Here is a 55,203-nt window from a genome sequence, read left to right on the forward strand (position 1 = left end):
GAGATCGAGCGCGATTGACTCTTTCGAGCGATTCGCCGACTCGAAGTAGGCGCTCGAGGTGCCCGCCCACGGGGGGCCGAACGCGCGCGTGTCGTCGCCCGTGCCCGGCCGCTCAACCTTGATGACGCGGGCGCCGAGGTCGGCCAGCCACATGCTCGCGGAGGGGCCCGCGAGCACGCGACTGAAGTCGGCAACGAGGAGTCCATCGAGGGGGCTACGGCTCACGCCGACACTGTAGCCCCGGCGGAGGGTGCATCATGGTGATGCACGCTTCCCCGAGGTGCGCCACCGGGCGCCCGCCACCTGCCTCGAATCACCGAGCCCTGGAGAATGCGCATGCAGACGTTCCGCCCCACCCCCGACGAGGTCGCTGCGGACCCGATCGGTCTGGACGCGATGCTGAGCGACGACGAGCGCGCCGTGCGCGACCGGGTTCGCGCCTTCGTCGACGCCGAGCTCCGGCCGCACCTGGCCGAGTGGTACGAGAACGCGGTTCTGCCGCGCGAGCTCCTGCCCGCGTTCGGCGAACTCGGCGTGCTCGGAATGATGCTGACGGGCGACGGGTTGCCCGGTCGCAGCGCCGTCGAATACGGTCTCGCGGCCGCCGAACTCGAGGCAGCCGACTCGGGACTACGCACCGTCGTATCGGTGCAGGGGTCGCTCGCGATGACCGCGATTCACACCTTTGGCAGCGACGACCAGAAAGCCCAGTACCTTCCCGGCATGGCCGCCGGGCGCATCGTGGGCTGCTTCGGCCTCACCGAACCGAACGCCGGAAGCGACCCGGGGTCCATGACCACCTTCGCGCGCCGCGACGGCGACGACTGGGTACTCACGGGCGCCAAGCGCTGGATCGGGCTCGCCTCGATCGCCGACATCGCGGTCGTCTGGGCCCAGACCGAGGAGGGAATCCGCGGCTTTGTTGTGCCGACCGACGCCCCCGGATTTACCGCAACGCCGATCACCGCCAAGCTGTCGATGCGGGCGTCCATCCAGTGCGATCTCACGTTCGACGACGTGCGCCTCCCCGCGGACGCCGTGCTGCCGGGCGCGCGAGGACTCAGCGGCCCGTTCACGTGCTTGAACTCGGCGCGGTACGGAATCGTCTGGGGCGCCATGGGCGCGGCCCGCGACAGCCTGGAGGTCGCCAGACGGTACGCGCTCGACCGCATCGCCTTCGACCGCCCCATCGCCGCCGCCCAGCTCACCCAGGCGAAGCTCGCCGACATGACCGTGCAGGTCTCGACCGGCACACTGCTCGCGCTACACCTCGGACGACTCAAAGATCGGGGGCTGCTGCAGCCGCACCAGATCTCGATCGGCAAGCTCAACAACGTGCGCACCGCCATCGCCGTCGCGCAGAGCGCGCGCACCATCCTCGGCGGCAACGGCATCACCGGGGACCACTCCCCCATGCGCCACGTGCAGAACCTCGAGTCGGTGCGCACCTACGAGGGCACCGACGAGGTGCACGCCCTCGTGATCGGATCAGCGCTGACCGGGCTTCCGGCCTTCCGCTAGGGGTCCGCGGGCCGGCGCTTAGGCGCCGGCCGTCACCGCGAGCACCAGCACGAGCGAGCTCGCGATCATCGTGAGGAAGCCGGCCGCGAGCAGGGCGAGGCGCAGCCTGCCGGGGGCGACCGCGACGCGCACGACGAGCATCCCGATGGTGAGCGTCGCGACGACGCCCGCGCCCGCCAGCGCGACCGCAGAATCGAGTCGTGCCCACAGCGCGACGAACATGCCGCCCACGAGAACGGCGGTGATGGCGGCCATCACCACCCACACGGTTCCCGAGGCGGTGGTCAACTGCGGCTGCGCGCGCACGCGCGTCGGGTCGGGCTGCGAGGACTCAGACATCGGTCCACCGTCTCAGCCCGACCTGGCAGCGCGGTCAGGAAGCGGCGACTAGACGAGCACGCGCTCGGGAACGACGACCGGGTGTGTCCCCGCCATCGTCTCCAGTACGCGGATCACCTGCGAGCTGTAGCCGAACTCGTTGTCGTACCAGACGTAGACGACGAGGTGGCGTCCGTCGCAGATCGTTGCGAGTCCATCCACGATGCCCGCCCGGTGCGAGCCCACAAAGTCGGTCGACACCACCTCTGGCGACTCGATGTAGTCGATCTGCTGGCGCAGCTCCGAGTGCAGCGACATGCGTCGAAGGTGGTCGTTGACCTCGTCGCGCGTCGTCTCACCGCGCAGCGTGAGGTTCAAGATCGCCATCGAGACGTCGGGCGTCGGCACACGGATCGCGTTGCCGGTGAGCTTTCCGGCAAGCGTCGGCAGGGCCTTCGCGACCGCCTTCGCCGCCCCGGTTTCGGTGATGACCATGTTCAGCGCCGCGCTGCGCCCTCGCCGGTCGCCCGAGTGGAAGTTGTCGATCAGGTTCTGGTCGTTCGTGTACGAGTGCACCGTTTCGACGTGACCGTGCTCGACACCCCAGGCGTCGTCGATGACCTTCAACACGGGAGTCACGGCGTTTGTCGTGCAGGAGGCAGCGGTCACGATCGCATCGTCGGGGCTGATCGTCGCGTGGTTGATGCCGTGCACGATGTTCTTCAGCGCACCCTTGCCCGGCGCGGTCAGCAAGACCCGCGCGACACCCGGGGCGCGGAGGTGCTGGCTCAGGCCCTCCTCGTCGCGCCACCGACCCGTGTTGTCGACGACGATGGCGTCGCGAATCCCGTAGGCCGTGTAGTCGACGCGGTCGGGAGCGTCGGCGTAGATCACCTGGATCAACGTGCCGTTGGCGAGAATCGTGTTCTTTTCCTCGTCGACGGTGATCGAGCCGTCGAAGGGGCCGTGCACGCTGTCGCGGCGCAACAGGCTCGCGCGCTTGACCAGGTCGTTCGCGCCGCCGCGGCGCACGACGATCGCCCGCAGTCGCAGGCCCGAGCCGCTGCCGGAGTGCGCGACAAGGATGCGCGCCAGCAACCGGCCGATGCGTCCGAAACCGTAGAGCACGACATCGGTCGGCCCGGGCGCGCTGGCCGTCGGCATGACGGCAGCCAGCTCATCGCGCAGAAACTCGACGAGGTCGCGACCGTCGTCGCTCGCCCCGTGGCCCGTCACGAGGCGGGCAATATCGAGGGAGGCGGGTCCGGGCTGGATGGCGAGCAGAGCATCCAATACGCGGCGCGAATCGGCGAGCGCCAGCTCCTCGCCCGTGACGTGCTGGGCGTAGCGGTGGGCCCGGAGGATTCCGATGGCCGACTCGTTGATCAGGCGCCGGCCGTGAATGCTCGTGACGACCCCGTGGTCTCGGTAGAGGCGTCCGATGAGGGGGATGAGCTGTTCGGCTGCCGCCTCGCGCTCTTTCCAGGCGGCGTGAATGGTTGTGACGTCATCGCTCACTGTGGCGTTCCTTGGCTTCCCGGCGCGCGTCGTCGCGGCCGTGTCGAGATCGATCGGGGACACGTGGTGGCGGTGGTGCTTCGAGCCTAGCGGCGATGCCGCCGCGCGTTCGTCACCTGCGCGCAACACGGGTGACACAGTGCCTCCCTACCGTGGGCCCATGGACGAGTGGGTCGACCCCTTCATCGGCTCGGCAGCGACGCAGCTACCGGAGCCGACAGGGCTTGCCGCCACGTGGTGGTCGCCGAAGCCACTGGTCGGCAACACTCACCCGGGTGCGACCTATCCGTTCGGGATGGTGTCGGCGTGCGCATACTCGGGCGCGTATCCGACGGGGTACGGCGTGTACGACCTGAACACCGAGGGCGTGCCGACCGCGCTGTATGCCGGTCCGCTCGCGAGCGGCATCACGCACTTCCAGCAGTCGGGTACGGGGGCCATTCGCAAGTACTACAACTACGTGCGCGTGACCCCGATGCTCGAACCGCTCGACGCCCTGGGGCGCACGTACGCGCTGAGCGACGAGGAGGCGTCTCCCGGCTATTACGCCGCGACGTTCGAGGGGGGCGTGCGCGCCGAGGTGACGGTGGGCCCGAAGAGCGCTGTGCACCGCTACACCTTTCCGCGCCATCACGACGCGCGGATCGTGATCGACCTCTCGCACGGGGGCCTGCAGATTCCGCACGGCGCGACCGTGCCGTTGCGCGCTGACATGCGTCTGGTCTCACCGACGGTCGCCCAGGGGCAGGTTGTGATGGAGGGGGCGCCGCTCGCGTTTCACCTCGAGTGCGACACTCCGCACTGGCGTCAGCTGCTCTGGTACGACCGCCGCCTGATGCACGGCAGCACACGCCTCGACTTCGACGCCATTCGCCCAACGACCCTTCGCCCCTTCGGCATCATGTGGGCCGGCCCCGTCGAGGCGGGCCAGACCGTTGAGCTGCGCGTCGGGTTTTCATTGCGCGGGCCGGAGCGGGCCGCGGAGAATCTCGCCGCTGACGGTGCGAGCGGCCCTCACCGCTTCGCCGAGCGACGGCGGGCGACGGCGAAGACGTGGCGGAAGCACCTGCGCCGTATTGAGGTGAGCACGCCATCGGCCGACCGCCGCACGGTGATGGCCACGGCGCTCTATCACTCGCTCATCAAGCCCAGCTTCGCCCCCGCCGAAAGCCCGTTTTGGCCGAGCAACGGCCCGTTCGCCTTCGACATCAGCACGATGTGGGACGTCTACCGCACCCAACTGCCGCTCATCACGGCGCTGTTTCCCGAGCGCTCGGTTGAGCTGGCGACGGCGCTGCTGACGATTTGCGAGCAGGAGGGCAACTTCCCGATCGGCTACCGCATGGCGATCGGCAGCGATCGCTTCGCCCGCCAGGCGAGCGCCCTCGCCCACACGCTGCTGTCTGACCTCTGCCTTCGGGGGCTGCCCGGCATCGACTGGGCGTGGGCGCTCGTGCACATGCACAATGACCTGCGCCGCACCTACGGCGAGGACTACCTGCTCAACGGTTTCGTCGAACCGGCCAGCCACACCCTCGATCTCGCCTTCGGCTACTGGTGCACGGCGCAGGTTGCGCGCTACCTGGGGGACGAGCAACTGGTCGCCGAGTTCCGTCCGCTGGCCGACGGCTGGCGTGCGGCGTTCGACGACTCCGGGCTGCTGCGCGGTTCCACCTTCTACGAGGGGACCCGCTGGAACTATTCATTTCGGCTCCTGCACGACATGGATGCGCGCATCCGCTCTGTCGGCGGAGACGCGGTGTTCGTCGCCCTCCTCGACCGATTTTTCGGCTTCGGCGCACAGCCCGTCACCCTGCCGGGGGTGCAGCCGAGCGCGGAGGAACTCGCGGCCGGGTACGCGCTCGGCCGCTTCGAGGGCCTCAACAACGAGCCGGATATGGACGCACCGTGGGCGTACCAGTACGCCGGGCGCCCCGACCGCACCGCCGAGGTCGTGCACGCGGCGGTCATGCAGCGGTTTGGCCCTGGCCCCGGCGGGCTCCCGGGCAATGACGACTCTGGCGGCTTGAGCAGCTGGTACGTGTGGGCCTCTCTGGGGCTGTTTCCCGTTGCCGGCCAGAACATCACGCTGCTGAATGCGCCGTCGTACGACGAGGCGATCGTGCACGTGGGTGACAACCGCCTAGAGATCGGAACGCGGGGTTTTCGCCAACCGGTGGCGGCCGGGCGGCCACAGTACGTGCAGTCGGTGCACCTGAACGGGGTCGAGCACCCGCGCCCGTGGCTGACCGGGGCAGAACTTGCCGCCGGCGGACAGCTGGTCGTCAGCCTCGGCGATGAGCCCAGCGCCTGGGGCACCACCGCGCGCCCCCCGTCCTTCCCCCTCACCGAGCCCACTCCGACGTAAGCCGATCGCGACCACCACCACCGCAGGAGGAAACATGTCCGAACCCGACCGTATCGAGCGTCTCGTCATCATTGTTCGCGCCGATCCCGTGATCTGCGGGCACTCCGTGGAGGCACGTAATCTCGCAGAAGCGGCGATCGCCCGCGGAATTCCCGACGTGCGCATCCTGACGTGGCCGATCGACCTGCTGGAAGCCAGCGGCCTGCCGCTGAAGCCGCTCGACACGATTCCCGACTACAGCCCCGGTATCACGGTCGAACGACCAGACCCGGTCGGCGATTACAAGGTCGTCGACGGACGGCACCTGGCCGGGCTCATCGGCCGCCTCGTCGAACTCTTCACCGACGGTGTGCCCACGGTCGCGATGTCGCTGTACCTGAGCCCGCACACCCTCGCCGTGTCGGAGGCGCTGCGCGTCGCCCGCGCAACCGGCCTCCCGGTGAACGTTCGCACGATCGCCGAGGCGGTGGGCAGCGACGTGACGAACGTCGTGCGGAGCTGCGTCGACGCGGGCCGCTTCGGCGCGGCCGCGCAGGTGCTCGCCGCCTACCTCGACGCCGACCACCCGGTGGCCGTCTCGGAATACACCCGCGACCTCATCATCTCGTCTGCCGACGACGTCGACCGGATGCACGGCACACGCTTCGCCGAGCAGTGCCGTGACCGCGTGGCGATCTCCTACCCGGCCATCGATGCGAGCGCCTACCTCGACCTCGACGAGGCGGAGATCGACGACGTGCTCGCCGCCCGCGGACTCGATCGCGACGGCTACATCCTGTTTCTTTCACGGCTCACCCGGGCAAAGGGGGTCGACGACCTCATCGCGGGATTCGAGCGCAGTCGCGCGGGGGACGGCCTGCAGCTCGTGATCGCGGGACGCGGGCCCGAGGCGGCGGCGCTGCGCGAACGGGCGGCGAACTCGCCGAAGTCGGCGAGCATCCGCTTTTTGGACGACGTGTCGGACACCGAAAAGCCGTTCCTCATGGCGGGGTGCGCAAGCTACGCACTGCCCAGCAAGCCCCGGCCAGAATTCGTCGAGACATTTGGCATCGCGCTCGCGGAGGCGATGCTCGCGGGAGGCGGACCGGTCATCACCGCCGACACCGGCGGGATTCTCGAGGCGGTGGGTGACACGGCGCTCATTGTGCCCGTTGACGACCCCGACGCCATCGCTGACGCGATTGACCACGTCGCCTTCGCCCTCACCCGTGACGAGCGAGCGGCCGCGGCAGACCGAGCGCGGCGCTACGCACTGCAGTTCGACCGGCAAGCGGTGTTCGACCGGCTGTTCGCGCGATTCCTGCCGGCCCTGGCCGAGGTGTAGCGCGCTACGCGTCGGCGGCGGCGAGCTGGCCGCAGGCGCCGTCGATCTCTTTCCCGCGGGTGTCGCGCAGCGTGGTCGGGATCCCGGCGTCGTTCAGGCGTCGCACGAACTCGTTCTGCACGCTCCGCTCTGACGCGGTCCAGATCGAGCCCGGCGTGGGGTTCAGCGGGATGGGGTTCACGTGCACCCAGCCGCGCCCGCGCTTCAGGAGCTTTTCGGCCAGAAGGTCGGCCCGCCAGGCGTGGTCATTCATGTCTTTGATCAGCGCGTACTCGATCGAGACGCGGCGCCCCGTCTTGTCGAAGTATTCGCGCGCGGCATCGAGCGCCTCATCGACCTTCCATCGCGAGTTGACCGGGATCAGCTCGTCACGAAGCTGGTCGTCGGGTGCGTGGAGGCTGAGCGCAAAGGTCACCGGAATCTTCTCGTCAGCGAGCTTGCGAATCGCCGGCACGAGGCCCACCGTCGACACGGTGATGTTGCGGGCACTCATGCCGAGACCGTTCGGCTGGGGGGCGACCATTGTGCGCACCGCCGTCATCAGGCGGGCATAGTTCGCCAGCGGCTCGCCCATGCCCATGAACACGATGTTGCTCACCCGGTCGGGGGTCTCGTCGCCCTTCTTGCGGCCGCCCAGCTCGCCGCGCGCGAGCGCGCGGTTCGCCGCGACCACCTGGTCGACGATCTCGGCCGCCGACATGTTGCGCGTCAGCCCCGCCTGGCCCGTGGCGCAGAACGGGCAATTCATTCCGCAGCCAGCCTGACTCGACACGCACAGCGTGATGCGCCCGGGGTAGCGCATGAGCACACTCTCGACGAGCGCGCCGTCATGCAGCTTCCAGAGGAACTTGATGGTGTCGCCGTTATCGGTCGACAGGCGCCGCACCTCGGTGAGCAGCGACGGCATGAGCTCGCCGACGAGCTCGTCGCGGCCCGCCGCCGGAAGGTCGGTCATCGCCGCCGGGTCGGTCGTGTAATGGGTGAAGTAGTGCGTTGACAACTGCTTGGCGCGGAACGCGGGAAGGCCACGATCGACGATGGCCTGGATGCGCGCATCCGCATCGAGGTCGGCCCAGTGCACCGGGGGCTTGCCGCGCTTCGGAGACGCGAATTGCAGAAGCGGTCGCCCGTCGGAGTCGAGCTTCTGCTGCCAGCCCTCCGTTTGCGGGCGCACCTGGGGTCGCGCCGCGCCGTTGTTGCGGATGCCGCTGGAAGAAGCCATGTGCTCCAGGGTACGCGGCGCCGCACGGGACGCGGGCCGCTAGGCGGCGAGCACCCGGATGAGCGCCAGGAGGGCCTCGCGGGTCGTCTCGGCGACGATCTCCGACGGCTCGCCGGTGAATCGCCACGTGCTCACGTCGGTTCCGCGGACCGAATCGACCGCGATCATGACGGTGCCCGGCGGGTTGCCCTCCGAATCTTCGGGCCCTCCCACGCCCGTGACGGCGACCGTTGCGTCGGCGCCCAGCAGCCGGCGAGAGCCGATGGCCATCTCGCGGGCGCACGATTCGGTGACCACCGGGCCCGGCGTCACCCCGAGCAGCGCGACCTTGGCGTAGGGACTGTAGGCGACGATGCCCCCGCGAAACCAGGTGCTCGAGTCGTCGGCACGGCCGAGCGCGCTCGCGATCGCGCCGCTCGTCAGCGATTCCGCGCAGCCGAGGCGCCATCCCCGGTCGTGTGCCAGGTCGGAGACTCTGCTGGCGAGGCGATCAATGTCGGCATTCGTCATTGGCCCGACGCTAGATGCAGCACTCGGTGCGGCACTACCCCTTGACAGCGCGTAGCGTTAACCCCATGACGCCTCCTGAGACGCCCGATACGACCGAGGCCGATAACGCCACCACCCTGCCCAAGTTCTCGCAACTCGGGCTGAGCGACGCCGTCATGAGCGCCCTGACCGACGTGGGCTACGAGACCCCCTCGGCCATCCAGGCCGCGACGATCCCCACCCTGTTGGCCGGTCGCGACGTCGTCGGGCTCGCACAGACCGGTACCGGAAAGACGGCCGCCTTCGCCCTGCCGATCCTGTCGCGCCTCGATGTGTCGCAGCGCACACCGCAGGCGCTCGTGCTTGCCCCGACCCGCGAACTGGCCCTGCAGGTCTGTGAGGCCTTCGAACGCTACGCGGCGCACCTGCCGGGTGTCAGCGTGCTGCCCGTGTACGGCGGGCAGGGATACGGCGTTCAGTTGTCGGCGCTGCGTCGCGGCGTGCACGTCATCGTCGGCACGCCCGGCCGCATCATGGACCACCTCGACAAGGGCACCCTCGACCTGACCGAACTGAAGTACCTCGTGCTCGATGAGGCCGACGAGATGCTCAAGATGGGCTTCGCCGAAGACGTCGAGACGATCCTCGCCGACACGCCCAGCGACAAGCAGGTCGCCCTGTTTTCGGCGACAATGCCCGCCTCCATCCGCCGGATCGCCCAGCAGCACCTGAACGACCCGGAAGAGATTTCCGTCAAGACGAAGACGACCACGTCGGCGACGATCACGCAGCGCTACCTCGTCGTGTCGTACCAGCAGAAGGTTGACGCGCTCACGCGCATCCTCGAGGTCGAGAACTTCGACGGCATGATCGTGTTCGTTCGCACGAAGAACGAGACCGAGACGCTCGCCGAGAAGCTGCGCGCTCGCGGCTACTCGGCGCAGGCCATCAACGGCGACGTGCCGCAGGCGCAGCGCGAGCGCACGGTCGAACAGCTGAAGAACGCGACGCTTGACATTCTGGTCGCCACCGACGTCGCCGCGCGCGGGCTCGACGTCGAGCGCATCAGTCACGTCGTGAACTTCGACATCCCGGTCGACACCGAGAGCTACGTGCACCGCATTGGCCGCACGGGCCGCGCCGGCCGCACCGGTGACGCGATCAGCTTCGTCACCCCGCGTGAGCGGCGCCTGCTCGACGCGATCGAGCGCGCCACTCGCCAGCCGCTCACGCAGATGCACCTGCCGACGATCGACGACGTGAACGCCACGCGACTCACCCGCTTCGACGACGCCATCACCGAGGCGCTCGGCAAGTCCGACCTGATCGAGACGTTCCGCGGCATCATCGACCACTACGTCGAGCACCACGACGTTCCCGAGGCCGACGTGGCCGCCGCGCTCGCGGTCGTCGCCCAGGGCGGCACTCCCCTGTTGCTGACGGAGGACGACATTCGCCCGCCGAAGATGCCCCGCGACGCTCGGGAGACGCGCGACGCAGGCGGTCGAGACGGCGGCCGGGATGCGCGCGGCGACTCCGAGCGCCCGCCGCGTCGCGAACGCCGTAACGGTCCGCCGCTGGCGCCGTACCGCATCGAGGTCGGCCGCCGTCACCGCGTCGAGCCCCGCCAGATCGTCGGAGCGCTTGCCAACGAGGGTGGGCTCTCGCGCGACGACTTCGGCGCGATCGACATCAAGCTCGACTTCTCGATCGTCGAGCTGCCCGCCGAGATGTCGACCGCGACGCTGAAAAAGCTCGCCGACACCCGCATCAGCGGGCGCCTGATCGAGCTGAAGAGTGACCGTGGCCCGCGCAAGAAGGACCGCGGTGGGTTCCGCGACCGCGACACCCGCGGCGGCGGGCCGCGCGACGACGACCGCGGCACCCGCAAGCCTCGCCAGAAGCGGCGCGACGGCTAGCGCGTCGGATGCGCTAGCGCGCGGTCTTCGGCCCGTCAATCCCCTCCAACCGCCTCGCCCCCGGGTGTACGGTTCGGTTCACTGCACGGCGATCCCGCTCGCAGTGACAAGGAGGCGTGACATGACCACCATCACCTGGAGTGTCGTACCGGGAGTTCCCCACCTCGCTCTCGTCGGGCGCAACGGCTCCGACGTCGTCGCGACGATCGAGACCGATGGAATCCTTCGCTACCGACTGATCACGGCAAACGGCACGATGCTCGGCCGCTATTCGAGCATCGGTGACGCTCAAGCCGCTCTGCATACCTATGAGATCGAGCGCGAACTGTGCGAGGGGCAGCTCACGTGAGCGGCCCCGCTATCGAGGAGTGGTGGCCCGAGCTGTCGATTGATGCGCGCCACGCGCTCAACGATGCGCTCGCCGATGACCCGAATCCTCGGTTGCCGGAGTCGGTGCGTGCCGAACTGGAGTCGATCACGGGCGACACCCGCGACGCCGATGACCGGATCAGCGACGACGAGCGCGACTTCATCGAGACCCAGCAGGAGCAGGTCGACTAGCGACCCGCGTCGGCGCCCCAGACGGCGCTGAGCAGGTCGCTGGCGGCCGAGTCTCGCACCCGTTGCCAATTGCGACCTCCGCGCTGCAGGGTCTGCACGACGGCAGCCGGTAGCTCGTCGTCGTCGAGCGGCCGTGCCCGCCACCGGCACGCGCGCACGTGCACAAGGTCGACCGCGTGGGCCTCGGCCGAGGTGTCGGGCGCGTACGGGCCGGCGAGGCGTCCGAGATAGATCTCACCGCGAGCATCCACGGTGATGACGAACGCGCCGTCGGGCGCGTCGGCGAACCGGTCGATGCGTCGTGCGAGGCGCTCCCGCTGCGCGGGGTCGGCACCGTCGATACGGTCGCCGATTCCGACGACCCCGATGGCGAGCGCGCGCGCGACGGCCGCCCCATCATCGGGGATGCTCGCCGAGCGTGACCGCATCGGCGCCCGGAACACGGGCACGACGCCGCGCTCGGCCGGGGTCGCGCTCACGGTCGCTCGCCCGGCATCAGGTGTCGCAGCCTCAGTCGGTTCCGGAGTCGAAGGCCGCACCCTCGCCGACCGCGTCGAGCGCGTCCAGGTCGGGCTCGTCGCCGAGGCCCGCGGTGATCGCTTCCGCCTCGCCCGCGGTCATGCGCCCGACGAGCTCGGCCGTCGGCCCGCCGATGAGGCGTTGCGCGGCATACTGCTCGAGGCGCGAACGCGAGTCGGCGATGTCGAGGTTGCGCATGGTGAGCTGGCCGATGCGGTCGGTGGGGCCGAAGGCGGCGTCACCGACGCGCTCCATCGAGAGCTTCTCGGCGGCGTACGACAGGGTCGGGCCGGTCGTGTCGAGGATCGTGTAGTCGTCGCCGCGACGCAGGCGCAGCGTGACCTCACCGGTGACGGCCGAGCCGACCCAGCGCTGAATCGACTCGCGCAGCATGAGCGACTGGGGGTCGAGCCAGCGACCCTCGTACATGAGGCGTCCGAGGCGACGACCTTCGGCGTGGTAGTTCGCGATGGTGTCCTCGTTGTGGATGCCGTTGAGCAGACGCTCGTAGGCGATGTGCAGCAGCGCCATGCCCGGGGCTTCGTAGATGCCGCGGCTCTTGGCCTCGATGATGCGGTTTTCGATCTGGTCGCTCATGCCGAGTCCGTGTCGGCCGCCGATCGCATTCGCCTCGCGCACGAGGGCGACCGCGTCACCGTACTCAACGCCGTTGATCGCGACGGGGCGCCCGGCGTCGAAGGCGATGCGCACATCCTCGGTCGCGATGTCGACCGTTTCGTCCCAGAAGCGCACGCCCATGATCGGCTCGACCGTCTCGAGCGAGACGTCGAGGTGCTCAAGCGTCTTCGCCTCGTGGGTGGCGCCCCAGATGTTCGCGTCGGTCGAGTAGGCCTTTTCGGCCGAGTCGCGGTACGGGAATCCGTGGGCGACGAGCCACTCGCTCATCTCTTTTCGCCCGCCGAGCTCGGTGACGAAGGCCTCGTCGAGCCACGGCTTGTAGATGCGCAGGCGGGGGTTGGCGAGCAGGCCGTAGCGGTAGAACCGCTCGATGTCGTTGCCCTTGTAGGTCGAACCGTCGCCCCAGATCTCGACGCCATCTTCCTTCATGGCCTGCACGAGCATGGTGCCGGTGACGGCGCGGCCGAGCGGCGTCGTGTTGAAGTAGGCCTTGCCACCCGAGCGGATGTGGAACGCCCCGCACTGCAGCGCGACGAGACCTTCCTCGACCAGCGCCGCCTTCGCATCGACCAGGCGGCTGATTTCCGCGCCGTATTCGGATGCTCGGCCCGGCACCGCGGCGATGTCCGGCTCGTCGTACTGGCCGAGGTCACCCGTGTAGGTACAGGGTACGGCGCCCTTGTCGCGCATCCACGCGACGGCGACGGAGGTGTCGAGACCTCCAGAGAAGGCGATGCCGACGCGTTCGCCGACGGGGAGGGACGTCAAGACCTTGGACACGGGGATCGAGTCTATCCAGTGGTGGGGTTGTACCCGTCCCGCCCCGCCCCGTCAACCCCTGGCCACCGGACCTCCAGGGGTGCCACAGTGATCGGTCATGACCACCCCTCTCCTGCCCACCGGTGACCTTGGGGTCACGAGCGCTGCCCTGCTGGCTTCCTGATGGGCCAGTTCATCTACGGCGGCTCGTCCACGAACAGCTTCGAGATTGACGACCGCACGCTCGCCCACCTGGAGATCGCGATCGGCACGAAGTTTCGCCGCAACGAATCGTTCGTCCTGACGCTGCGCGGTCGGGAACTGCCGGCCGGTAGCGGATACCGCGAGTTTTGGATGCATCCGGCGATCTGGATGCAGTTCCGCATCGATCGGCCGACCGCGGCACGCCCCATCAATCCCGCCTGGGTGGCGGCGATGGTGGCGGCCGCGTCGACCGAGCGAGGGCTCAGCCTCATTCGGGAGCCCTAGGGTTCGTGCTCGTCGCTGCTGTCAACCCCCTGCCCCTGGGTGCGTGAGGCGACGAGAGTCAGGGCATGACTTCCCCCACAGCGTGCATCCGACTCCGTGATCGACAGCGGTCGGGGGCCACCTGGTGAAGGCCGTAACGTGGCGAAGCCACCGCACCCTCGAGGTTGCGGAGGTGCCAGCACCGCGCATTGAAGCACCGACCGACGTTGTCATTCGTGTGACGGCGACCGCCGTCTGTGGCTCGGACCTCCACCTCTACGAACTGCTCGGCGCGTTCATCGAACCGGGAGACATCCTCGGCCACGAGCCGATGGGCATCGTGACGGAGGTCGGTTCCGCTGTGACTCGCCTGTCGGTGGGTGACCGTGTCGTGATCCCGTTCCCGATCGCGTGCGGCGCCTGCGCCATGTGCCTGCGCGGACTGCACACGCAGTGCGAAACGACGCAAAACCGCGACCACGGCATGGGCGCGTCGCTGTTCGGCTACACCTCGCTGTACGGCAGCGTGCCGGGAGGTCAGGCAGAGTTCTTACGCGTGCCGCTCGCCGATACGACCTCCATTCGCATTGACGGTTCTCTCCCCGACGAGCGTTATCTCTTCCTCAGCGACATCATTCCCACGGCGTGGCAGGCCGTGGAGTATGCCGCCGTCGAGCCGGGCCAGACCGTCATCGTGCTGGGGCTCGGCCCCGTCGGCCAGTTGGCGGCTCGTATCGCTCGCCTGCGCGGAGCTCGCGTGCTGGCCATCGACCCGGTGGCTGACCGTCGAGCGATGGCTGAGCGCCACGGCATCGACGTGTTCGACCGTGATCGCCTCGATGCGGTGTGGGAGGCCACCGGCTCGCGCGGCGCCGATGCCGTCATCGACGCTGTGGGTACGGAGGCGAGCGGGAACCCGTTCGTGAAGGCGGCGCAGGTGGTCACGGCCCGGCTGCCCACCGCCATCGCGAAGCCCGTACTCGAGGCGACCGGCGTCGACCGGCTGGCAGCCGTGCACGCCGCGATTGACCTCGTGCGTCGCGGCGGCACCGTCTCGCTCGTCGGTGTGTACGTGGGCGATGCCGATGTCTTGCCGCTCAAGACCATGTTCGACAAGCAGCTCACGCTGCGGATGGGTCAGTGCAACGTGCAGCGCTGGATCGACGAGCTGATGCCGATCGTCGAGGATCCAGCCGACCCGCTCGGACTCGATGACCTCATTACCCACCGTGGCACGCTCGAGGATGCGCCGCGGCTCTACGAGCTGTTCCAGAAAAAGGAAGACGGCTGCATCAAGGTCGTGCTCTACCCGCAGCCCTCGGAGGCAGTCGCGTGATCGCGGAAAACCGCGCCGAATCGCTGTGGCACGTCACGGCCACTCCCATCGAGACAGACGCGACCCTGCCCGACCGGGCCGACGTCGTAGTCGCGGGCGGGGGCCTCGCCGGGATCGCGACGGCCCTCGTGCTCGCACGCGCCGGCATGGAGGTCGTGGTCGTCGAGGCGGAGCGCGTGGGGGCGCGCACCACCGGCAACACCACGGCGAAGGTGAGCGCGTTGCAGGGCTCGGTGTACGGAAGCATCCGACAGCACAACGGCGACGGCGCCCTGCGGGACTACGCGGCCGCCACGGAGGATGCCCGGGCATGGCTGCTCGACGAGCTTGCGACGTCGCCCGACATCGTGGAAGAACGCACAGCTCTGACGTATGCCACCACCGAGGAGGGAATCGAGACTCTGACGGCGGAGGCCGATGCGTTGGCGTTGGCCGGCATTGGCGCCGAGTGGTGCTCGCCCCGCGGGGTCGAGCTGCCGTTCGAGGTGCGCGGCGCACTCCGCCTTGATGGTCAGCATCAGATCCACCCGCTTCGGGCACTCGCCGTGCTGACCGAACGGGCTCGGCGGGCTGGTGCGCGGGTCGTGGAACGCGCGCGTGTACGCGACCTCGACATTGACGCGGACGGCGTGCACGTGCACCTGGATGGGCACAGCATCCGCGCTGACCACGTCGTTCTTGCCACCGGCCTACCCATCCTCGATCGCGGGCTGTTCTTCACCCACGTCGTTCCGAGCCGGCAATACGTGGGCGCGTTCCGCGTTCCGGGCAGCACGCACCCCATGCCCATGAGCCTGTCGGTTGATCCCGTCGAGCGTTCGCTGCGCGATGCGCGCGGGCCCGATGGTGAACCGCTCGTTGTGGTCGGTGGCGACAGCTTCACAACCGGTCGTGATGACGACACCGCGGCTCGGCTCGCCGCGATCAGCGAGTGGACGACCGGCGTGTATCCGGGCGCCACCCTGACGACCTGGTGGGCGGCCCAGGACTACCAGCCCGAACACCACCTGCCCTTCGCCGGCGTCGTTCCGCGCACGTCGGGACGGGTCTTCGCCGCGACGGGCTTCGCGAAGTGGGGCATGACCGGAGCGATGCTGGCCGCGCGGGTCATCGCCGGCGAGCTCACGGCCGCACCCCTCCCGTGGTCGGAAACCTTCCACCGCCACCGCGGCTCCGCACGCACGCTCGCCAGCATCGTGGGAGCCAACGCCGCCGTCGCGAAGGAAATGATCGCGGGCTGGGCCCGGCCAACGCCGGCGGCAGACACGGCACCCGACGTCGAGCGAGACGGACTGGTGCCGGTGGCTGCTCCGTCCGATACGGCAGGCTGTGCTCTTCGCACGGTGTGCACACACCTGGGCGGAGTGTTGCGCTGGAACACCGCCGAGCAGTCGTGGGATTGCCCCTTGCACGGGTCACGGTTCGACCCCGATGGCCGCGTCATCGAGGGGCCAGCCACCCGTGACCTTTCTCGCACCGACCATTCGGTTAACGAGTAGTGTTCGCCAGATGGGGACCTTGTATTACGCAGGCAGTGAAGTAGCAATTCCGTTCGACGACCAAGCCTTGGCGCACCTGAAGGTGCTCGCCACGGCGAAGTTGCGGCGTGGCGAAAGCTTCACCGTGAGTTGGGCGCACCCGCCCGGCGAACGACCGGGCCGATCGACCATCTGGGTGCATCCGACTATTCCGTTGCGCTTCGTGTTCGACTCGCTCGATCAGCCGGAGCTCGACCGCGCGTGGCTCGAGAGCCTGTCCACCTCAGCAAACCTGTCGGGTGGGATCGTTATCGACTCCGAGCACGTGCAGCAAGACCACGACTCGGCGTAGCACCGGCGGCCGCGGCCGGCGCTGCCTCCTCCGGTTCGGGAACAATCCTGAGGCCCGTGGGCCCGCTCGCCTCACGGAAGAGCGTCTCTACCCAGGCCCGGTTGAGGCGCGGTTCGCGGCTGCCAAAGAAGTGAAACTGGATGGGGACGGCCGGGTGCACCCAAAAGCTGCGCCGCCCGCTGCCCTCCGCGGGTGGAAGGTCGAATTCGAACATGAAGGGTTCCGACCGGCGGAGCTTGGTGGTCATGACCATGCGCAGGTGGGCGAGCACCCGGTCATCGATGTCGACCGCGGTGGGCGGCACTCCGTAGATGAATTTCCCCATGGCGCGACACTACCCCCGAACGGGGGTAGACACCCAGGGCATCACGAACGAAACATTTCGCGCGTCGACATCGCCATTAGGGATGATCGCGCGCGATGTCATGCCGACCCACCCGCCGTCAACCCCCTCCCGCGACACGGTCATCCCGGGCATGTCGCGAAGCGTTCGCACGCGCGAGCCTAGAGACGGCACACGACGACGAGTCGGTACACGACCCGACGCATTGCGCGAGTCGCGAGCACCAGCACAGCACCCCGTCGCAACCAGTCGCGGCGCGACGTGGGGTCACCGAGGCGCATAAAGAATGACGCGCGGCGTTGCGCTCGGCGCGCCATGCGGCTGACCGCGCGCGGATAGTGACGCAGAACAACACGCTCATGGATGTTCGCACCGGCAAGCTCATCGGCGAGCGTTCGCGCCGCCCCCCACCCGATCGTCAACCCTTGGCCCCCGATGGGACTGACCGTCATCGCCGCGTCCCCCGCAATCACCACTCGACCGTGAACAAGTCGACGACGCCGGCGACTCTGCGCGGCAAAGACGGAGACGGAACCGCGGATGCTGCCGACCGACCGTCCGATGCGATCGTGCACGAGCATCCGGAAGCTGTCGGCGTCGAGCGGGTCGCCGCTCTCGCGCCAGGCCACCCAGCGGCGACGGTCGCCGGGCAGCGGAAACGACTCGACGACGCCGTGCGACGAGGCGATGAGCGCGACCGAGCCAGCCTGATCGTCGCTGGTCGCGTCCGCCTCCGCCATGGCGTACCAGCGCTTCGGACCGACCCGCCCAGCCGGGCCGGCGATCTGTTCACTGAGCTGCCCGTTCGTTCCATCGACGAGCACGGCGATCGCGGCGGAACACTCGCGGGTGCCCTCGCCCACGCGCGCACTCACGCGCACGGAGTTGCCCTCGTCGGTGACGGCGGTCACCGTCACGCCGCGCTGAAGTGCTCCGGGAGCAAGGGCGTGGAGTCGCTGCTCGAGCAGGTACTCGACACGGTCTTGGCCCAGCACGACCGGGCCGGCGAACGCTGGGGTGTCGAACGCGACACCCGCCCTCCGACCGTCGACCCCGATGAAGGCGCCGTCGGTCAGCGCAAGCGCCTCGGCGCGCACGGCGTCGCCGACCCCGACAGCGTCGAGCGCCTCGAGAGCCGCGGGATGGATGCCGAACGCCCGCGGGCGATCGGCAATGGCCTCGCGACGCTCCCAGACCTGCACCGTGAGGCCTCGATCGGCGAGCAGACATGCCAGCAGGAGGCCGTTGCCGCCGCCGCCCACGATGACAACGTCACACGACGGCTCAGGCATTGACCCGCTCGTAGCGAATCACGAGGCGCCACGGCACCCGGTAGTGACGAACCGACCAGCCGGGCGGAAGACCGGCGGCGAGCTCGCGCGGAGTGTGCGCGCGGCGGATGCTGATGAGCCCGTCGACGTGCAGGAAGGATCCGCGGAACAAGATCGGGTGCATCACGCGCATTCCGAGGTCGTAGCCGACATAGCCCAGGCGGCTTCGCGCGAGGTCGTGATGCACGGCGACCCCTCCCGGGGCGAGCAGCGCCTCGGAGTCGGCGAGCAGCGCACCCAGCTCACGCGCCTCAAGGTGGTGCACGACGTGGTTCGACAGCACGACGTCGAAGCGCTCGCCCTCGGCGACCAGATCGCCCGTCGTCGCCTCACGCAGCTCGAGACCCGCGGGCTGCGGCTGGGTGCGCGCCCAGGAGATCGCGCGCGAGTCTGGGTCGATGGCGACGACCTCGACGGGCACGCCGACCCGGGCTGCACGGGCGAGCAGAGCGCGCGGGAGGTCCGCTCCCCCGGTTCCCACATCGAGCACCCGCACCGGGTTTTCCGACGAGCGCCCGGCGGCACGTGGCGCAATGTCGCGGGCGAAAATGCCGGCGCTGTCACTGACCGCCGCGTTCAGCGTGGCGAAGTGGCGGTAGGTGAGGGCGAGCGCCTCGGGATCGCACTGAGGGTCGTCCATCAATTCACGAGCATCCGGTGCCCGGTGACGCAGGTCGATCACGGCAGAATTATCCGCTCACGACGGTCATGAGTGTCGACTCGACGGTGAGTCCCGGGCCGAAGGCGAGCGCGATGAGGCGATCGCCGGGTTCGGCATACGCCTCAAGATTGCGCTGCATCACGACAAGAACGGTCGCGCTCGAGACATTGCCGATCGTGCGCAGCACGTCGCGGGAGGGCGCGACCTGGTGCGGTTCGAGCCGCAACGCCTCCTCCACCTTGTCGACGATGCTGCGCCCGCCGGGATGCACGGCCCAGCGGGCGACCGACCCGCCGAGGGCATCGCCGTCGAGTGCGCGGGAGAGTCGCTCGTCGCCGGCAACAAGCGGACCGAGGGCTGCGGAAATGTGCTCGCCGATGATCTGCGGCACCGCGGTGGACAGCACCATGTCGAAGCCTTCGTCGCCGATCGTCCAGGCCATGTCGGCCTCGCCGACGGGGGTCACGGCGGTCTCGGACCGGTCGAGCTGCAGCCCACGCTCGCCCGCGCCGAGGGGCCGGCGCGTGACGATGCCAGCGACCCCCGCGTCTCCAAACAGAGAGTTGGCGACGATCACGTCGGGGTCGTCGCTCGCATGAAGGTGCAGCGTGCACAACTCGACGCTGACGACGAGCACCACGGCGTTGGGGTCGGAGTCGCAGAACTGGGCGGCCATGCGCAGGGCCGGCAGAGCGGCGTAGCAGCCCATGAACCCGAGGTGGTAGCGCTGCACGGCCGGGTCGAGACCGAGGTCACGCGCGATGAGGTACTCGGGCCCGGGGGCGAAGAACCCCGTGCAGGAGACGGTGATCACGTGCGTGACGTCGGCGGTGTCGATTCCGTCGGCGGCATGTATCGCGCGGCGGGCGGCCTCGACGAAAATCGGGCCGGCGGCGGCGATGTAGTGGTCGTTGCGGGCCTTCGTACCGGGCGCCTGCAACGCCCCCGTCGCGTCGTCGATGTAGGTCGGCGCTCCGTCGCGCCCGGTCGCGCTGTCATCGGCGAAGTCGGTGATGACCGTGTGCCGCGTGTCGATTCCCGACGAATCGAAGGCGGTGGCGACCAGCCGCTGCCCGAGCCTGCTGAGCCCCTCCTGGCGAGCAAAGATGTCGCGCACCCGCTGCTGCTCGATGACGGTCTCGGGCAGCACCGCGCTGATGGCGCGCAGAACCGCGCGGGGGTGGTGGTGGCTCATGTCGAAATGCTGTCAGACGGGCGGCCCTTCGCGACCGCTTTGCCAGCCCTCGCCCAGTCGTCTCGCGGTTTTCTGGCTCCACCCGGTGAGTGTGCTGTGGGCGTGGTGCACGTGTGTGCCGCCCGTCGCGGTCGCGCGGCACCCTGAAGCAGCAGACGAGCGAGGAGGGACCATCGTGCCCAACAAGGATTCGAACCCCAGCGTGAAAGACGAGGAGCTCTACGAGAGCCTCCGCAACGACGGCGCGTCCAAGGAGAAGGCGGCGCGCATCGCGAACGCTGCGGCGCGCGACGGGCGCGACGCGGTGGGCGCGCGCGGCGGCTCGAGCGGCTCGTACGACGACTGGACGGTCGACGAGCTCCGCGACCGCGCCAAAGAGCTCGGCATCACCGGCTACAGCGAGCTGCGCAAAGACGAGCTCATCGAGAAGCTGCGATCACACTAGACCGCGCGGCGCCCAGCTCAGCGCGCTCCCGCCGTTGCCACGACCGGCGGCAGCACGTGCCGCAGAACGTCGGCGAGCGTGACCACGCCAACCATCTCGGTGCCGCGCATGACGATCGCCAGCTGAACGCTATCGGCCTGCATCATCGTCAGCGCCTCATGCACGAGCGTGCCCGCCTCGATACGGTAGGCAGGCCGCGCGAACATCGACGCGGGCTCGGCGGGTTCTGCGAGAAGCGTGTCCCGCACGTGCACGACGCCCGGCACACCGTCGTCGTCTCCGTCATCGATGAGGATGCGCAGGTGACCGGTGCGGCGCGCGGTCGCCTGCACGTCCGCAACGCTCGCATCAGCGGCCGCGGTCGACGCCCGCGCCCCTGATCTGATGAGCGTCTCGACAACCATCGTCTGCAGGTCAAGCACGCCCGAGATCTGGCTGCGCACCTCCGGCTCGAGCACGCCCGCCTGCGCCGAGTGCTCAACGAGGTGGCGAATGGTGGCCGCGTCCTGCCCGCCGACCGCCGCGCGGTCCACTGGCTCGACGCCAGTCGCGGCAACCAGGCGGTTCGCAATCGCGTTAATGACCCGCAGCAGCGGGCGCAACACGGTGACGAATGCACGCGACGGCAGGCCGATGACCTTCGCCGACAACTCGGGGTGGGCGATCGCCCACGATTTCGGCGCCATCTCGCCGACGACGAGGTGCAGGAAGGTCACCACGAGGAGCGCAAGCACGAACGCAACGGTGGTGGAGACCCACTCAGGCATCCACCCGGTGAAGAGCGGTTCCAGTAGCGCTTCGACGCCCGGCTTCGTGATTGCACCGAGGGCGAAGGTGCAGGCGGTGATGCCGAGCTGCGCGACGGCGAGCATCATGGTGAGCTCGTTGACGCTCTTCAGCGCGGCTCGCGCCGACCGGCTGGTCGCTGCCTCTTCCTCGAGCCGGTGGCGTCGGGCGCCGAGCAGCGCGAACTCGATAACGACGAAGAACGCCGACAGCACGATCAGGCCGATCGTGATCAGAAGGATCGTCAGGGCGCTCATCGTGCATCCCCCTCGATGGATGCGCGCTCCGCGTCGTCGTCGCTCGCCTCGTCGGCGGCCACGATGTCGACGGGGCCCGTCGCGGCACGCTCGATGAGCCGTACGCGCAGCTCACTCGGCACGTGCCGGTCGATCTCGAGCACCTCGATCTCGAGGTAGCGGCGAACCGGATCATCGTCGACGAAGTCGCCGCCCTCGATGGGCAGCTCGACCGTGATCACCTCTCCGACGCCGGGGAGGTCGCCACGGGCCGCGATCACCATTCCCGCGATCGTCTCGTAGTCGCCGGCGGGCAGGTCGTGACCGATGGCGCGTTCCACCTCGTCGACGTGAACGTCGCCGTCCATGTTCCACTCGTCGTCGGCGACACGGTCAACGACCTCATCGAGCTCGGCGTCGTGTTCGTCAGTAATCTCTCCAACCACCTCTTCGGCGAGGTCTTCGAGCGTGAGCACGCCCGTGAATCCGCCGTATTCGTCGATGACGCAGGCGAGCTCATTCCGGGTGCCGGTCAGCTGCGCAAGCGCGTCGGGAAGCCGCATCAGTGTCGGCACGACGAGCGCCTCGCGCATGAGTTCGGTGACGGACCGGTCGCCTGGAAGCGGACTGCGCAGCAGGTCGGCCAGCTGCACGACACCGATCGGCTCTTCATCGTCGTTGACGACGGGGTAGCGTGTGTGGCCCGTCGCCATGAGCGCGCGCACCTCATCGATCGTCGCCGTCGGGCGAACGATGTCGACGTGCGCGCGAGGAATCATGGCGTGCTCGACGTCTTGGTTGGGGAAGTCGAGAATGCGGTCGAGGATGATTGACAGTCCCTCGGGCAGGTCACCGCTCTCGCGCGAGTCGTCGATGATGTGCTCGAGGTCGGCGGCAGACGCGCTCGTGTCGAGGTCGTGCACCGGCTCGATGCGCAGCAACCGCAGAAAGGCGTTGGCCGACTTGTCGAAGATCGTGATCAGCCAGCCGAACGCGGCGAGGTAGATCGTGGTCGAGCGGGCCATCAAGCGGGCGAGTGGCTCGGGATTCGCAATCGCCAGGTTCTTCGGGAACAGCTCGCCGAAGATCATCTGCACGACGGTGGCGACAACGAGCACGCCAACCGTGCCGACGGCGATGGCGAGACCACTCGAGACGCCCGCCCCGCCGAGCAGAACGCCCAGCGACTCGCCGATGAGCGGTTCGGCCACGTAACCGACGAGTAGGCCGGTCACGGTGATGCCGAGCTGAGCACCGGACAGCATGAATGAGGTGCGCTTCGTGACGGCGAGGGCGCGCTGCGCGGCCCGGTCGCCGGCCTCGGCGCGCGCGCCGAGCTTGACGCGATCGACCGACATGTACGCGAATTCTTGCGCGACGAAGTAGCCGTTCGCGGCGATGATCAGCAGGATGGCGACAACGCCGACGATGAGAAGAATGACGGCCTCGGTCACGGGGTCACCCCCGTCGGGCGTCGATCAGTGCGGGTCAGAGATGAACAGCAACTATGTCCAGGGTCGTCTTGCGACGACCCTGAGTGCGTGGTGCGATCCACGAGTGTTCGATTCCTCCAGCAGGAAAAAGTGGGTGGTGACCCTTCTCAGAATACGGGGATCGCTGAGAATTCGCCTCAGGCCGCCGTGACGGCTATCACGAAGACCTTCCGGATCGCTTCGTGGACGACCCAGGTGCCCACCCATCCTGCGGGCGTGACGAATAGGTCCCCGGGTTCCACATCGACCTCGTCGCCGTGTTCCGATCGCAGCGTGGCGCGGCCTGAAATGACGTAACAAATCTCATGGAAACCGTCGCGTCGCGCCGCGAACTCTCCGGGCGTCGCCTCCCAAATGCCGGTTTCCAGCGCACCTGAACTGTCACCAGTCCAGAGGTCGGCGCTCGCTTCGCGAACATCGCCAGCGAGCGATGTCGGTTTGGGCTCGAAGACACTGAGCGTGGCCGCGGGGGCGTTTTTCATGATGATGGTGATTGACACTGCCTTGTCTCCCGTCTGTCAGTCCACGTTGTCCGGTCTCTGCCTTACACGACTAGCGCCCGCTGATGAAGTCGGCGATCCGCGCGATGCCCGAGGTGCGGTTGAGGCCGTGGAACTCTGCTCGGTCGGCGTAGCGGTACGCGCCGTAAATGACCTGCGTGGCGACCCACCGCAACGGTTCGGGTTCCCACTTGCGCGTGCGCTGGCCGACCCATGGCAGTCGCGTGATCGCCGTGTCCGAGCCGGTGACGAGGTCGGCGAGGGTGCGGCCGGCCAGATTGGTTGCCGTAACGCCGGTGCCTACGTAGCCACCCGCCGCTCCTAGGCCCGTTGCCGTGTCGTACTGCACCGTGGCGCGCCAATTGCGGGGCACGCCGAGGACACCGCTCCAAGTGTGGGCGACGCCGACGTCGCCGATAACGGGGAACCACTCGCGCACGAGTGCAGACAGGCTCGACCAGGTCGACTCATCCGTCAACCCGTCCGCGTCAAAGCGGCTCGCCCAATGGTAGGGCGTGCCGCGGCCACCGATGGCGATGCGGCCGTCGGGGGTGCGTTGCGCGTAGGCGTATACGTGTGAGAGGTCTTCGAGGGTTTCGAAGCCCTGCCAGCCGATCTCGGCCCACATGTCATCGGTAAGCGGCTCGGTGATGATCATCGACGAGTTGAGCGGCAGCCAGTCGCGCTTCTTGCCGGGTAGCCGGGTCGTGAATCCTTCGGTAGCGCGCAGCACGTGGCGCGCGCGCACGGTGCCCTGCTCGGTGCGGGCCTCCCCCTCAACGATGTCGGTTACGCGCGTGTTCTCGTAGATGCGGACGCCGCGGCGGCGCACGGCATCGGCAAGTCCTAGCGCGAGCTTCGCAGGGTGGATGCGCGCGCAATGGGGCTGCCACAGCCCGCCCCGCGTCTCAGCGACGTTGACGCGGGCGCGGCTCTCGGCGGCACTCAGCTCGACGACGCCCTCCTCGGGCCACTTCTCGGCGTGGTCGACATATTTCGCGATGCGACGGCGTTGGGCCTCGTTCCGCGCGACGAGCAGACTGCCGCCCTTCGTCGCCTCAGCGTCGATGCCCTCACGCACGCAGACAGCGAGCACCTCGTCGACGGTCGCATTCAACTCGTGTTGGAACGCGCGCACCGACTCAATGCCATGCTTCGCCGCATAAGCGTCGTGCCCGCCGGTGATCGTGTTCGTCAACCACCCACCGTTGCGGCCAGACGCCCCGTATCCCACGCGGTGCTGCTCGAGCACAACGATCGACAGTGAGGGGTCGCGCTCGGCGAGGTAATAGGCGGTCCACAGGCCGGTGTAGCCGGCGCCGACGATAACGACGTCGGCCTCGGTGTCGGTTGCGAGCGGCTCGCTCACGGGCACATGACCGAGATCAGCCATCCAGAACGAGATGTCGCCGTTCTTGGCGGGTGCGGACGGTGTCATTGGCTATACAACTCGCAATTCGTGAGGGAGGCGGCTCATGGTGCGAGCGCCGTCGGGTGTGCACTCCACAGTCTCGCCGAGCTTGATGCCAAAACCCTCTTCGGGTAGATGCAGATTTGGCTCGACGGTGAATGACATACCCGGCGCAAAGACATGTGGATCACCCTTCACCATGGTCATCGGCTCGAGCCATCCCGGCGGATACGCGACGCCCAGTGAGTAGCCGATGCGGTGACACCGGTTCTTCGTGAGGTCGGCGGGCGTAAGAATTGCCGTGGCCGCGTCCTCAGGAAGATGCACGGGATTACCCGGAGCTGCCGCCTCGATGGCCGCGCGGTGCGCGGCGACGAGCGTGTTCGAGACATCGGCGACCCGTCGGGACGGTTCTCCGATCACCGCGGTGCGCATGAAGACCGCGTGGTAGCGATTGACGACGCCCGCGAGTTCGATGCAGACCACATCGCCGCGACTCAGGGTTCGACGTGACGCCATGCAGTGCACAAGCGCGCTGCGCTCCCCCGAAACGACCATCGGCGGGATGGCCGCGTGCTCTCCGCCGGCCTCCCCGAGTGCCGCAGCCGCGATGCCCGCCAACTGCACTTCGCTTACGCCGGGGCGAATCGCATCGAACACCCTCTCCATGGCGTAATCAGCGATCTCCGCTGCCTGTCGCTGGTACGCGAGTTCAGCATCCGTCTTGATGAGGCGTGCCGCTGGCACGATGTAACTGCAGTCCGTGAACTCGACAGCGGGGAACGCCTCGCGAATACGGCGGGCGGTCGACGGCAGCATCGTGAACGCATCGTCCTCGATTCCGATGCGGCCCGTGTCGACACCGTATCGACGCATTGTGCCGATGATTGCGTCGACGGGGTCTTCTTCCGAGATGTCGTAGAAGTAGCGCTCTTCCAACCACGAGCACGCGTCGACTCCGGGCTCCTCCGTCGTACGCGTCACGTAAATGGGCTGCTCGCCGTCGCGAGCGGGGATGATGAGGACCTGCGGCCAGAGGTAACCCACGGAATCGACGCCGGTCAACCAGTAGATGGCATCTGGAATCGAAATCAACATCGCGTCAAGCTGTTGATCGCGCATGCGGCGTTGCACGTCGGCGAGTCGCGCTCGGTACGTCGTCAGGGGAAAGGGCAAATGCATGGTCGGTCAGCTTTCTCGTTCGGGGCGACGCGAACGCGTCACGCAGGAAGGCTCACAGCGAGAGCCTGTGCCGAGGCATCGGCGATGACCTCGTCGAGTCCGGTGGTTTGGTCAGGTACGTAGGCAAGCGGGTCCGGTGTAGCTGGAGCACCGAGAACGCCTTCGAGCGTGGCCAGTAGGCAGTACGCGGCGTAAGCGGGGTTGTAGCCGCCCTCTTGGACGCCCACGAAGCGGCCGTCGGTGTGGGCATCTGCGAGAACGCGCATTTGCTGCCCGATCTTTCGAAAGCCCGCCATCGTGACGTTGTGCCGTCCGTTCGGATCAAAAGCGCTCGCATCCTGGCCGCTGGCAAGCACGAGAAAATCGGGTCGGTACCGTTCAGCGGCGGGCACGACGACCTCGTCGATGACGCGAAGATACGCCTCGTCTCCGGCGCCGAGGGGCAGAGGTACGTTGATGTTGTAGCCGGCGCCCGCGCCCTCACCCATCTCGGCGCGATACCCCGTCTGTGGATGCGACGGGCCCCACGCGCCATGATTCATGTGCGCGCTGATCGTCAATACATCGGAACGGTCGTAGAAGAGGTCTTGTGTTCCGTTTCCGTGGTGAACGTCCCAATCGACGATCATCACGCGTTTGGCGCCGCTGTCAAGCGCGCGCTGCGCCACAAGACCGGCGTGGTTGAAGAAGCAGTACCCGTCGGCCATCGCCCGTTGCGCGTGGTGGCCGGGCGGCCGCACAAGTGCGTACGCCGTCGAGCTCCTGCCCGACAATACGGTGTCTGCGGCCTCCAGCGCCGTCCCCGCGGCGACCAGCAGGGGCTGCCACGAACGCTCTGACAGCAGTGTGGTCGCGGTGAACCACTCCCCTCCTGCCTCGGCGGCAACCCGGACAGATTCGATATACGCAGCGTCGTGCACCGTTTCAAGTTCAGCGATCGTTGCCTCCCGTCCGCCTGCAAAGCTCAGCTGGCTGGCGAGGGGGGCTGCGCGAAGCACGTCGATCATGGCGCTGATACGTTGCGGACCTTCGGTGTGCGGCAGCGCGGCCGTAATCCACGGGCTGGGTGCTGCCTCGTGGAGCGCGGTACCCGTGTCGTGATCGAGCACACGCTCGTCGTAGTGGACGGTGAGCATTGCCTACTCCTGCGCCGGCGTCATGTTGTAGACGAAGAATGCCGGTTCGTCGCCGACGTTCTCGAGGTGGTAATTCCAGCCCGGCGCGAGGTACACACTGTCGTCAGCACTAAGGTCGAACGCACCCGATTCCGTGTCGTTACTCCAGCTGAGACGTAGCCGGCCACGCACTATGAAGTACGTCTCATCGACTGGGCCATACCAGTGGTCGCCCTCAGCGGCATCGTTAGTCGCGCCGCTCGACCAGTGGTTGGTCTGCTCGCCAGGATCCATCCAGCACACACCCTGAGTGAGTTCTGTTCCATGCCGCGCACGCGTGAATAGCCTGCTGATGCGCACCTTCGTGGGCGCCTCATCTGCGGGAATCGGGCTGACGTCGGCGAGGCGAACGTGCGTGGGCCGGGGGGTGACGCGATCAGTCATTAGTGCTCCTTGTCGTGGGGTGCCGCCCGGTACGTGGCGACGGTGCCACGGCCGGCGTTGTGGGGTCAGTCAGGCCGCGGGATACAGATGGGCGTCCGCCGGATCCCAGTGGACGCGGACGAGGTCGCCAGAACGTGGCGAGGCGACATCGGCGCTCACACGCACGACGACGAGACCCGCGTCGGTATCGATTTCGACGCGTCGGTCTGCCCCGAGGTAGACAACGTCACGTACCCGACCACCGAGCGATGACTCTGCCGTGCCGGCTGAGCCGATGCGCAATCGCTCTGGCCTCAGCACGAGGCGGGCTGGCCCTGTCACCGAGTGGTCGCCCAGTGACACGTGGTGACCAGTGTCCAACGTGAGTGTGCCCGAATAGGCCTCACCCGAGAGCACCGTTGATTCCCCAAGGAATGTCGCCACGAAGTGGCTGGCGGGTCGGTCGTATAGATCCTCAGGGGTTCCGAGCTGCTCGATCCGGCCCTGGTTGAAGATCGCGATGCGATCGGACATCGTGAGCGCTTCCTGCTGATCATGGGTGACAAACAGGATCGTGACGCCCAACTGCTGGTGAATGCGTCGCACTTCTAACTGCATCCGCTCACGCAAACCACGGTCGAGCGCGCCGAACGGCTCATCCATAAGAAGAAGTGCTGGTTCGAAGACGAGCGCCCGCGCGAGAGCGACGCGTTGTTGCTGTCCGCCGCTCAACTGGTCGGGCGTCGCGTCCGCGCGGTGGCCGAGCTCGACCGCGTCGAGCGCCTCCATGGCTCGGCGCCGCCGTTCGGCTTTTCCTACCCCGCGTTGCCGGAGAGGAAACTCGACGTTTGCACCAACGGATAAATGGGGAAAGAGCGAGTAATTCTGGAAGACCATACCCATGTTCCGTCGATGCGGAGGGATCGCCGTAATGTCGCGCCCGTTGAGAGAGATCTGTCCGTAGGTGGGCGTGGTGAACCCTGCAATCATCGACAGCGTCGTGGTCTTCCCTGATCCGCTCGGCCCCAGCAGCGTCAAGAACTCACCGGCGCGCACATCAAGGTCAACGCCCTCAACCGCCGCCACACCGGCGTAGGTCTTTGTGACGTCGCTCAACTGGAGGGAATTGGCCCCCTTGTGGTCGGGAACGTGGGCATCACTAGTCACGAGGCAGCCTCCTTGGTGATCGTGGCGAGACGCTTGGTGCGGGAGTTCGCAACCAGACGCGGAACGAGAATGGCGACCGTGGAGATGACGAGAACGAGCGACGAGGCAACCGCGATCGTCGGGTCAGTTTCGACGGTGACCGAGCTGTACATCTGAACCGGCAGTGTGCGCAGGCGCGGCGACTGCAGGAAGAACGCGATAACCACCTCATCGAGGCTTGTCACAAAGGCGAATACGAACCCGGTCACAAGTCCCGGTGCCAGTAGGGGCAATTGCACTTGCGTGAAGCGTCGCAGGGGGTTCGCGCCGAGAACCGCTGCAGCCCGCTCGACCGTCTCAGGTATGCCGCGGAGGGCAGTTGTCACCGGGATCATGACGAACGGGATGGACAGCACGGTGTGCGCGAGCACGAGGCCGAGGAAGCTACCGCTGATTCCCCAGCGAAGGTAGGCGCCAAATACCCCCACCGCGACGACAATTCCCGGAACGACGATCGGAAGCATGAGGGTAGCGCGTGCAACGGGGCCGAGCGCGATGCGGCTTCGTCCGAGTGCGATGACAGCCAGCGTGCCAACGATCGTCGCAATAATCGCGGCGGTGAGGGCGACTCCGAGGGATGTTATCAGGGCGCCCACCCACCGGCTTTCGGTGAAGAACCGCTCGTACCACTGCAGTGACCATCCCTCGATCGGAAACCGGAATGACCGTTGAGACGTGAACGAGAGGGGAATGACGACGAGAGTCGGCGCGGTCAGCATGACCGCGACAACGGCGCCCCAGACGATGAGCGGTGGCCGCGCCTTCGTGATGGTGTTCATGCCCGCACCTCCGGTCGTGACAGGCCGAGCTTCCGCAGAACTGGTCGAAAGACGAGCGCGACGGCACCGAGCAGAAGCGCGGTCGCGACGAGAAGAATCGCCGAAAGGCCACCTGCCCCCGCGAAGTCGACAAGCCGCTCGACTCGAACGCCGATCACCTGGGCTATCAGGGATTCTTGCGGGCTTCCGAGCAATTGCGGAGTGATGTAGAAGCCGAGCGCGAGGATGAACACGAGCGCGCTTGCGGCCATAACGGCTGGCACCGACAGCGGCAGGTATACCTGCAGGAACGCTCGGAATCGGTCTGCGCCCAGAGACATTGCGGCCGTAATGAGACGGCGGTCGATTCCCGAGATACCGGCGTACACGGTCAAGACAAAGTACGGAAGGAGGATCTGGACCATCCCGATCAGCACACCGGGGAGCGTGCCGAGCAGGGTGACGCCCGGAAGCCCAAACGCCGCGAGTAGCGCCGAGACGGGGCCGTCGCGTTGTAGGAGCGAGATCCACGCGAAGGTTCGCGCCATGAGACTCGTCCAGAACGGAACAAGAACGAGGACGATCAGGATTGTTCGCATCGTCGGGCCGACCAGCGTCATCAGGTATGCGTATGGGTAGCCGAGCGCGATGCAGAGGACGACTGTCAGCGCGCCCGTTGCGAACGTTCGGCCCAGCACACGCCAGGTCGTCGGGTCGGCGAAGAGTCGCTCGTACACCTGGAGGCCGACGACGGGCTCGGTGAAGGAGCGGAGGATAATGTCGCCGATGGGAACGAGGAAGAACGCGCCGGTCATCACGAGGGCGGGCAAGAGCAGGAGAACTGCCCAGCGCGCAGGGATGGTCACAGTGCTCTCTCCTTTGAGAGGGGCGGGGACGAACAGCGGTGAGCAGCAACACGCGGTGTTCGCCCCCGCCGACGAGGCGGGATGGTCAGAAAGTTATGACGTTGACCAGGCGGCCCACAACTCCTCAATCTCTGCACTGTTGTCGGCCCAGAACTGAACGTCGGTGACGATGGCCTGAGCCTGAATGCCGGGGTCGGCGACGTTGTACTTCTGCTGCAGCTCACTTAGCTCGGGCTGCGCATCGGCGTGCGCCGGCGAGTAGGGCTGCAGTTCTGCAAAGCGAGCCTGCGGCTCCGCTGTTGCCGCGTATTCGATGAAGCTCTGCGCCGCTTCGAGGTTCGGCGACCCCTTGATGATCGACAGCGTCGCCCACGCGATGAGGTTGTTCTCCCACACCGGTTCGAACGCAGCGCCGTTGTTCTCGGCCTCGTAGGCACGCCCCGACCAGACGAACGTCATGTCGACTGTGCCATCCTCCATGGCCTGCTGTGACTCCGAGGAGGTGTTCCAAAAGACGAGGGAGTCGCGGATGGTGTCGAGCTTCGCAAAAGCCCGATCGACGTCCAGCGGGTACAGGTTCTCAGGCGCGACACCGTCTGCCAACAACGCCAATTCGAGCGCTCCGCCGGCACCCCAGTTGGGAACTGACCGCACTCCGGGGAAGTTCTCGAGGTCGAAGAAGTCTTCATACGAGGTCGGGGCGACATCGTAGGTGTCGGTGTTGTACATCATCACCGTCGAGTACTGCAAGATCGGAATGCTGCACGGCGAGACGGTGCCTTCCGGGAACTTGCTGGTGTCGATATTGGTGAAGTCAAGCTCTTCCACGAGAGTCCCGCAGTTGGCGACGGGGAAGAACGGCTCAGTGTCAACGACGTCCCACTCAATCTGACCCGCTTCAACCATCTGCTGAATACGGGCGTAGCTCGTGGGCTCGTCGTTTATGACCGTGGCGCCGACCGACTCAGCCCAGGGCGTCGTCATCGCGTCGTTTTGCGCCTGCTGGTAGGCGCTGCCGTAGCTCGTGAACACCAGGGTGAGATCGTCGCCGGCTCCGTTGCCGGAAGTACAACCAGTAAGGACAAGTGCCCCGGCGGCCGCAACGGCGCCGAGTCGGGTAGTTGCTCGCATGACACAACCTCTTTCCAATGTCGGGGGTGGGTAGTTGGTGCGTGCGTTCAGTAATAACATATTATTGCCAGGGCTTGGAAGGGTTTCCGCCTCACGACACGAGATCGAAACATGACTGACACCCTCCCCAACCGAAAAAAGCTGTGCAACAGTGAACCCGGGAGGTGCTCATGTCGCTGGAGGTAGCAAAGTCAACGTCGCCGTCACCGTCGCCCCTGGCTGCTGGAGACAACGCACTCGCCACGTACCGCCGCGCGCAGATTTTGTGTGCATCCGTCAAGTTAGTCGGCCGTGACGGAGCCCTAGGCGCTCGACTCAAGGACATCGCCAACGAGGCCGGCGTGAGCCTCGGTCTCGTTCAGCACTATTTCGGAACGCGGCAAGAACTTCTCGAAGAGACCTTCCGCTCCATGCTGAGCGTCAGTCTTTCCCGAATACCTCAATACACGGGCTCTGATGTCGACCCACTGGTCACCTTGATCGCGATGTTGAGGTTGCACGCCTACGGCTCTGTCGACTTCCAAGAGCGATGGGGGTTTTGGGTCGAGCTATGGTCATCGGCTCGACGCGACCCCGTTCACGCCGAAATTGCACACGAGGTCTACACGCTCTGGACTACACCTTTAGAACAGGCTGTGGATCGCCTTGCATCCGCCGGACGCTGCCGTACCGACATCGCGCCGAACGAGGCAGCCATTCGGCTCATGGGCCTCATCGACGGCCTGGCGGTGCGAACGCTCGTCGACCCCAGTGTGATGAACGTCGATGACCTGTATCGGATGCTCGTCGACGCGGCGACGCGTCAGCTCGGTCTTCATGTCGATGAGGTCGACGCCGCCGTCGCCACGTTCGACACTCGCGCTGAGGAACTGCCGATGAGCGCGCCACTCTCCCCCGAAGTACTGATTGACGCTCTCGCCCGCGCGAACCCCGACTCCTGACACCCCTCGTTTACGCTGGCCGCATGCTCATCGCCGCGCTCGCGCTGCTGACCGTCGGCGTGCTCTTTCATGGCGCCGCGTTCGTGCTCGAGTCGCTGATGTGGGGGCGGCCTACGACCCGCCGACTGTTCGGCGTGCACAGCGACGACGCCGTTGCGGCAACGCGCGTGCTCGCGGTCAATCAGGGCGTCTACAACCTGGTGCTCGCGGCGATCACAACCGCAGGGGTCGTGCTGCTGATCGGCGACCCGGGTTCGACCGTCGGAGCGACCCTCGCGCTTGCGGGCGGTGCCGCCATGGCGATCGCCGGAATAGCGCTGCTGATCACGTCGCGCCGGGCGTGGCAGGCGGCCCTCCTGCAGGCCTCTCCCCCGGCCATCGGATGCACACTGCTCGTCTCCCCCCTCGTCACCGCGAGCACATGATGGCGCGCGTGCTCGCACCGCCGTTCCCCGCCGAGCTCGTCGGGTGGAGCGTCGCCGAGGTGATCGCCGCCGAGCAGCCCCTGCTTGCGGCCGGCGAACCCCTCATGCAGCGCGCCGCCGACGGGCTCGCCGAGGTGGTGCGTGAGCAGCTCGCGTCCAGTGCCGGTGACGGCGGTGCGGCTAGCTCCGCACCCCGAGTGCTCGCGCTCGTCGGCGCCGGCAACAACGGCGGCGACGCACTGTGGGCGTGCGCGCGCGTCGCGGCAGACGGCGTGCCGGTTGCCGTGCTGGCGACGGCGTCGAGCATCCACGACGATGGCCGGGATGCGGCAGTCGCCGCCGGTGCGCGCCTCATCGAGGCGGCACAGCTCGACGGCGCGCTCGACACGGTCGAGGTCGTCATCGACGGAATCCTCGGCATCGGGTCGGCGGGGCGGTCGGCGTTGCGCGGTGCGGCCCGCGACGCGGTGCTGCGCGTACGGGCCCACCCGAGGTGTGGCGCCCTGCGCGTCGTCGCGTGTGACCAGCCGAGCGGCGTCGACGCCGACAGCGGCGAGGTGCCCGACGCGGACGCGGTGCTTCCCGCCGCCGTCACGGTGACCTTCGGCGCGGTGAAGCGCGGTCTGTTGCGTCCGCCAGCGAACGAGGTGTGCGGTGAGGTGCGCCTCGTCGAGATCGGGCTCTCGCGCCCGGGCGGCTGATTCTCATTCTCAATTGCATAAACACATAGCGATATATGCATGCGATTGGTACCGTGAGGTGTGGCCGACGAACTAACTCTCGAGCGCACCGCGCGCCTCTTCAAGGCGCTGGGCACGTCGTCGCGTCTGCGCCTCATCGTCGGACTCCAGGGTGGCGCGCAGACGGTGTCGCAACTCGTTCAAACGACCGGCCTCTCGCAGCCACTCACGTCGCAACACCTCGCATCGCTGCGTGACATCGGCGTCGTCGCGGCGACCCGCCACGGACGCGAGGTGCACTACGAGATTGCCGATAGCCACATCTCGCACATCGTGGGTGATGCGATCGCCCACGTCGCCGACGACCACGACAACCCTGAGGCATGAGGGAAGGAGGAGAGATGAGCAGCCACACCGGAACCGCCGAACACAGTGTCGCCGAGCACGCCCACGACGAGAACTGCGGTCACGAAGCCGTGACGCACGACGACCACGTCGACTACGTGCACGACGGCCACAAGCACGCGCCGCACGGCGACCACTACGACGAGCACTGAGGCGCTCAGCGGGGTGGGGCACCCCGCCCACGTCAGATACGCTTATTGATAACTGTTATCAATAAGTAGAAATGACGTGTCGCATGGAACGTGTTCCCACCCCCGCCGCCACCCTCGACGCCCTCATTGTCGGCGCCGGCCCGGCCGGCGTCGGAACCGCCATCGCCCTGAGCGCGATCGAGTCGCTCACCCTGGGCCTCGTCGAGCGGGGCGAGATCGGCCAGACCTTTCGTGACTGGCCTGCTCGCCAGAGATTCCTCACCCCGTCGTTCACCGGCAATGGCTTTGGTGCGACCGATCTCAACGCCGTGCACTTCGCAACGTCGCCGGCATTCACCCTTGGTGTCGACTATCCGACGGGCCCGCAGTATGCCCAGTACCTGAGCGCCGTCTCGCAACACTTTCGGTTGCCCATCATGTCCCACACCGAGGTGACGCGGGTCAGTCGAGACGGCGACGCCTACGTTGCGCTCACAAACCGCGGCCCTGTGCGCACTCGCCACATCGTGTGGGCCGGGGGCGAGTTCGGCGAGCCACGCCTGCCGAAGGTGGTGGGAAACGGGTTCCTGGACCACGCATCGACACCCGCAGCGTGGGCGAAACGCGGTGAGAACGTGCTGGTGATCGGAGGAAATGAATCGGGGATCGAGCTTGCGTGCCACCACGTCGAGCACGGTGCTTCCGTGCTGGTGGTCGACCCGGAAGCTCCCTGGGCCGCTCGCCGTAGCTCCGATCCCTCAACCCGACTGGCGCCGCGTAGCCAGATGCGCCTGCGGGACGTCCAGGCGACGGGTCGCCTGACGCTGAGCGATCGCGCCGTGCGCCGCGTTCGTCACGACGAGGAAGGTGCGTACCGTGTGACCTTCACCGATGGATCGAGCACGTTGGTAGAGAGCCGCCCCATCGCCGCAACGGGGTATACGCCAGCGGTGGGCCCCATCGCCGAATTGCTCGAACGACGCCCCGATGGCCTGCCCCGCCTGACGGAGGACGATGAATCGACAATCTCGCCGGGACTCTTTGTGGCGGGCCCCGCCCTGCGGCATGGAACGCAGATCTTCTGCTTCATCTATAAGTTCCGTCAGCGGTTTGCGCACGTGGCGGGGGTCATCGCCGAGCGATCGGGCTACGATCGCTCGCCGCTCGAAGAGTGGCGAGACAACGGCATGCTGACCGATGACCTCTCGTGCTGCGGGCTTGAGTGCGCGTGCTGACCAGGCGATTGCCCTACGGAAACGCGGTCGCGATCGGACTTCTGCTTGCGGCGATAGTCGCTGGCACGTTCACAGCACTGCTGACGGAATCGCCGAGCGCGATGGCGCGGGAGGCGACCGACGTGCTGATCGTCGCCATCCTGACCGTGGTTCTCGCCACCACTCGCTGGCAATCGCTGCGTCGTCTACGTCAGATGCCGCGCATCGCTCTCGCGGCGCTCGGATTCGGGTTCCTTGTCGGTCCGGCGGTCGCGTGGCTTATCGCCACTCTGGCCCCGGTTCCGACCACAGTGGCCGCCGGGATTGCGCTGTTTTGCCTCTTTCCCTGCACCGATTGGTTCTTGGGCTTCACCCGGCTCGCGGGGGGCGACACCGAGACGGGCGCTGCGTTGATTCCGGTCAGCCTGGTGATGCAGATCATGCTCTTTCCCGTGGCCATCGCTGTGCTTGGCCTGTCGTCGGGAGTCGGCACCACGGATAACCCCGTCCGTGCCGTTCTGACGTGGTTCGGCATTCCGGCTGCTCTGGCCATCACCATTCGGATGATCCTGCGAGTCAGCGTCCGCGACGGCGGGCGTCTGGACCGCGTGCTGACGGCCCTCGAATGGAGCCTGCCGGTTCTCGTTGCCGGGCTCATCTACTGCATCTTTGCGGCCAACGCGCGACTCCTCGTCGAGCACACGCACCTCGCCGTGACCGTCGGTATCGCCGTGCTCACGTTCTTCGGCGTCATGGGCACGCTCAGCGCAGCAGCCGCGCGCGCGCTGAGCCTTCCACCACCCGGACGAACGCTGCTGATCGTGACCTCGTCAGCCCGCAATGCTCCACTGATGCTCGCGCTCACCGCGATCGCTGTCCCCGACGAGCCCGTCATCCTCGCCGTCATCGCCCTCGGAATGCTGATCGAATTTCCCCACCTCATCGCGATGACAGCCATGCTGCGCCGTGGTCACGACAGGGAGGCGCGATCGCCTAGCGCGGTGCCCGGCACCTCACCGACGGTTGCTCATGCCGTTCGCGCCCGGAGTCGCCGCGCACGTTATGAACACACACGACCGTCGCGCCCCGGGTGACGGCGGTGATCAGCCCGCGGCGAGCAGCGCATCGATCTGCGCCATCGCCGACGACATACCCTCGACCATTCCCATCCCGGCGAGCTCGTCGAGCGCCTCAAGGCTGGGGAAGGTGGTGGTCACCGTCATGCGGGTTCCGCCATCCGCGGTGTCGCCGAGGTTCACCTCGATCACCATGACGGGCATCTCGGGCGCGGGCTCACCATCCGCGCCGGCGAAACCGTCGTCGAAGGCCAACCGGTGAGGCGCCTCCACCTGGGTCATGCGCCACCAGCCGGCCGACGTCTCGCCATCGGGGCCAGTCATGACGTAGCGCATCTCGCCGCCCGGTTCGAGCTCGTGCCGAGAAAAGCTGGCCGGCCACTCCGGCGGACCCCACCAGCGCTCCAGCTGGCGGGGGTCAGCCCACACCTGCCAGACGCGCTCGACGGGAGCGGAGAACTCGGCGACGAAGGTCAGGGTGAGCGCGTCGCGGTCGATCGCGTGGTCACGCACGGTCATGGGCGGTCCTTCCGTCAGCCCTCGGCGAGGAGGGCACTGATCTGGTCGGCGCGGTGCCGCCAGAGGGCTTCATAGCTGTCGAGCACCGCTCGCGCGCGCTGCACGGCGTCGCGGTCGGCCGTGACGATCTGCTCGCGACCGCGACGACGCTTCGACACCAGGGATGCGCGCTCGAGCACCGAAACATGCTTCTGCACCGCGGCAAAGCTCATCTCGTAGCGCTCCGCGAGCGCCGACACGCTCTGTTCGCGGTTGATGACGCGGGCGACAATGTCGCGTCGCGTGCGATCGGCAAGCGCGCGAAACAGGGCGTCGACCTGATCGTCGGTGAGAGCATCCATTTGTACAACCATTTGGTTGTACGTTAGACCGTGCTCGCGACCCCGTCAAGCCCGAACCCGGACACAGAGCCGGCAGAGTAGCCTCACCAACATGACCGACGTCGACTCCACCGGATTCCGTTCGACCCACCTGATTGCGGCCTCACGCGACCGCGTCTGGGAGGTACTGACGTCGCCCAGTGCCTTCGCCACGTGGTTCGGCACGGACGCCGTCGACGTCCCGCTCGACCAGCTCACCTGGCGCGCTGTCGCCGGGGCGCCGTGGTCGGCCCAGATGGTGCTGCCGGGCGGTGCGACGATCGATTGGGACGGCGAGATGCTCGCGGTCGACGCCCCGAATGGATGCTCGCTGACGCTCTCGCAGTCCGGCGGCGGCCTCGACGCCGACGGCTACGCACAGGCGGCGGCCGGGTGGGCCGGGTTCGTCGACGTGATCGAGCGACTCTCGCAGGAGTGATGCCCTTTTCGCGGCCGCATCTCACCTCGCGGGCGTACCGTGCATCCATGACCGAAGGACGCATTCCGCGGCACGACCCGACCGACTACCGGGCGACCGCCGATCAGCTCTCGCGCCTCACGCCGATGCAGCACAAGGTGACGCAGAACGACGGCACCGAGCCGCCGTTCCGCAACGCGTACCACGACAGCAAGGCCGAGGGGCTCTACGTCGACGTGGTCTCGGGGCAGCCCCTGTTTTCCTCCCGGGACAAGTACGACTCGGGCACCGGATGGCCGAGCTTCACGCGTCCCATCCAGGAGGATGCCGTCACGACCCGCATCGACCGCGGTCTGTTCATGAAGCGGGTCGAGGTGCGGTCTTCCGGTGCCGACAGCCACCTCGGGCACGTGTTCGACGACGGGCCGCGCGATCGCGGCGGCATGCGCTACTGCATGAACTCGGCGGCACTGCGTTTCATCCCCGTGGACGAGCTCGAGGCCGAGGGGTACGGCGAGTACCGGGCGCTGTTCGAGTAGCGGTCGGCGACTGACGATCAGCGCGGCGTAAGCCCGCGCTGTCGGTGCTCGGGTGTGCCGATCGGATCGGGCACGGGCGAGTCCCGCCCTTCGGCATACGCGAGGTACAGCGCACTCGTGATCAGGCCGAGGTGCGTGAAGGCCTGCGGGAAGTTGCCGAGGAACTCCCCCGTCTCGGGGTCGATCTCTTCCGAGTACAGCCCGACATGGTTCGCCCGGGCCGCCATCCCCTCGAAGATTTCCCGCGCACGGTCGAGGCTTCCCTCGCGCCCATCCATGGCGAGCGCGTCGACGAGCCAGAACGTGCACAGCCCGAAGGCGCCCTCGCTACCGGCGATTCCGTCGTCGGCGCGGTACCGGTGCACGAGGCCCTCCTCGACGAGCCCCTCGAACGTCGCATCCAGGTTCGCGCGCACGCGCGCATCGTCCGGTGGCAGAAACTCGCGAAGCGGAAGCAGCAGATGCGATGCGTCGAGCACTGACCGCTCGTACGACTGGCGAAAAGCGCCCACCTCCGGATCGAATCCGCGCTCGAGAACCTCCTCGCGGATCAGCTCGCGGTTCTTCCGCCACCGCTCGGCGTCGCCATCGATGTATCCCGCGTTGGCGAGCTCGATCGCGCGGTTGAGCCCCGCCCACACCTTCACTTTCGAATAGACGATGTGGAACGGGCCGGTGCGCAGCTCCCATAACCCGTCGTCGCGCTCCTCCCAGCTGCGACAGGCTTCGTCGGCGACGGAGGGGAGGAACGCGAGAATCTCGTCGCTGATCGGTGCGTCCGCGCGCGCGAGCTCGTACACGACGGCGATGAGCTCACCGAAGACGTCGAGCTGCAGTTGATCGACGGCGCCATTTCCGACCCGTACGGGCGCCGAGCGTCGGTACCCCTCAAGCCCGGGCACCTCGCGCTCTCCGATCTCGGTTTCTCCGTTCAGTCCGTAGACGAGCTGAATCGACCGCTCGTCCTCGCGGTGCTCCCTGGCCGACCTCTCGGCCCAGGCGACAAACGCCTGCGCGTCGGCCGTATGCCCGAGTGCGCGAAGCGCCTGTGCGGCGAGCGCCGCATCCCGAATCCAGGCGAAGCGGTAATCCCAGTTGCGTACGCCGCCGATCTCTTCCGGCAGCGACGTGGTGGCGGCACCGGCGATGGCGCCGGTCTCGCCGTGGGTGAGCAGCTTGAGTGCCAGCTCGGATCGGATGATGAGCTCCTCGTGGGGCGCCGCCCACTCCCGGGTGCCCGAGGCTTCCGCTTTGTGCACCCACGAGCGCCATGCGTCGACAGCGTCGTCGATCACGCGCTGGGTCGTCTCCTCGCCGCGATCGACCTCGAGCTGCGCACCCCATCGCGTGACGAGGGCGCGCTGCTCACCGTCGGCAAGGGTCAGCCGGGCGGTCAGGGTGGCGGCGTGACCGCGTGTGTCGATGTGCCATTCGCCGGGGCGGAGGCCGCTCAGGGTCAGCGCGTCGTCTCCGGCCCAGGCAAGCACGCCTCCGTCGATGTCGGTCAGCTGCGGCAGACCTGCCCCATAGGAGAAGCGGGGGCTCCACTCGACGATGACGTCGACGCTTCCGCCGTCGGCGCGCACCAGTCGGTGCACGGCCGGTTCGGCACTCGAGTCGCCGACCCCGTCGAGGGTGCCGGACAGCGGCATGACGTCGGTGACCGTGAGCCGCGCATCCCCGTCAGCGAACACGGTTTCGAGCACGTTCGTGTGCTCGATGTAGCGCTGCTCGCCCCGCTCGATGCCGTCGGCATGCACGCGGAAGCGGCCGCCCCGGTCGTGGTCGAGGAGAGCAGCAAACACACTGGCGCTCTCGAGCCCCGGCAGGGGCAGCCAGTCGATCGCGCCGCTGCGGCCGACCAGGGCGACAGTGCGCAGGTTGCCGATGGCCGCGTAGTCCTCGATGGGGGCATAGCGCTCACCGCTCATCGCGTGAGCTCCGGCAGCACGTGCTCGCCGACATCGCGGATGAACGTGGACTGATCCCGATGCACGCCGTGCAGGAGGATCTCGTCGAAGCCGAGGCTCGCGAATTCTCGGAGACGCTCGGCGTGCGCGCCCAGGTCGGCCGAGACCGTGATCGGCCCGTCAGCGTCGTCGGGCCGGATGAACGCGGCGGCCTCCTCGAAGTCGGCGGGAGTTCGCAGGTCGGTCAACACCGGGCTCGCGAGAATATTCGCTCCCCACTGCTCGTGCGCGGCGGTCAGCGCCTCGTCGTAGGTCGGGGCGTACGCGTGCTGCGACTGCAACAGCATGGGCTTTCCCTCCCCACCGCCCCGTCGAAAGGCGTCCACGACTTCTGTGAGAACCGGAAGCGGCTGCGCGATCGTGATGAGAGCATCCGCCCATCCGCCGACCCACTCGGCGGTGACGGGGGTGATGGCGGCGCCGACCAGCAGCGGCGGCCGCTCGGGCAGGGTGTACAGCGTTGCCTCGTCGACGGTCACGTACTCACCGCGCGTACTGACCGTGTCGCCCCGCCACAGCGAACGCATCACCTCGACCGATTCGAGCAGGCGCGCGTTGCGTTCGGGTTTGGCGAGCCACCTGTCGCCCGTGATGTGCTCGTTGAGGTTCTGACCACTGCCGACCGCGAGCCAGAGGCGATCGGGAAACATCTCGGCGACCGTCGCCGCCGCCTGTGCCACGACGGCCGGGTGGTACCGCTGCCCCGGCGCGCAGACCGTGCCGAGCGTCAGACTCGTTGCCTGCAGTGCCGCGCCCAGCCACGACCAGGCGTAGCCCGACTGCCCCTGCGCGGTCGTCCACGGGTGGAAGTGGTCGGAGCACATGGCGGAGGCGAACCCCGCACTCTCCGCCTCGGCGACGTAGCGCAGGAGCGCGCTCGGGGCGAATTGCTCGTGTGAGGCGTGGTAGCCGTAGCGGGTCACGCGCCGTCCTCGGCCGGCGCCCCCATGTCGGGGTCGACGGGCGCGGACGTGGTGACGCGCGGCCTCGCCGAAAAGCGCAGGTGGAAGGGGCTGAGGGTGCCCGGAATCGGCACGTGCGGGTCGAGCTCGCCCGTCGTGAGGTCGAGCTCACGCTCCGTGACAACGCGGGCGATGATCGTGCTCGCGATGTGCAGCACGAGGTTGCGCGCCGGGCAGATCGCGGGGCCGGCACTGAACGGGATGAACGGCCAGTCGTCCGCGGTGCGCTCGCGCAGGAAGTGCTCGGGCTCGAACCGGTGCGCGGCCTCGACGTTCGCGTCGTCTCGGTGGAAGAAGGGCGCGTAGATGAACACGCTCGTGTCCTCCGGCATCGAGCCGCCCGGCCAGGAGGTGCGCGCCGTCGTCTCACGCAGCACGGCCGGGGTCGTCGGCCAGAGCCGCAGCGACTCGAGGAAGCACGCGCGCGTGTACGGCAGGTTCTGCGGCTGACGCAGGTCGCGGCCATCGGCCTCGCGCCGCACCTCGGCCGCCTGCACGGGGTGCGTCGCGAGCAGGGCGAGCGCGCGGAAGCTCGCCCAGTTCGCGGCGTCGAACGCGAACAGCCACTGCGGCACCTGCTGGTCGGGGTGCGAGTCCTCCGGCGTCGGCATCGTCGCGGCGTACGCGGCGAGCGAGCCGGGCTCGGCCGCATCCAGGTAGTGACGGATGCGCGCGTGCAGCCGGTCACGGCGCGCGCGCTGCTTCGGCGCGAGGAAGGCCCAGTTCGCCGAGCGGCGCAGGGCAACCATGTCGTCGGTGAGGTCGTGATCGTCTGCCGCGGAATCGCCGAATACGACGCGGCGCACCATGCGCATCCAGTGCTCGGCGTAGGTGTCCCAGTCAAGCTCGCCCATCTCGTCGACCGTAGCGAGAAGGCGGTCGACCTCCTCAGAGATGGCCGCCATCATGGCGTCCGCCCCGCGGTGCACCTCGCGGTCGGTGTCGAGCGCCTGCTCGTTGTACTCGCGCCGCGGCGGCCGGTCGTCGGCCGACGAAATCAACACACCCTCAGGCTCGAAGTGGGTGAGCGCGGCGCGCTTCTCGCGGGTCGCGGGGCTGAAGGGGTCTGGCGAGTTCTCGAGCACGCGGTGCACGTGCTCGGGCGACAGCACGACCACCATGCGACGACCCGGAATGCGCAGCCGCAACGGCCCCGCCCCGTACTTCTCGCGCATCCGCTGCATCACGGTGACCGCCGTACTGTCGGCATCGATCGCCTCCATGAGGCGCACCTGCGATGGCCGCCGCACAATCACGCCGCGCTGAATGATCGGCATCAGTACGGTGCTCAGAATGCGGGCGGTGTCGCCGATGGATGCCCGTGGCAGCATCGACCGCCCATCGCGCGTCGTCGCGTGCCCCGCTTCGGTAATCGTCATGCGCTCCCCCGTGGTCGTGACCGGCCACGGTAGGCGAGATGGCCGCCGCGCTCACCGGGGTTCCCCTCGGCGTGCGCGGTCGGCTATCCTGCGGTCGCGCCTGCGCGGCGCGTGATCGGCCCCGCGGAGCGCGACAATGAAGCCATGACCCGTCGCGGCATCATCCTGTTCGCCTCCCTCGGCATCATCTGGGGCATCCCGTACCTGTTCATCAAGATCGCCGTCGCCGAGCTCAGCCCTGAGTTCTTGGCGTTGGCGCGCACGACGATCGCCGCGGCGCTACTGCTTCCGCTCGCCGCACGGCACCGCGCCATCCTGCCGGCCCTGCGTCGCTGGAAGCCGCTGCTTGCCTTCGCTCTGTTCGAGATCGTCATGGCGTGGTTCTTCCTGAACACGGCGCAGCAGACGCTGCCGAGTTCGACGGTGGGATTGCTGCTTGCCGCCATTCCCCTCGTGTCGATGCTGATCGCCTTCGTCGGAGGCCGCCGCGACCGTCTCACCGGAATCAACCTGGTCGGGGTCGCGCTCGGCATGATCGGCGTGGGGGCGATTGTCGGCTTCGACGTCGGCGGCAGCGACCTGGAGGCAGTGGCGCAACTCGTCGTCACGATGTTCGGCTACGCGCTGGGCCCCGCAATCCTCGCCCGCTACCTGCACGACCTGCCCGGTGTCGGAGTCATCGCCTGTGCGCTGGGGATCAGCGCGGTCGCCTATGTGCCGATCGTCGCACTCAGCGGCACCTGGCCCACCGAGGTGCCGTCTCCCGTCACCATCATCTCGGTGCTCGTCCTCGCGGTGCTCTGCAGCGCTGTTGCCTTCTTGCTTATGTTCGCACTGGTGGCCGAGGTGGGGCCGATTCGCATGTCAGCAATCACCTACGTCAACCCGGCGGTCGCGGTGCTCGCGGGAGCCGTTTTCCTGGGCGAAGAGCTGTCGGTGTGGACGGGCGTCGGATTCGTCGCGATCCTCGCGGGGTCTGCACTGGTGACGCGCCCCGATCCGGCGAAGCGGGTTATGGAGGCCGAGCCCGAGCATCCAACCCTCGACGAGGCGCTCGATGAACCGCTACCGCCCACCGAGCCGATCGTGCGCTAGCTCGCGCCGCTCGGGCGCTCCCCCACCGCCGTGCCCGGCTTCCGCCCGGTGCCCGGCGCGTGCTTCTCGCGCTCGTCAACCAGCCATTCGGGCATCTCGTCGATGATCGCCCGAATCTCGGCGGTCGTCATCGAGTCGCTGACTCCGGCGCGCGCGAGCGCCGAGTTCGACACGCCCAGCCGGCGTGACACCTCGTCGCGCGGGTGCGGACCCTCGCGGCGCAGCGTCACCAGCCACTCGGGCGGGTTCTCCTGCAGCTCGTTCAACTGGGTGCGCGTGATCGGGGTCGCCTGAAACTCTGCGGGCGTCGCCGGCAGGAACACGTTCAGCTTCTTCGCCGCCGTCGCCGGGCTGAGCAGCTGCTCCTTCTTCGGCTTCGGCTGCTGGCGGCGGTCCTCACGCGGGGTCTCGGTCATGGTGACGAGCGTACGGGAGTCGAAGCGTGCATCCATCGTCGCTACCCTTGCCGCATGCCCGAACCGCTCGAGGTCGCCTTCGTCACGGGCGTCACCCCCACCAAGTGGGAGCGCATCTGGCGCGAGCGCCGCCCCGGCGGGCGCCTCCACCTGACCCCCATGACGCAGGATGCTGCGCTCGCCGCCCTCGCCGATGGCACCGCCCACATGGCCCTGCTGCGCGACGTCAGGGCCGACGACGATCGTCACGCTATTCCGCTCTATCGCGAGCAGCCGGTGCTCGTCTCGCCGAAGGGGTCGCTTGCGGCCGGTCTCGACGACCTGAGCGTGGCCGACCTGGCCGAACTCGACGGGTTGGCCGTACTCGACGTCGACCTCACGGGCGGCACGGGCGCCGAGGCGGTCGAGCTGGTCGCCGCGAACGTCGGCGTCGCCGTCATGCCGCAATCGGTCGCGCGGCAACACTCGCGCAAAGACGTCATCGCGAAGCCGATCCGGGATGCGGCAGACACCGGCATCTCGCTCGTGTGGCCGGTGACCGGCGCGCATCCCCTCACCGATGCATTCATCGGCATCGTGCGCGGACGTACAGCGAATAGTTCGCGGTAGGGCGTGACTCCGCTCCGTCCGCACCCACGAAAAACACCTCGTCGCCAGCGCGTCCGGCACCATACGACGCCGGAACGCTCCCGACGACAGTCATCGTGCCGTCGTCCGCGACGAGAATGATCGTGTTGTCCTCGCCGGTGTTTGCCACCATGAGCTGTTGGCCATTGGGAAGTCGAACGTAGTCACCCGCGGTGCCGTAAACATCCTCATCGGCAACGCTGAGGTCGGCGAACAGGGTTGACTCACCCGTCTCCATGTCGATCTGGTAGACGACGGGGTGTATCCCGAGCCGATGAGCATGTCGCCGGAGGGGAGAATGGACGCCCCCGACCAGTAGACCTCGGTCGCTGCGGGGCCCGTGATCGTCAGAGGCGACAACATGTCACCTGTCGCGAGGTCGATCACCTCGATACGATTCGCCACGCTGAGATCGAAGTCGAAGAACACGCCATAGAGCAGGGTTCGATCGACGCTCAAGGCGATGTCGCCATACACCGAGAGGTAGATCTCTTCGCCGACGTGCTCGCCGGTCGGCGAGTAGGCGAACACCGAGCCGTCAGAGTTGTTGATGTACAGCAACGGCTCGCCACAATCCGAGGAAGCCTGGGCGGCGTTACCCGCCAGTAGCAACGCACCTGCCATGGTCATCACTGCGCCAGCGGCCAGGGTCTTGTTCATCAGTGTCCTCCTGAAGTTTTCGGGCGCCATGGGGAAGCGCCGTCGCTAACCATAAGAAGGCCGCAGCTCGCCCCTGGCGCTGCGGTGGGGTGTGCCCCAGCGCAGGACCAGAGGCCACTGGTTGCGCTGACCCGTGGGCGCGCTGGCAGAAGCGCAGTCGGTCGCACGGGCGCGGCGCCCATGACATAGGGAAGATTCGCTACCTACAGCCCAGCCACCATCACGACCAAAAAGACGAAGCCATCTCGAATAAACCAGATTGAGTCAAGACGGTACAGAGCTCTGCTCAACACAAGCCCTCGCGCGCTCTGCTCAACACAAGCCCTCGCGCCTTCTCGGCACAAAATGCGGATGCGAAACACTCAATAACAAAGTGACAAGACGCGCCTTAGGGGCAGAGTTTCGTGACCGCAGAGTTTGAGTTTGTCTCCAAGAATGAATCCGACACCCACCCAACACCCGTGATGCGATACCAGATCGAAGAAGTTCCATAAGGACCCTTGACGGAAGTACCGAGCCGATAGCAATCAAGAGCCACAAAACGACCCTTGTCAATTCTTCCAACAATGGTGGCACTGGTGCTCGGGCTTGAGCGAATGTTTAGGTACTGCGTGTTGTTGGCGGAGGTCACCTGCGCTACAAACCAACTTTTTGAGTTTTTCGTGGTTGTTGTATATCCGGAGAGCTTCCCGGTAACACGCAATTGAACGAACTTGTATCGATCTGCGCTGGTCAACACATATGTTGAACCAGTTTGACCGCTCACCGCGGCACCACTTCGATACCACTGGCGGGTCAGACTGGTCGGAGTTGGAATCCAAGTTCCAGTCGATGAGGTCAAGCGTGTCCCTAGGTGCGTTGCCGAGGTGGCCGGGCCAGGGGCCGCGGAAAATGACTTCGTCGTTCCGCACGTACTAGCGGTGAACTTTGTGCCGCTCCACGTGCCGTTTCCTGCACTGTTCGGTCCGGACGCGGTCATATCCGGGGCACCGCATATGCGCAGTGAATTAGCGGCACTAAAGGGAATGGTAGAGGAGTTATAACAGTTTGGCGCTGCCCAATACTGAAAATGCAGATGCGCTACGCCATTGTTCCTCGTTGTGTTCGCGGGCGCTACAGTCCCGACTTTCTGCCCAGAAGTGATCGTCGCTCCGGGCGTAGTGATGTCTGACTTGATGTGCGTGAGGGTGTAGCTACGGTTGTTAGCCACGTTGACGCACAGGTTTCCGTACTCCGCCTGCCAGTACGCGACTTTTCCGCTCTGAGGCGCAACAACAACGCGTCCGCTGGTCGACGTGGTGCTCGTGGAAGAGGTGAGATCGAGGCCGAAGCGCGATGTTCCGGTGTGTGTCACTTTCGCATTGTCGTAACCCTGAAAGACGTAGACTGCGCCACCCGGTTCGAATGGGCTCCGAATATTGCCGGGGCCGACGCTTGCTGCTGCCGGAGAGGTGACCAACATCGCCCCCACCAGGGCTGCCGCACTCAGGATCCCCAAAGAGACATTACGAAATTTCACTACGCCGTCCTTTCGGGTTCGCATGACGGGCTTTGGTCAGAACGTAACAGGCGAGCCACCTTCAGCACTAGTCCCCATTTTGATGGCGTCAAGCGCTGTAGATACCGTGATCGGGCGGCAGACCGCCGTCAGGCGCGGCGGCGCGACCGGAAGAGCGCAACCGCGCCCAGCGCCAGCAGTGCCAGCGCGGCGGCGAGAGCCGGCACGGCGTCGACACCGGTGTCGGCGAGGCGCTCCTCGTCCGGCACCTGCGTACCGTCGTCGTGCGCGGTTCCGTCGTCGACTCCCGAGCCGCCGCCCGACGAGTCGTCGCCACCCTGGTCGTCGTCGCCCGCGTCGTCGTCGCCGGGGGCGACGACGACCGCCCCCGACAGTTCGGCGACGACGGATTCGTCTCCCGACGTTGCCGTGATCGTCACCGCCCAGGGGCCAGCCGTCGTGGGCGTACCGGTGACGGCGCCCGTGTCCGTGTCCAGCTCGACCCCCGCGGGCAACGCTCCAGCGGTGACGGCGTAGCTGATGGGCTCGCGGCCGCCGGACGCGCCCACAGCATCGCTGTACGACCGACCGACCACGAACGGGGCAAGCTCGATGTCGACGAACGCGAGGTCGACGATCCTCACCAAGATGAGGGTCGACTCTCTCTGGATGTTGTAGTCCGACAGCGTCCGCCCGTCCTCGAGCTGCTTGCCGGCGAAGAACAGTCGCTGCCGGTCAGGCGGAAGGAGGGCGTCAACGTCCTGCACCTTCTGCTTGACCTGCTCGATCGTGTCGCTTGGTTCGACGTCCAGCGTGAGGGTCGTTTCGCCAGGGCCCACGTCGATGAAGATCTGCATCGCCGATGCCGCCGTGGCGCCCACGAGGGTGAACGCGAGCGAGAGAACGCCGATGGCGGCGGCGCGCGCCGCACGCTGACCGAGACGAGGAAGCATGCCCTCATCCTGTCAGCACTACGTGCCGCAAAAGGTCATGTACGGCCCCGAACCGTCCGGCGCGCCGACCGCGTAGCGTTCGAGGCCGGGGCGCTCGTCGAACGGCCGCCTGATCACCTCGACGAGTGCGTCGAACGGCCTCATCTCCCCTGCCGTCGCCACCGCCAGCGCCTCCTCGACGAGGTGGTTGCGCGGAATATAGACCGGGTTCACGCGGTCCATCACCCCCGCGTCGGGCGACAGCGCGAGCCAGCGGCCCGCCCACTCCCCCAACGCCTCCACCTCGAGCACGGCGGGGCGGTCGCCCCCACGGGCGACACCCGCCAGCGCCCGGAAGAACGACGTGAAATCAACGCGGTTCTCGTGCAGCAGGTTCAGCAGCTCGGTGGCAAGCGGTGCGACGGCCTCGTCGGTGACGGTGGCGGCGAGACCGAGCTTCATGCGCATCCCCGAGATCCACGCCGCGCTGTAGTGCGCGCGGTACTCGCCGAGCGCCTCCGTCGCCCGCTCGACGGCGCGGTCGGCGTCGTCGTCGATGAGCGGCAGCAGGGTTTCGGCGAAGCGCGCCAGGTTCCACTCGGCGATGACCGGCTGGTTGCCGTAGGCGTAACGGCCCTGGTGGTCGATCGAACTGAAGACCGCGGCGTGGTCGAAAGCGTCGACGAAGGCGCAGGGGCCAAAGTCGATCGTCTCGCCCGAGATCGCCATGTTGTCGGTGTTCATGACGCCGTGCACGAAGCCGACGAGCATCCACTGCGCCACCAGCTTGGCCTGCGCGGCGACGACCGCCTCGAAGAGCGCCAGATGCGGATGCTCGGCCGACGCCGCATCCGGATAGTGCCGGTCGATCGCGTGGTCGGCAAGGCGCCGCAGCAGCTCGCGGTCACCCGTCGCGGCGGCGAACTGGAAGCTGCCGACGCGCAGGTGGCTACTCGCCGTGCGGGCGAGGACCGCGCCCGGCAGCAGGCTCTCGCGCTGCACTCCACGGCCCGTGGCGACGACGGCGAGGGAGCGGGTCGTCGGAATGCGCAGCGCGTGCGTCGCCTCGCTGATCACGAACTCGCGCAACATGGGGCCGACGACGGCGCGGCCGTCGCCCGCGCGGGCGAACGGGGTCGGGCCCGAGCCCTTCAGGTGCAAGTCGTGGAGGGTGCCGCTCGGGTCGGTGAGTTCGCCCAGCAGCAGCGCGCGGCCGTCGCCGAGGCGCGGGCTAAAGGCGCCGAATTGGTGGCCCGAGTAGGCCTGCGCGACCGGGGTTGCAGTGTCGGGGAGCGCGGCACCGGTGAGGAAGGCGATGCCGTCGGCGCAGCGGAGAAAGTCTGCATCGAGGCCGAGGTCGGTGGCCAGGGGCTCGTTGAGGGCGAGCAGCTGCGGCGCCGGGGGCTCCTCCGCCCGCCAGGGCACCGCGAGTTCGGGCAGCTCGCGGGCGAAGCGGCCCTCGAGGGCGATGCTGGCGGCGGTTGGCGCGGTCATGCATCGACGGTACGCCTACTGCCTGTGGGCGGCACGAAGGTGCTAACTCGCGCGGAAGGTGGCAGCGAGCGCGTCATAAACGGCGCTGACATCGAGTTCGCCGGGCTGCTCCTTCGTGATCACCTGCACAAGCTTCTTCGGCCACAGCACCAGCACCCCGTCGACCGTGAATGGGTCCGCGAACAACGGCCAGTCACCGTCGACGAAGCACAGCACACCCTTCACCGGAACACCCGGCACCGCCGACGACACCCGTTCGACCTGCTTGTGCATGCCGGTGACGAGCGACGTCTTGTCGCCGCGCACCCACAACTTTTCGACGCGCGGACTGAACAGTCCGCCCTCAACGCGCTTTTCGACGCGCTTCTCGACGTAGCGCTTCGTGTCGACCACCCAGACGGCGCCGGGCGTCACCACGATGTGGTCGATATTGGCCTTTGACTTCGGGATACGCCGGTCATGCAACACACGAATCTGGTCGCTGGCAATCGCGTCCAGCTTCTCGCCGACGATCTCTTCGCCGATCGCGCCGGTCGCCCAGACTCGAGTGCTGTTGCGCTCAGGAGTCAGTGCCACGGCGATGCCGCCGAGCTTGCCCCAGGCGGCTCGGGTGGCGGCTTCGTCTCTTCTGCGCAGATATTCGTGACGCTCTCGTGCCGAACGGCCTGGAACATTCGGATTCTCGTCCATTTCCCAATCACACCAGCCAGGGACAAATGTGACTATCCCCCAATCTGGGACCGGCCAAAAACCGCGGCTGCATGGGAGACGGCCGCGCACTCTCCGAACCCCGGACTGGGGGTATACGTTTCACACAGACTGCAATTGAGTGGAATTCGACAGGAAAGGGCGAGATGTCGACTCCAAGAGAGGGCTGGTTCCCGGACCCGACAAAGACCGGTCGGATGAGATGGTGGAGCGGCACGGAATGGACCGAGCACGTTTCGGCTGGCGGCCGTGTGTGGCAAGACGCGGTTACCGCTAACTCCAAGTCGATTTGGTCCCGATGGTGGCTGTGGCTCCTCCTACTGCTCGGATTGATTCTGCTCTTTACAGCGCCCCAGCTGATCGCCGCGATGGCGCTGATCGCATTGATTACGGCGATCGTGGCTCTCGTCAAACAGCGACCGACGTGGCTACGCCTTCCCACACGAAAAGCCGCGACGTCCGTTCTCGCGGCGTCCGCGATCGTTCTGGTCGTCGCAGCCGGAGTCAACGCCGCCTCCCTCGGGGGTGACGACTCCCGCGATGGGCTCTTCGCGAACCTCGCCGCGGTCGATGAGCAGTCGTCCACCGAGGCGACGCCGCAGGCGAGCCCGAGACCTAGCCGGACCCAAACCCCAACTCCCACTCCGAGCCCGACCCCGCAAGTCACCGTCGTCGAAGAGGTGACCACGGAAACCGTAGATTTCGACCGGCTGATGAAGGACGACCCAAACCTCGCGTCGGGCAAGACCTCGGTGACGACTGAAGGCGTACCAGGCACGCGGACACTGACCTACCGCGTGACTTACGAAGAGGACCGTGAAATCTCCCGAGAGTTGATCTCTGATGTCATTACAGCAGAGCCAGTAGCAGAGGTGGTAGCGAGAGGAACGTACGTCGCGCCACCACCACCCCCGCCGCCTCCCCCCGCCAACAATGGATGCGACCCCAACTATGCAGACGCGTGCGTGCCGATCGCCAGCGACGTTGACTGCGCGTGGGGCTCCGGCGACGGGCCCGCTTACTTCGATGGAGTCGCCCGCGTGGTCGGCAGGGACATCTACGGTCTCGATCGTGACGGCGACGGTTGGGCGTGCGAGAGATAGAGACGAGAACCGGACAACCATCGGCACTAATGGGGAGGTAGGTTCGGATGATGCTTGAGGAATTCCAACAATCGCTCCGCAAGTTCACGAAGGAACGTGACTGGTCTCAGTTCCACACCCCGGAGAACCTCGCAAAAAGCATCTCGATCGAGGCCGGGGAGCTTCTGGAAACGTTTCAGTGGCACTCCACGCCCGACGTTCAACGGGTCAGTGAGGAACTTGCCGACGTGATGACCTACTGCCTCCTGCTTGCTGACGCGATCGGCGTCGACGCCGTAGAAGTGATGGCCGCGAAACTAGAAGCGACTCGCAAGAAGTACCCAATCGAGAAGGCCCGTGGGCGCAGCGAGAAGTATGACCGGCTCTGAAATTCCGCGTATCTCGTTCGATAGATCTGCGGTGCGTGAGTGGGCCAAGACAGATTCACGTCACAAGAACTGGCCAGTCGTTTATCTCCTGGATTCCGCGAGACCGGCGGCGAGCCCCTCTGCCCTACGCGACGTTTACGTTGGCGAGACGCTCAACGCCGAGGCGCGCATCCTTCAGCACCTAGATAACCCGGACAAGAAGCGACTGCTTTCACATTTTCGGGTTGTTCTCGACGACCGCTTCAACAAGTCGGTATGCCTCGATCTCGAGTCCCACCTCATCCGCCTGCTTGCCGGCGACGGCACTTTTCGCGTCCTCAACCGTAATGACGGCATCACCGACGCCAACTACTACGAGCGAGACGCGTATCGCGAGTCTTTCCGACGAGTGTTCGACCAGCTGCTTCACGAGGGGGTGTTTTCGCGCAGCATCCCCGAAATCGAAAACAGCGATCTGTTCAAGCTGTCGCCGTACAAGGCGCTGACGACCGATCAGGCGATCGCCGTCGAAAACATTGTCGAAGGACTCTTCGACGACCTCGAGCAGAATCGCGGAGAGCTACTCGTCGTTCAGGGGGAACCGGGAACCGGGAAGACTGTCATCGCGATCTACCTGATGAAGCTACTCGCCGACATCGCCGCCTCCCGGCCCGACGATGAGCCCGATGCCGACTCGATCTTCTCCGACTTCTTCACTGAAGGGCACCGTGCCCTGCTCCGGGATTTCCGCGTCGGACTCGTCGTCCCGCAGCAATCTCTCCGCGAAAGCATAAAGCGCGTCTTCAAGCGCACGCCGGGCCTGGCTCCGTCGCAAGTTCTCACGCCATTTCAGGTAGGCGCCAGTGACGAGTGCTGGGATCTGCTCATCGTCGACGAAGCGCACCGGCTGAACCAACGAGCCAATCAGCCGTCCGGCGTGCAGAACAAGCAGTTCAGGGACATCACCGTAAAGTTGTTCGGCCACGACGACCACACCAAGACGCAGCTCGACTGGATCCAAGCGCTCAGCCGCCACCAGGTGCTGCTTGTCGATCCCGAGCAGAGCGTCCGGCCGGCCGATCTTCCACCCGAACTTCTGCGGAACCTAGTCGAAGAGGCGAAGGGCGAGGGCCGGCATTACCCACTGGTCTCGCAACTGCGAGTGAGGGCGGGCGACGATTACATCGCCTGGGTGCGCCAGCTGTTCAGCCCGCAGTCAAGCGAGGCCATGATGCAAAAGAGGCCAGACTTCGGGAACTACGAACTGAAGTTCTTCGATGATCTCGGACAGATGCATGAGGAAATTCGAGAACGGGATGCTCAATACGGCCTTGCGAGGCTTGTCGCTGGTTACGCGTGGGAGTGGAAAAGCAAGGAGAACCACGAGGCTTACGACATCGAACTCGACGATCGCCGACTGCGCTGGAACAGCACCGCTACTGAATGGATCGCGTCACCGAACTCACTCGAAGAGGTTGGATCGATTCACACCGTGCAGGGTTACGACCTCAACTACGCCGGGGTCATCGTCGGGAATGACCTGCGCTGGGATGAAGCTCGCGGGCGGCTCGCAGTTGATCGCGCGAGTTACTTCGACAAGAAGGGCAAAGAAAACAATCCCACGCTCGGTCGGAAATACACCGACGACGACCTATTGCGTTACATCTGCAACGTCTACTCGGTGTTGATGACACGGGGCATCCGCGGGACTTTCGTGTACGTATGTGATCCCGTGCTACGGAAGGTAGTGCGCACCTTGCTTTCGGAAGGCCAGTCCGTCGGGCGAGGACCCGTCATCCGATCATTCCCGTCAACGAGCGGGGCCCCAGGAAATTGATTCCTGAGGCCCCGGCCTTGGACTCGACTGCCTTCTACTGGCTAGCCGGCGCCGTCCCGAACTGCACAGCTTCCTCGCCGTAAAGCTCCTTGTCCTCGGCGGCCAGGCGGCGTTCGGCCTCGAAGTCGATCGAGCGGCCGAGCACGACGTACGCGATCGCCGACGCGGCGAGGCCGACGAACAGGGCGAGGTCTGCCTCACCCAGCGCTTCCGCAACCGGTCCGACGTACCACGCCGTCACCGCGAACGGCACCATGGCGACAATGCCGATCATGTACGCGGTGAGTCCGCGCCAGCCCCAGTTTCCGTAGATACCGCCGGGTCGGAAGATCTGGCGAATCGCGTACTGGCCCCGACGCACGAAGTAGTAGTCGACGAGGTTGACCGAGGTCCACGGCACGAGGACATACAGCAGGATTACGAGGAAGCTGCCGAAGTTGTCAAGGAAATCCCCCGTGCTGACCATGGCGCCGATGTAGGCAGCCACCGCGATGATCGTGCAGGCGATGACGCGCACGGTGCGCGTGGGGCGAATCGGGCGAATTGAATCGACGATGGTCACGAGTTCCATGGCCGCGGCGTAGATGTTGACCGTGATGACGCTGATCAGACCCGGCAGCGCAGCGATCAGTAGCCAGAAACCAAAGCCCGGCAGGATGAGATCGGCCACTTCCCGAACACCGTCCAGCGGCCCAGCGCTGGTGAACACTGCGGCGATGAACGCGCCCAGCGCCATCAACCACACAGCGCCCGCAAAAACTCCACCGTAGGTGTAGAACAGCGCCTTGCCAGGTCGGGTCTGCGGGGGCAGGTAGCGCGAGTAGTCGGACACGTACGGCGCCCAGCCGAGTGCGTAGGCGGCCGCAGCACCGAACTGCACAAGGAATGCTGCCCAGTTGAAGTTCGCGAAGGTGAGCTGTGCGGGATCGAGCGGTGCCACGAAGAGCGCGACAACGGTGAAGATGCCGAATGTCAGCATGAACAGCAACGTCAACCACTTCTGAGTGTGGTGGATCCAGTGATAGCCGAAGATTGCCAACACCAGAGCCAGACCGCTGATCAGGAAGTACCACGCGCCGTTCGCTTCGACACCGGTCGTCATCGTGAGAATCTCACCGGCGAGCATCTGGTTGAACATGTTGAAGCCGACCAGGCTGAACACCACGACGGCGCAGATCAGGGCGACCCCCCGGAACCCGAACTGCGCGCGTGACTGGATCATCTGCGGCAAGCCCAGCTGCGGGCCCTGAGCAGAGTGGAAGGCCGTGAACACGGTGCCCACAGCGACACCGAGCACGATCGCCACAAGGGTCGTCAGCAGGGATGCCCCCATCGCCGCACCCAACATTCCGGTCGCCAGAGTGGTGACGTTGGCGTTCGACATAAACCACAGCGGGAAGAGGCTCCACGCTTTGCCGCGACGTTCGCTGAGCGGCACCCAATCGATGGAGCGTGACTCGACCACGCCCGGCGAGCCTGCCGTGCGGGGGGATGGGGTGAGCAACTGGCTCATGGTTCTCCTAGGGTCGTCTAGTTGCCGAGTCGTCGTTGATGCTCGGCCCCCCGAGGCTAGGATCGTCCCGCCCATCGCACAA

Annotated in this window: 59 protein-coding genes and 1 pseudogene (1 of these 60 running past the window's edge); 26 read left to right on the plus strand and 34 right to left on the minus strand. The window is 66.9% G+C overall.

All coding sequences use genetic code 11. The annotated features are described in order from the left end of the window. Positions 1–225: the beginning of a CaiB/BaiF CoA transferase family protein gene (locus tag ACK4SC_RS06960; RefSeq protein ID WP_409616470.1), read on the minus strand. The gene continues 918 nt to the left of window position 1, outside the view; 225 of the gene's 1,143 nt are visible here — the first part of the coding sequence; it begins with the start codon at positions 223–225; the stop codon falls past the left edge of the window. Positions 226–336: 111 nt separating this feature from the next. Here ACK4SC_RS06960 and ACK4SC_RS06965 point away from each other — a divergent pair, with 111 nt between their 5' ends. Further along, entirely contained in the window at positions 337–1,521 is a 1,185-nt protein-coding gene (locus ACK4SC_RS06965; protein WP_409616473.1) for an acyl-CoA dehydrogenase family protein, read from the plus strand. 18 nt (positions 1,522–1,539) lie between these two features. Here the strand turns inward: ACK4SC_RS06965 and ACK4SC_RS06970 are convergent, their stop codons facing one another. Both ACK4SC_RS06970 and ACK4SC_RS06975 read right to left on the minus strand, forming a co-directional pair. Continuing rightward, a complete protein-coding gene (locus ACK4SC_RS06970; RefSeq protein ID WP_409616476.1) occupies positions 1,540–1,860 on the minus strand; it encodes a hypothetical protein in 321 nt (106 codons plus the stop codon). A gap of 48 nt (positions 1,861–1,908) precedes the next feature. Beyond that, positions 1,909–3,357: a glyceraldehyde-3-phosphate dehydrogenase gene (locus tag ACK4SC_RS06975; RefSeq protein WP_409616479.1), complete on the minus strand. Its 1,449-nt coding sequence runs from the start codon at positions 3,355–3,357 to the stop codon at positions 1,909–1,911. A gap of 160 nt (positions 3,358–3,517) precedes the next feature. Between ACK4SC_RS06975 and ACK4SC_RS06980 the strand changes: the two genes are divergently transcribed. Then, on the plus strand, positions 3,518–5,725 hold the full coding sequence (locus ACK4SC_RS06980) for a glycoside hydrolase domain-containing protein (RefSeq protein WP_409616481.1): 2,208 nt from the start codon (positions 3,518–3,520) through the stop codon (positions 5,723–5,725). Between the two features lie 34 nt (positions 5,726–5,759). After that, positions 5,760–7,049 (plus strand): glycosyltransferase, encoded by a 1,290-nt coding sequence (locus ACK4SC_RS06985; protein WP_409616484.1) that lies wholly within the window; start codon positions 5,760–5,762, stop codon positions 7,047–7,049. A gap of 4 nt (positions 7,050–7,053) precedes the next feature. Here the strand turns inward: ACK4SC_RS06985 and rlmN are convergent, their stop codons facing one another. Both rlmN and ACK4SC_RS06995 read right to left on the minus strand, forming a co-directional pair. Beyond that, complete coding sequence (gene rlmN, locus ACK4SC_RS06990; RefSeq protein ID WP_409616487.1) at positions 7,054–8,271, minus strand: 23S rRNA (adenine(2503)-C(2))-methyltransferase RlmN; 1,218 nt, start codon at positions 8,269–8,271, stop codon at positions 7,054–7,056. Between the two features lie 39 nt (positions 8,272–8,310). Further along, the gene (locus ACK4SC_RS06995) at positions 8,311–8,781 is read right to left on the minus strand and encodes a CinA family protein (protein WP_409616490.1); all 471 of its coding nucleotides are present in this window, start codon (positions 8,779–8,781) and stop codon (positions 8,311–8,313) included. Positions 8,782–8,846: 65 nt separating this feature from the next. Here ACK4SC_RS06995 and ACK4SC_RS07000 point away from each other — a divergent pair, with 65 nt between their 5' ends. From ACK4SC_RS07000 to ACK4SC_RS07010, 3 genes are all read left to right on the plus strand, one after another. Next, positions 8,847–10,679 (plus strand): DEAD/DEAH box helicase, encoded by a 1,833-nt coding sequence (locus tag ACK4SC_RS07000; RefSeq protein ID WP_409616492.1) that lies wholly within the window; start codon positions 8,847–8,849, stop codon positions 10,677–10,679. A 121-nt stretch (positions 10,680–10,800) separates the two neighbouring features. Next, complete coding sequence (locus ACK4SC_RS07005) at positions 10,801–11,028, plus strand: hypothetical protein (RefSeq protein ID WP_409616494.1); 228 nt, start codon at positions 10,801–10,803, stop codon at positions 11,026–11,028. Next, positions 11,025–11,240: a hypothetical protein gene (locus tag ACK4SC_RS07010; protein ID WP_409616497.1), complete on the plus strand. Its 216-nt coding sequence runs from the start codon at positions 11,025–11,027 to the stop codon at positions 11,238–11,240. Before ACK4SC_RS07005 ends, ACK4SC_RS07010 begins: the two co-directional genes overlap by 4 nt. On the opposite strand, the gene ACK4SC_RS07015 is transcribed toward ACK4SC_RS07010, so the two are convergent. Both ACK4SC_RS07015 and argG read right to left on the minus strand, forming a co-directional pair. Further along, entirely contained in the window at positions 11,237–11,719 is a 483-nt protein-coding gene (locus ACK4SC_RS07015; RefSeq protein ID WP_409616500.1) for a GAF domain-containing protein, read from the minus strand. The genes ACK4SC_RS07010 and ACK4SC_RS07015 overlap by 4 nt on opposite strands. A gap of 31 nt (positions 11,720–11,750) precedes the next feature. Beyond that, complete coding sequence (gene argG / locus ACK4SC_RS07020; RefSeq protein WP_409616502.1) at positions 11,751–13,178, minus strand: argininosuccinate synthase; 1,428 nt, start codon at positions 13,176–13,178, stop codon at positions 11,751–11,753. Between the two features lie 162 nt (positions 13,179–13,340). Here argG and ACK4SC_RS07025 point away from each other — a divergent pair, with 162 nt between their 5' ends. The 4 genes from ACK4SC_RS07025 to ACK4SC_RS07040 all read left to right on the plus strand — a co-directional run bounded on the left by ACK4SC_RS07025 (position 13,341) and on the right by ACK4SC_RS07040 (position 16,791). Further along, entirely contained in the window at positions 13,341–13,646 is a 306-nt protein-coding gene (locus ACK4SC_RS07025; RefSeq protein WP_409616505.1) for an ATP-dependent DNA ligase, read from the plus strand. Between the two features lie 124 nt (positions 13,647–13,770). After that, on the plus strand, positions 13,771–14,961 hold the full coding sequence (locus ACK4SC_RS07030; RefSeq protein WP_409616508.1) for an alcohol dehydrogenase catalytic domain-containing protein: 1,191 nt from the start codon (positions 13,771–13,773) through the stop codon (positions 14,959–14,961). Beyond that, on the plus strand, positions 14,958–16,460 hold the full coding sequence (locus ACK4SC_RS07035) for an FAD-dependent oxidoreductase (RefSeq protein WP_409616510.1): 1,503 nt from the start codon (positions 14,958–14,960) through the stop codon (positions 16,458–16,460). The genes ACK4SC_RS07030 and ACK4SC_RS07035 overlap by 4 nt, the downstream gene beginning before the upstream one ends. Positions 16,461–16,470: 10 nt before the next feature. Next, complete coding sequence (locus ACK4SC_RS07040) at positions 16,471–16,791, plus strand: hypothetical protein (protein WP_409616513.1); 321 nt, start codon at positions 16,471–16,473, stop codon at positions 16,789–16,791. Here ACK4SC_RS07040 and ACK4SC_RS07045 read toward each other — a convergent pair. The 4 genes from ACK4SC_RS07045 to ACK4SC_RS07060 form a co-directional block, all read right to left on the minus strand. After that, positions 16,748–17,116: an ATP-dependent DNA ligase gene (locus ACK4SC_RS07045; protein WP_409616516.1), complete on the minus strand. Its 369-nt coding sequence runs from the start codon at positions 17,114–17,116 to the stop codon at positions 16,748–16,750. The two genes, ACK4SC_RS07040 and ACK4SC_RS07045, sit on opposite strands and share 44 nt — an antisense overlap. A gap of 179 nt (positions 17,117–17,295) precedes the next feature. Beyond that, on the minus strand, positions 17,296–18,426 hold the full coding sequence (locus ACK4SC_RS07050) for an FAD-dependent oxidoreductase (protein ID WP_409616518.1): 1,131 nt from the start codon (positions 18,424–18,426) through the stop codon (positions 17,296–17,298). After that, positions 18,419–19,147, minus strand: a complete 729-nt coding sequence (locus tag ACK4SC_RS07055) for a methyltransferase domain-containing protein (RefSeq protein ID WP_409616520.1) — start codon at positions 19,145–19,147, stop codon at positions 18,419–18,421. Before ACK4SC_RS07055 ends, ACK4SC_RS07050 begins: the two co-directional genes overlap by 8 nt. A 7-nt stretch (positions 19,148–19,154) precedes the next feature. Further along, the gene (locus ACK4SC_RS07060; protein ID WP_409616523.1) at positions 19,155–20,321 is read right to left on the minus strand and encodes a type III polyketide synthase; all 1,167 of its coding nucleotides are present in this window, start codon (positions 20,319–20,321) and stop codon (positions 19,155–19,157) included. A 175-nt stretch (positions 20,322–20,496) separates the two neighbouring features. Between ACK4SC_RS07060 and ACK4SC_RS07065 the strand changes: the two genes are divergently transcribed. Next, a complete protein-coding gene (locus tag ACK4SC_RS07065; RefSeq protein ID WP_409616525.1) occupies positions 20,497–20,766 on the plus strand; it encodes a Rho termination factor N-terminal domain-containing protein in 270 nt (89 codons plus the stop codon). A gap of 17 nt (positions 20,767–20,783) precedes the next feature. Here the strand turns inward: ACK4SC_RS07065 and ACK4SC_RS07070 are convergent, their stop codons facing one another. From ACK4SC_RS07070 to ACK4SC_RS07120, 11 genes are all read right to left on the minus strand, one after another. Continuing rightward, the gene (locus ACK4SC_RS07070) at positions 20,784–21,809 is read right to left on the minus strand and encodes a CNNM domain-containing protein (protein ID WP_409616528.1); all 1,026 of its coding nucleotides are present in this window, start codon (positions 21,807–21,809) and stop codon (positions 20,784–20,786) included. Further along, positions 21,806–23,242 carry a hemolysin family protein gene (locus ACK4SC_RS07075; RefSeq protein WP_409616531.1) on the minus strand — a complete coding sequence of 479 codons (1,437 nt, stop codon included), beginning with the start codon at positions 23,240–23,242 and terminating at the stop codon, positions 21,806–21,808. Before ACK4SC_RS07075 ends, ACK4SC_RS07070 begins: the two co-directional genes overlap by 4 nt. A gap of 176 nt (positions 23,243–23,418) precedes the next feature. After that, on the minus strand, positions 23,419–23,781 hold the full coding sequence (locus ACK4SC_RS07080; protein ID WP_409616533.1) for a cupin domain-containing protein: 363 nt from the start codon (positions 23,779–23,781) through the stop codon (positions 23,419–23,421). 52 nt (positions 23,782–23,833) lie between these two features. After that, the gene (locus ACK4SC_RS07085) at positions 23,834–25,219 is read right to left on the minus strand and encodes an NAD(P)/FAD-dependent oxidoreductase (protein ID WP_409616536.1); all 1,386 of its coding nucleotides are present in this window, start codon (positions 25,217–25,219) and stop codon (positions 23,834–23,836) included. Positions 25,220–25,222: 3 nt separating this feature from the next. After that, complete coding sequence (locus ACK4SC_RS07090; RefSeq protein WP_409616539.1) at positions 25,223–26,374, minus strand: M24 family metallopeptidase; 1,152 nt, start codon at positions 26,372–26,374, stop codon at positions 25,223–25,225. Positions 26,375–26,412: 38 nt separating this feature from the next. Then, positions 26,413–27,510, minus strand: a complete 1,098-nt coding sequence (locus tag ACK4SC_RS07095) for a hypothetical protein (protein ID WP_409616541.1) — start codon at positions 27,508–27,510, stop codon at positions 26,413–26,415. A 3-nt stretch (positions 27,511–27,513) separates the two neighbouring features. Further along, on the minus strand, positions 27,514–27,933 hold the full coding sequence (locus ACK4SC_RS07100; RefSeq protein WP_409616544.1) for a hypothetical protein: 420 nt from the start codon (positions 27,931–27,933) through the stop codon (positions 27,514–27,516). Between the two features lie 69 nt (positions 27,934–28,002). Next, positions 28,003–29,079 (minus strand): ABC transporter ATP-binding protein, encoded by a 1,077-nt coding sequence (locus ACK4SC_RS07105; RefSeq protein WP_409616547.1) that lies wholly within the window; start codon positions 29,077–29,079, stop codon positions 28,003–28,005. Further along, a complete protein-coding gene (locus ACK4SC_RS07110; protein ID WP_409616550.1) occupies positions 29,076–29,897 on the minus strand; it encodes an ABC transporter permease in 822 nt (273 codons plus the stop codon). The genes ACK4SC_RS07105 and ACK4SC_RS07110 overlap by 4 nt, the downstream gene beginning before the upstream one ends. Continuing rightward, entirely contained in the window at positions 29,894–30,742 is an 849-nt protein-coding gene (locus ACK4SC_RS07115) for an ABC transporter permease (RefSeq protein ID WP_409616553.1), read from the minus strand. Before ACK4SC_RS07115 ends, ACK4SC_RS07110 begins: the two co-directional genes overlap by 4 nt. 93 nt (positions 30,743–30,835) lie before the next feature. After that, positions 30,836–31,873 (minus strand): ABC transporter substrate-binding protein, encoded by a 1,038-nt coding sequence (locus tag ACK4SC_RS07120; protein ID WP_409616556.1) that lies wholly within the window; start codon positions 31,871–31,873, stop codon positions 30,836–30,838. A 170-nt stretch (positions 31,874–32,043) separates the two neighbouring features. Between ACK4SC_RS07120 and ACK4SC_RS07125 the strand changes: the two genes are divergently transcribed. The 7 genes from ACK4SC_RS07125 (at position 32,044) to ACK4SC_RS07155 (ending at position 36,763) form a co-directional block, all read left to right on the plus strand. Continuing rightward, positions 32,044–32,814 carry a TetR/AcrR family transcriptional regulator gene (locus ACK4SC_RS07125; protein WP_409616558.1) on the plus strand — a complete coding sequence of 257 codons (771 nt, stop codon included), beginning with the start codon at positions 32,044–32,046 and terminating at the stop codon, positions 32,812–32,814. Positions 32,815–32,837: 23 nt separating this feature from the next. Next, a complete protein-coding gene (locus ACK4SC_RS07130) occupies positions 32,838–33,239 on the plus strand; it encodes a DUF1304 family protein (protein WP_409616561.1) in 402 nt (133 codons plus the stop codon). Positions 33,240–33,247: 8 nt separating this feature from the next. Further along, positions 33,248–33,940, plus strand: coding sequence for an NAD(P)H-hydrate epimerase (locus ACK4SC_RS07135; RefSeq protein ID WP_409616564.1), 693 nt, complete (start codon positions 33,248–33,250; stop codon positions 33,938–33,940). A gap of 60 nt (positions 33,941–34,000) precedes the next feature. Then, the gene (locus ACK4SC_RS07140) at positions 34,001–34,306 is read left to right on the plus strand and encodes an ArsR/SmtB family transcription factor (RefSeq protein WP_409616567.1); all 306 of its coding nucleotides are present in this window, start codon (positions 34,001–34,003) and stop codon (positions 34,304–34,306) included. 14 nt (positions 34,307–34,320) lie between these two features. Next, positions 34,321–34,476, plus strand: a complete 156-nt coding sequence (locus ACK4SC_RS07145) for a zinc transporter permease (protein WP_409616570.1) — start codon at positions 34,321–34,323, stop codon at positions 34,474–34,476. 83 nt (positions 34,477–34,559) lie between these two features. Then, on the plus strand, positions 34,560–35,690 hold the full coding sequence (locus tag ACK4SC_RS07150) for an NAD(P)/FAD-dependent oxidoreductase (RefSeq protein ID WP_409616573.1): 1,131 nt from the start codon (positions 34,560–34,562) through the stop codon (positions 35,688–35,690). After that, positions 35,684–36,763 carry an arsenic resistance protein gene (locus ACK4SC_RS07155; protein WP_409616575.1) on the plus strand — a complete coding sequence of 360 codons (1,080 nt, stop codon included), beginning with the start codon at positions 35,684–35,686 and terminating at the stop codon, positions 36,761–36,763. The genes ACK4SC_RS07150 and ACK4SC_RS07155 overlap by 7 nt, the downstream gene beginning before the upstream one ends. Positions 36,764–36,772: 9 nt before the next feature. Here the strand turns inward: ACK4SC_RS07155 and ACK4SC_RS07160 are convergent, their stop codons facing one another. Then, positions 36,773–37,264: an SRPBCC domain-containing protein gene (locus ACK4SC_RS07160; protein ID WP_409616578.1), complete on the minus strand. Its 492-nt coding sequence runs from the start codon at positions 37,262–37,264 to the stop codon at positions 36,773–36,775. A 14-nt stretch (positions 37,265–37,278) separates the two neighbouring features. Then, entirely contained in the window at positions 37,279–37,605 is a 327-nt protein-coding gene (locus ACK4SC_RS07165; RefSeq protein ID WP_409616580.1) for an ArsR/SmtB family transcription factor, read from the minus strand. Between the two features lie 91 nt (positions 37,606–37,696). Between ACK4SC_RS07165 and ACK4SC_RS07170 the strand changes: the two genes are divergently transcribed. Together ACK4SC_RS07170 and msrB are read left to right on the plus strand one after the other, a co-directional pair. Then, entirely contained in the window at positions 37,697–38,062 is a 366-nt protein-coding gene (locus tag ACK4SC_RS07170; protein ID WP_409616583.1) for an SRPBCC domain-containing protein, read from the plus strand. 47 nt (positions 38,063–38,109) lie between these two features. Beyond that, positions 38,110–38,580, plus strand: coding sequence for a peptide-methionine (R)-S-oxide reductase MsrB (msrB, locus tag ACK4SC_RS07175; protein ID WP_409616585.1), 471 nt, complete (start codon positions 38,110–38,112; stop codon positions 38,578–38,580). Between the two features lie 17 nt (positions 38,581–38,597). On the opposite strand, the gene ACK4SC_RS07180 is transcribed toward msrB, so the two are convergent. From ACK4SC_RS07180 to ACK4SC_RS07190, 3 genes are read right to left on the minus strand one after another with little or no spacing between them, the layout of a single operon-like run. Beyond that, positions 38,598–40,511 (minus strand): glycoside hydrolase family 15 protein, encoded by a 1,914-nt coding sequence (locus ACK4SC_RS07180; RefSeq protein WP_409616588.1) that lies wholly within the window; start codon positions 40,509–40,511, stop codon positions 38,598–38,600. Continuing rightward, positions 40,508–41,473, minus strand: coding sequence for a TIGR03885 family FMN-dependent LLM class oxidoreductase (locus ACK4SC_RS07185; RefSeq protein WP_409616591.1), 966 nt, complete (start codon positions 41,471–41,473; stop codon positions 40,508–40,510). The genes ACK4SC_RS07180 and ACK4SC_RS07185 overlap by 4 nt, the downstream gene beginning before the upstream one ends. Next, entirely contained in the window at positions 41,470–42,891 is a 1,422-nt protein-coding gene (locus ACK4SC_RS07190) for a cytochrome P450 (protein ID WP_409616594.1), read from the minus strand. The genes ACK4SC_RS07185 and ACK4SC_RS07190 overlap by 4 nt, the downstream gene beginning before the upstream one ends. 144 nt (positions 42,892–43,035) lie before the next feature. Between ACK4SC_RS07190 and ACK4SC_RS07195 the strand changes: the two genes are divergently transcribed. After that, the gene (locus tag ACK4SC_RS07195) at positions 43,036–43,986 is read left to right on the plus strand and encodes a DMT family transporter (RefSeq protein ID WP_409616597.1); all 951 of its coding nucleotides are present in this window, start codon (positions 43,036–43,038) and stop codon (positions 43,984–43,986) included. Here ACK4SC_RS07195 and ACK4SC_RS07200 read toward each other — a convergent pair. Beyond that, a complete protein-coding gene (locus ACK4SC_RS07200) occupies positions 43,983–44,402 on the minus strand; it encodes a DUF5997 family protein (protein ID WP_409616600.1) in 420 nt (139 codons plus the stop codon). The two genes, ACK4SC_RS07195 and ACK4SC_RS07200, sit on opposite strands and share 4 nt — an antisense overlap. 54 nt (positions 44,403–44,456) lie before the next feature. Between ACK4SC_RS07200 and ACK4SC_RS07205 the strand changes: the two genes are divergently transcribed. Further along, the gene (locus tag ACK4SC_RS07205) at positions 44,457–45,011 is read left to right on the plus strand and encodes a LysR substrate-binding domain-containing protein (protein WP_409616603.1); all 555 of its coding nucleotides are present in this window, start codon (positions 44,457–44,459) and stop codon (positions 45,009–45,011) included. A 90-nt stretch (positions 45,012–45,101) separates the two neighbouring features. Here the strand turns inward: ACK4SC_RS07205 and ACK4SC_RS07210 are convergent, their stop codons facing one another. The 5 genes from ACK4SC_RS07210 to ACK4SC_RS07230 all read right to left on the minus strand — a co-directional run bounded on the left by ACK4SC_RS07210 (position 45,102) and on the right by ACK4SC_RS07230 (position 50,189). Then, the gene (locus tag ACK4SC_RS07210) at positions 45,102–45,689 is read right to left on the minus strand and encodes a hypothetical protein (protein WP_409616606.1); all 588 of its coding nucleotides are present in this window, start codon (positions 45,687–45,689) and stop codon (positions 45,102–45,104) included. A 388-nt stretch (positions 45,690–46,077) separates the two neighbouring features. Continuing rightward, on the minus strand, positions 46,078–47,232 hold the full coding sequence (locus ACK4SC_RS07215; RefSeq protein WP_409616609.1) for an SH3 domain-containing protein: 1,155 nt from the start codon (positions 47,230–47,232) through the stop codon (positions 46,078–46,080). Positions 47,233–47,336: 104 nt separating this feature from the next. Continuing rightward, complete coding sequence (locus ACK4SC_RS07220) at positions 47,337–48,140, minus strand: ubiquitin-like protein (protein WP_409616611.1); 804 nt, start codon at positions 48,138–48,140, stop codon at positions 47,337–47,339. A gap of 18 nt (positions 48,141–48,158) precedes the next feature. After that, on the minus strand, positions 48,159–49,613 hold the full coding sequence (locus tag ACK4SC_RS07225; protein WP_409616614.1) for a protein adenylyltransferase SelO: 1,455 nt from the start codon (positions 49,611–49,613) through the stop codon (positions 48,159–48,161). A gap of 42 nt (positions 49,614–49,655) precedes the next feature. Next, on the minus strand, positions 49,656–50,189 hold the full coding sequence (locus tag ACK4SC_RS07230) for a nuclease-related domain-containing protein (protein ID WP_409616616.1): 534 nt from the start codon (positions 50,187–50,189) through the stop codon (positions 49,656–49,658). 278 nt (positions 50,190–50,467) lie between these two features. Between ACK4SC_RS07230 and ACK4SC_RS07235 the strand changes: the two are divergent. From ACK4SC_RS07235 to ACK4SC_RS07250, 4 genes and pseudogenes are all read left to right on the plus strand, one after another. Beyond that, positions 50,468–50,551, plus strand: a pseudogene (locus ACK4SC_RS07235) (DUF2510 domain-containing protein); the annotation flags it as partial. A 99-nt stretch (positions 50,552–50,650) separates the two neighbouring features. Next, a complete protein-coding gene (locus tag ACK4SC_RS07240; RefSeq protein ID WP_409616730.1) occupies positions 50,651–51,424 on the plus strand; it encodes a G5 domain-containing protein in 774 nt (257 codons plus the stop codon). A gap of 47 nt (positions 51,425–51,471) precedes the next feature. Further along, positions 51,472–51,792 (plus strand): nucleotide pyrophosphohydrolase, encoded by a 321-nt coding sequence (locus ACK4SC_RS07245; RefSeq protein WP_409616619.1) that lies wholly within the window; start codon positions 51,472–51,474, stop codon positions 51,790–51,792. After that, positions 51,779–53,608, plus strand: a complete 1,830-nt coding sequence (locus ACK4SC_RS07250) for a DNA/RNA helicase domain-containing protein (RefSeq protein ID WP_409616621.1) — start codon at positions 51,779–51,781, stop codon at positions 53,606–53,608. The genes ACK4SC_RS07245 and ACK4SC_RS07250 overlap by 14 nt, the downstream gene beginning before the upstream one ends. 34 nt (positions 53,609–53,642) lie before the next feature. On the opposite strand, the gene ACK4SC_RS07255 is transcribed toward ACK4SC_RS07250, so the two are convergent. Next, entirely contained in the window at positions 53,643–55,121 is a 1,479-nt protein-coding gene (locus tag ACK4SC_RS07255; protein WP_409616623.1) for a purine-cytosine permease family protein, read from the minus strand. Positions 55,122–55,203 lie beyond the last annotated feature (82 nt).

It is taken from the genome of Microcella sp., from assembly GCF_046293215.1.
GTDB lineage: Bacteria > Actinomycetota > Actinomycetes > Actinomycetales > Microbacteriaceae > Microcella.

Excerpts from the sequence above, each read along its gene's own strand:
- ACK4SC_RS07195 (WP_409616597.1), top strand. The coding sequence starts at position 43,036 with ATGACCCGTCGCGGCATCATCCTGTTCGCCTCCCTCGGCATCATCTGG.
- ACK4SC_RS07205 (WP_409616603.1), top strand. The coding sequence starts at position 44,457 with ATGCCCGAACCGCTCGAGGTCGCCTTCGTCACGGGCGTCACCCCCACC.
- ACK4SC_RS06980 (WP_409616481.1), top strand. The coding sequence starts at position 3,518 with ATGGACGAGTGGGTCGACCCCTTCATCGGCTCGGCAGCGACGCAGCTA.
- ACK4SC_RS07170 (WP_409616583.1), top strand. The coding sequence starts at position 37,697 with ATGACCGACGTCGACTCCACCGGATTCCGTTCGACCCACCTGATTGCG.
- ACK4SC_RS07255 (WP_409616623.1), bottom strand. The coding sequence starts at position 55,121 with ATGAGCCAGTTGCTCACCCCATCCCCCCGCACGGCAGGCTCGCCGGGC.
- ACK4SC_RS07130 (WP_409616561.1), top strand. The coding sequence starts at position 32,838 with ATGCTCATCGCCGCGCTCGCGCTGCTGACCGTCGGCGTGCTCTTTCAT.
- ACK4SC_RS06985 (WP_409616484.1), top strand. The coding sequence starts at position 5,760 with ATGTCCGAACCCGACCGTATCGAGCGTCTCGTCATCATTGTTCGCGCC.
- ACK4SC_RS07165 (WP_409616580.1), bottom strand. The coding sequence starts at position 37,605 with ATGGATGCTCTCACCGACGATCAGGTCGACGCCCTGTTTCGCGCGCTT.
- ACK4SC_RS07200 (WP_409616600.1), bottom strand. The coding sequence starts at position 44,402 with ATGACCGAGACCCCGCGTGAGGACCGCCGCCAGCAGCCGAAGCCGAAG.
- ACK4SC_RS06995 (WP_409616490.1), bottom strand. The coding sequence starts at position 8,781 with ATGACGAATGCCGACATTGATCGCCTCGCCAGCAGAGTCTCCGACCTG.
- ACK4SC_RS07250 (WP_409616621.1), top strand. The coding sequence starts at position 51,779 with ATGACCGGCTCTGAAATTCCGCGTATCTCGTTCGATAGATCTGCGGTG.
- ACK4SC_RS07125 (WP_409616558.1), top strand. The coding sequence starts at position 32,044 with ATGTCGCTGGAGGTAGCAAAGTCAACGTCGCCGTCACCGTCGCCCCTG.
- ACK4SC_RS07045 (WP_409616516.1), bottom strand. The coding sequence starts at position 17,116 with ATGGGGAAATTCATCTACGGAGTGCCGCCCACCGCGGTCGACATCGAT.
- ACK4SC_RS07110 (WP_409616550.1), bottom strand. The coding sequence starts at position 29,897 with ATGAACACCATCACGAAGGCGCGGCCACCGCTCATCGTCTGGGGCGCC.
- ACK4SC_RS07095 (WP_409616541.1), bottom strand. The coding sequence starts at position 27,510 with ATGCTCACCGTCCACTACGACGAGCGTGTGCTCGATCACGACACGGGT.
- ACK4SC_RS07085 (WP_409616536.1), bottom strand. The coding sequence starts at position 25,219 with ATGACACCGTCCGCACCCGCCAAGAACGGCGACATCTCGTTCTGGATG.
- ACK4SC_RS07050 (WP_409616518.1), bottom strand. The coding sequence starts at position 18,426 with ATGCCTGAGCCGTCGTGTGACGTTGTCATCGTGGGCGGCGGCGGCAAC.
- ACK4SC_RS07210 (WP_409616606.1), bottom strand. The coding sequence starts at position 45,689 with ATGAACAAGACCCTGGCCGCTGGCGCAGTGATGACCATGGCAGGTGCG.
- ACK4SC_RS07245 (WP_409616619.1), top strand. The coding sequence starts at position 51,472 with ATGATGCTTGAGGAATTCCAACAATCGCTCCGCAAGTTCACGAAGGAA.
- ACK4SC_RS07090 (WP_409616539.1), bottom strand. The coding sequence starts at position 26,374 with ATGCATTTGCCCTTTCCCCTGACGACGTACCGAGCGCGACTCGCCGAC.
- ACK4SC_RS06970 (WP_409616476.1), bottom strand. The coding sequence starts at position 1,860 with ATGTCTGAGTCCTCGCAGCCCGACCCGACGCGCGTGCGCGCGCAGCCG.
- ACK4SC_RS07180 (WP_409616588.1), bottom strand. The coding sequence starts at position 40,511 with ATGAGCGGTGAGCGCTATGCCCCCATCGAGGACTACGCGGCCATCGGC.
- ACK4SC_RS07100 (WP_409616544.1), bottom strand. The coding sequence starts at position 27,933 with ATGACTGATCGCGTCACCCCCCGGCCCACGCACGTTCGCCTCGCCGAC.
- ACK4SC_RS07060 (WP_409616523.1), bottom strand. The coding sequence starts at position 20,321 with ATGAGCCACCACCACCCCCGCGCGGTTCTGCGCGCCATCAGCGCGGTG.
- ACK4SC_RS07160 (WP_409616578.1), bottom strand. The coding sequence starts at position 37,264 with ATGACCGTGCGTGACCACGCGATCGACCGCGACGCGCTCACCCTGACC.
- rlmN (WP_409616487.1), bottom strand. The coding sequence starts at position 8,271 with ATGGCTTCTTCCAGCGGCATCCGCAACAACGGCGCGGCGCGACCCCAG.
- ACK4SC_RS07025 (WP_409616505.1), top strand. The coding sequence starts at position 13,341 with ATGGGCCAGTTCATCTACGGCGGCTCGTCCACGAACAGCTTCGAGATT.
- ACK4SC_RS07000 (WP_409616492.1), top strand. The coding sequence starts at position 8,847 with ATGACGCCTCCTGAGACGCCCGATACGACCGAGGCCGATAACGCCACC.
- ACK4SC_RS07120 (WP_409616556.1), bottom strand. The coding sequence starts at position 31,873 with ATGCGAGCAACTACCCGACTCGGCGCCGTTGCGGCCGCCGGGGCACTT.
- ACK4SC_RS07145 (WP_409616570.1), top strand. The coding sequence starts at position 34,321 with ATGAGCAGCCACACCGGAACCGCCGAACACAGTGTCGCCGAGCACGCC.
- ACK4SC_RS07070 (WP_409616528.1), bottom strand. The coding sequence starts at position 21,809 with ATGAGCGCCCTGACGATCCTTCTGATCACGATCGGCCTGATCGTGCTG.
- ACK4SC_RS07220 (WP_409616611.1), bottom strand. The coding sequence starts at position 48,140 with ATGCTTCCTCGTCTCGGTCAGCGTGCGGCGCGCGCCGCCGCCATCGGC.
- ACK4SC_RS07150 (WP_409616573.1), top strand. The coding sequence starts at position 34,560 with ATGGAACGTGTTCCCACCCCCGCCGCCACCCTCGACGCCCTCATTGTC.
- msrB (WP_409616585.1), top strand. The coding sequence starts at position 38,110 with ATGACCGAAGGACGCATTCCGCGGCACGACCCGACCGACTACCGGGCG.
- ACK4SC_RS07040 (WP_409616513.1), top strand. The coding sequence starts at position 16,471 with ATGGGGACCTTGTATTACGCAGGCAGTGAAGTAGCAATTCCGTTCGAC.
- ACK4SC_RS06965 (WP_409616473.1), top strand. The coding sequence starts at position 337 with ATGCAGACGTTCCGCCCCACCCCCGACGAGGTCGCTGCGGACCCGATC.
- ACK4SC_RS07005 (WP_409616494.1), top strand. The coding sequence starts at position 10,801 with ATGACCACCATCACCTGGAGTGTCGTACCGGGAGTTCCCCACCTCGCT.
- ACK4SC_RS07215 (WP_409616609.1), bottom strand. The coding sequence starts at position 47,232 with ATGCGAACCCGAAAGGACGGCGTAGTGAAATTTCGTAATGTCTCTTTG.
- ACK4SC_RS07225 (WP_409616614.1), bottom strand. The coding sequence starts at position 49,613 with ATGACCGCGCCAACCGCCGCCAGCATCGCCCTCGAGGGCCGCTTCGCC.
- ACK4SC_RS07190 (WP_409616594.1), bottom strand. The coding sequence starts at position 42,891 with ATGACGATTACCGAAGCGGGGCACGCGACGACGCGCGATGGGCGGTCG.